This window comes from Azospirillum canadense, assembly GCF_025961225.1.
Lineage (GTDB): Bacteria > Pseudomonadota > Alphaproteobacteria > Azospirillales > Azospirillaceae > Azospirillum > Azospirillum canadense.
The window spans coordinates 2,836,882-2,892,700 of sequence record NZ_JAOQNG010000001.1; the positions used below are offsets into that span (position 1 = coordinate 2,836,882).

Annotated in this window: 54 protein-coding genes and 1 tRNA gene (2 of these 55 running past the window's edge); 34 read left to right on the top strand and 21 right to left on the bottom strand. The window is 68.7% G+C overall.

Translation table 11 applies throughout. The features are described 5' to 3' along the window. Positions 1-983 carry the 5' portion of a leucyl aminopeptidase family protein gene (locus M2351_RS13505; protein ID WP_264656561.1) on the bottom strand. It extends 418 nt beyond the left edge of the window, so the window shows 983 of its 1,401 coding nt (coding positions 1-983); it begins with the start codon at positions 981-983; its stop codon lies off the left edge, out of view. A gap of 375 nt (positions 984-1,358) precedes the next feature. Between M2351_RS13505 and M2351_RS13510 the strand changes: the two genes are divergently transcribed. After that, positions 1,359-2,036, top strand: coding sequence for a glutathione S-transferase family protein (locus M2351_RS13510; protein WP_264656562.1), 678 nt, complete (start codon positions 1,359-1,361; stop codon positions 2,034-2,036). 94 nt (positions 2,037-2,130) lie between these two features. Here M2351_RS13510 and M2351_RS13515 read toward each other — a convergent pair whose 3' ends face one another. From M2351_RS13515 to adh, 4 genes are all read right to left on the bottom strand, one after another. After that, complete coding sequence (locus tag M2351_RS13515) at positions 2,131-4,851, bottom strand: NahK/ErcS family hybrid sensor histidine kinase/response regulator (protein WP_264656563.1); 2,721 nt, start codon at positions 4,849-4,851, stop codon at positions 2,131-2,133. Further along, positions 4,848-6,065, bottom strand: a complete 1,218-nt coding sequence (gene nosP, locus M2351_RS13520) for a nitric oxide-sensing protein NosP (RefSeq protein ID WP_264656564.1) — start codon at positions 6,063-6,065, stop codon at positions 4,848-4,850. Before nosP ends, M2351_RS13515 begins: the two co-directional genes overlap by 4 nt. A 300-nt stretch (positions 6,066-6,365) precedes the next feature. Then, positions 6,366-6,749 (bottom strand): DUF779 domain-containing protein, encoded by a 384-nt coding sequence (locus M2351_RS13525; RefSeq protein ID WP_264656565.1) that lies wholly within the window; start codon positions 6,747-6,749, stop codon positions 6,366-6,368. 123 nt (positions 6,750-6,872) lie between these two features. Beyond that, positions 6,873-8,393 carry an aldehyde dehydrogenase gene (gene adh / locus M2351_RS13530; protein ID WP_264656566.1) on the bottom strand — a complete coding sequence of 507 codons (1,521 nt, stop codon included), beginning with the start codon at positions 8,391-8,393 and terminating at the stop codon, positions 6,873-6,875. Between the two features lie 243 nt (positions 8,394-8,636). On the opposite strand from adh, the gene M2351_RS13535 reads away from it, so the two are divergent. The 10 genes from M2351_RS13535 (at position 8,637) to M2351_RS13580 (ending at position 16,714) form a co-directional block, all read left to right on the top strand. Beyond that, on the top strand, positions 8,637-9,005 hold the full coding sequence (locus M2351_RS13535; RefSeq protein ID WP_264656567.1) for a winged helix-turn-helix domain-containing protein: 369 nt from the start codon (positions 8,637-8,639) through the stop codon (positions 9,003-9,005). 201 nt (positions 9,006-9,206) lie between these two features. Then, positions 9,207-9,683, top strand: a complete 477-nt coding sequence (locus M2351_RS13540; RefSeq protein ID WP_264656568.1) for a 4Fe-4S dicluster domain-containing protein — start codon at positions 9,207-9,209, stop codon at positions 9,681-9,683. Positions 9,684-9,696: 13 nt separating this feature from the next. Further along, a complete protein-coding gene (locus M2351_RS13545; protein WP_264656569.1) occupies positions 9,697-11,544 on the top strand; it encodes an aldehyde ferredoxin oxidoreductase family protein in 1,848 nt (615 codons plus the stop codon). 172 nt (positions 11,545-11,716) lie between these two features. Beyond that, positions 11,717-13,021, top strand: a complete 1,305-nt coding sequence (locus M2351_RS13550) for an NAD(P)/FAD-dependent oxidoreductase (protein WP_264656570.1) — start codon at positions 11,717-11,719, stop codon at positions 13,019-13,021. 141 nt (positions 13,022-13,162) lie between these two features. After that, positions 13,163-13,414, top strand: a complete 252-nt coding sequence (locus tag M2351_RS13555) for a MoaD/ThiS family protein (RefSeq protein WP_209769544.1) — start codon at positions 13,163-13,165, stop codon at positions 13,412-13,414. A 10-nt stretch (positions 13,415-13,424) separates the two neighbouring features. Next, positions 13,425-13,700: a hypothetical protein gene (locus tag M2351_RS13560; RefSeq protein WP_264656571.1), complete on the top strand. Its 276-nt coding sequence runs from the start codon at positions 13,425-13,427 to the stop codon at positions 13,698-13,700. Positions 13,701-13,768: 68 nt separating this feature from the next. Further along, the gene (locus M2351_RS13565; protein ID WP_264656572.1) at positions 13,769-14,035 is read left to right on the top strand and encodes a hypothetical protein; all 267 of its coding nucleotides are present in this window, start codon (positions 13,769-13,771) and stop codon (positions 14,033-14,035) included. 95 nt (positions 14,036-14,130) lie between these two features. Continuing rightward, the gene (locus tag M2351_RS13570) at positions 14,131-14,709 is read left to right on the top strand and encodes a YqaA family protein (protein WP_264656573.1); all 579 of its coding nucleotides are present in this window, start codon (positions 14,131-14,133) and stop codon (positions 14,707-14,709) included. An 82-nt stretch (positions 14,710-14,791) separates the two neighbouring features. Further along, on the top strand, positions 14,792-15,796 hold the full coding sequence (locus M2351_RS13575) for an SDR family oxidoreductase (protein WP_264656574.1): 1,005 nt from the start codon (positions 14,792-14,794) through the stop codon (positions 15,794-15,796). 69 nt (positions 15,797-15,865) lie between these two features. Then, positions 15,866-16,714 (top strand): TrmH family RNA methyltransferase, encoded by an 849-nt coding sequence (locus M2351_RS13580; protein ID WP_264656575.1) that lies wholly within the window; start codon positions 15,866-15,868, stop codon positions 16,712-16,714. A gap of 102 nt (positions 16,715-16,816) precedes the next feature. On the opposite strand, the gene M2351_RS13585 is transcribed toward M2351_RS13580, so the two are convergent. Together M2351_RS13585 and M2351_RS13590 are read right to left on the bottom strand one after the other, a co-directional pair. Then, positions 16,817-17,269, bottom strand: coding sequence for a hypothetical protein (locus M2351_RS13585; RefSeq protein WP_264656576.1), 453 nt, complete (start codon positions 17,267-17,269; stop codon positions 16,817-16,819). Positions 17,270-17,328: 59 nt separating this feature from the next. Further along, a complete protein-coding gene (locus M2351_RS13590; RefSeq protein WP_264656577.1) occupies positions 17,329-18,489 on the bottom strand; it encodes a ribonuclease Z in 1,161 nt (386 codons plus the stop codon). Positions 18,490-18,512: 23 nt separating this feature from the next. Between M2351_RS13590 and msrA the strand changes: the two genes are divergently transcribed. From msrA to M2351_RS13610, 4 genes are all read left to right on the top strand, one after another. Continuing rightward, positions 18,513-19,154, top strand: coding sequence for a peptide-methionine (S)-S-oxide reductase MsrA (gene msrA / locus M2351_RS13595; RefSeq protein ID WP_264656578.1), 642 nt, complete (start codon positions 18,513-18,515; stop codon positions 19,152-19,154). A 201-nt stretch (positions 19,155-19,355) separates the two neighbouring features. Further along, complete coding sequence (locus tag M2351_RS13600; RefSeq protein WP_264656579.1) at positions 19,356-20,123, top strand: PAS domain-containing protein; 768 nt, start codon at positions 19,356-19,358, stop codon at positions 20,121-20,123. Next, positions 20,120-22,120, top strand: a complete 2,001-nt coding sequence (locus M2351_RS13605; protein WP_264656580.1) for a DNA translocase FtsK — start codon at positions 20,120-20,122, stop codon at positions 22,118-22,120. Before M2351_RS13600 ends, M2351_RS13605 begins: the two co-directional genes overlap by 4 nt. 20 nt (positions 22,121-22,140) lie before the next feature. Next, positions 22,141-22,632, top strand: a complete 492-nt coding sequence (locus M2351_RS13610; RefSeq protein WP_264656581.1) for a DinB family protein — start codon at positions 22,141-22,143, stop codon at positions 22,630-22,632. Between the two features lie 27 nt (positions 22,633-22,659). Here M2351_RS13610 and M2351_RS13615 read toward each other — a convergent pair whose 3' ends face one another. Next, positions 22,660-23,382 (bottom strand): MgtC/SapB family protein, encoded by a 723-nt coding sequence (locus M2351_RS13615; RefSeq protein WP_264656582.1) that lies wholly within the window; start codon positions 23,380-23,382, stop codon positions 22,660-22,662. Positions 23,383-23,571: 189 nt separating this feature from the next. Here M2351_RS13615 and M2351_RS13620 point away from each other — a divergent pair, with 189 nt between their 5' ends. Further along, positions 23,572-25,629 carry a methyl-accepting chemotaxis protein gene (locus M2351_RS13620; RefSeq protein WP_264656583.1) on the top strand — a complete coding sequence of 686 codons (2,058 nt, stop codon included), beginning with the start codon at positions 23,572-23,574 and terminating at the stop codon, positions 25,627-25,629. Positions 25,630-25,656: 27 nt separating this feature from the next. On the opposite strand, the gene M2351_RS13625 is transcribed toward M2351_RS13620, so the two are convergent. Both M2351_RS13625 and M2351_RS13630 read right to left on the bottom strand, forming a co-directional pair. Beyond that, positions 25,657-26,025: a hypothetical protein gene (locus M2351_RS13625; RefSeq protein ID WP_264656584.1), complete on the bottom strand. Its 369-nt coding sequence runs from the start codon at positions 26,023-26,025 to the stop codon at positions 25,657-25,659. A gap of 11 nt (positions 26,026-26,036) precedes the next feature. Next, positions 26,037-26,888, bottom strand: coding sequence for a PAS domain-containing protein (locus M2351_RS13630; RefSeq protein ID WP_264656585.1), 852 nt, complete (start codon positions 26,886-26,888; stop codon positions 26,037-26,039). A 312-nt stretch (positions 26,889-27,200) separates the two neighbouring features. Between M2351_RS13630 and carB the strand changes: the two genes are divergently transcribed. The 3 genes from carB to M2351_RS13645 all read left to right on the top strand — a co-directional run bounded on the left by carB (position 27,201) and on the right by M2351_RS13645 (position 31,938). Beyond that, complete coding sequence (carB, locus tag M2351_RS13635; protein ID WP_264656586.1) at positions 27,201-30,452, top strand: carbamoyl-phosphate synthase large subunit; 3,252 nt, start codon at positions 27,201-27,203, stop codon at positions 30,450-30,452. 82 nt (positions 30,453-30,534) lie between these two features. Then, a complete protein-coding gene (greA, locus tag M2351_RS13640) occupies positions 30,535-31,008 on the top strand; it encodes a transcription elongation factor GreA (RefSeq protein WP_264656587.1) in 474 nt (157 codons plus the stop codon). A 240-nt stretch (positions 31,009-31,248) separates the two neighbouring features. Further along, the gene (locus M2351_RS13645) at positions 31,249-31,938 is read left to right on the top strand and encodes a hypothetical protein (RefSeq protein ID WP_264656588.1); all 690 of its coding nucleotides are present in this window, start codon (positions 31,249-31,251) and stop codon (positions 31,936-31,938) included. Between the two features lie 36 nt (positions 31,939-31,974). On the opposite strand, the gene M2351_RS13650 is transcribed toward M2351_RS13645, so the two are convergent. After that, positions 31,975-32,907 carry a dienelactone hydrolase family protein gene (locus tag M2351_RS13650; protein WP_264656589.1) on the bottom strand — a complete coding sequence of 311 codons (933 nt, stop codon included), beginning with the start codon at positions 32,905-32,907 and terminating at the stop codon, positions 31,975-31,977. A 252-nt stretch (positions 32,908-33,159) separates the two neighbouring features. Further along, complete coding sequence (locus tag M2351_RS13655) at positions 33,160-33,711, bottom strand: Lrp/AsnC family transcriptional regulator (protein ID WP_264656590.1); 552 nt, start codon at positions 33,709-33,711, stop codon at positions 33,160-33,162. A 166-nt stretch (positions 33,712-33,877) separates the two neighbouring features. On the opposite strand from M2351_RS13655, the gene M2351_RS13660 reads away from it, so the two are divergent. The 5 genes from M2351_RS13660 to trxB all read left to right on the top strand — a co-directional run bounded on the left by M2351_RS13660 (position 33,878) and on the right by trxB (position 39,616). After that, positions 33,878-34,936, top strand: a complete 1,059-nt coding sequence (locus M2351_RS13660) for a mitochondrial fission ELM1 family protein (protein ID WP_319801884.1) — start codon at positions 33,878-33,880, stop codon at positions 34,934-34,936. A gap of 164 nt (positions 34,937-35,100) precedes the next feature. Beyond that, on the top strand, positions 35,101-35,757 hold the full coding sequence (locus M2351_RS13665; protein WP_264656591.1) for a 2OG-Fe(II) oxygenase: 657 nt from the start codon (positions 35,101-35,103) through the stop codon (positions 35,755-35,757). 60 nt (positions 35,758-35,817) lie between these two features. Continuing rightward, positions 35,818-36,450 (top strand): 2OG-Fe(II) oxygenase, encoded by a 633-nt coding sequence (locus tag M2351_RS13670; protein WP_264656592.1) that lies wholly within the window; start codon positions 35,818-35,820, stop codon positions 36,448-36,450. Between the two features lie 189 nt (positions 36,451-36,639). Then, positions 36,640-38,586, top strand: coding sequence for a hypothetical protein (locus M2351_RS13675; RefSeq protein ID WP_264656593.1), 1,947 nt, complete (start codon positions 36,640-36,642; stop codon positions 38,584-38,586). A gap of 25 nt (positions 38,587-38,611) precedes the next feature. Beyond that, positions 38,612-39,616, top strand: a complete 1,005-nt coding sequence (gene trxB / locus M2351_RS13680; protein WP_264656594.1) for a thioredoxin-disulfide reductase — start codon at positions 38,612-38,614, stop codon at positions 39,614-39,616. 116 nt (positions 39,617-39,732) lie between these two features. Here trxB and M2351_RS13685 read toward each other — a convergent pair whose 3' ends face one another. The 3 genes from M2351_RS13685 to M2351_RS13695 all read right to left on the bottom strand — a co-directional run bounded on the left by M2351_RS13685 (position 39,733) and on the right by M2351_RS13695 (position 41,605). After that, positions 39,733-40,221 carry a DoxX family protein gene (locus M2351_RS13685; RefSeq protein ID WP_264656595.1) on the bottom strand — a complete coding sequence of 163 codons (489 nt, stop codon included), beginning with the start codon at positions 40,219-40,221 and terminating at the stop codon, positions 39,733-39,735. A gap of 153 nt (positions 40,222-40,374) precedes the next feature. Continuing rightward, positions 40,375-40,842 carry a Dps family protein gene (locus tag M2351_RS13690; RefSeq protein WP_209769503.1) on the bottom strand — a complete coding sequence of 156 codons (468 nt, stop codon included), beginning with the start codon at positions 40,840-40,842 and terminating at the stop codon, positions 40,375-40,377. Between the two features lie 226 nt (positions 40,843-41,068). Further along, positions 41,069-41,605, bottom strand: a complete 537-nt coding sequence (locus M2351_RS13695; protein ID WP_264656596.1) for a cache domain-containing protein — start codon at positions 41,603-41,605, stop codon at positions 41,069-41,071. A 326-nt stretch (positions 41,606-41,931) separates the two neighbouring features. Between M2351_RS13695 and M2351_RS13700 the strand changes: the two genes are divergently transcribed. From M2351_RS13700 to M2351_RS13710, 3 genes are all read left to right on the top strand, one after another. After that, a complete protein-coding gene (locus M2351_RS13700; protein ID WP_264656597.1) occupies positions 41,932-42,876 on the top strand; it encodes a ketopantoate reductase family protein in 945 nt (314 codons plus the stop codon). A 165-nt stretch (positions 42,877-43,041) separates the two neighbouring features. Further along, positions 43,042-45,081 carry an elongation factor G gene (locus M2351_RS13705; protein WP_264656598.1) on the top strand — a complete coding sequence of 680 codons (2,040 nt, stop codon included), beginning with the start codon at positions 43,042-43,044 and terminating at the stop codon, positions 45,079-45,081. A 284-nt stretch (positions 45,082-45,365) separates the two neighbouring features. Further along, positions 45,366-45,908: a cysteine hydrolase family protein gene (locus M2351_RS13710; protein WP_264656599.1), complete on the top strand. Its 543-nt coding sequence runs from the start codon at positions 45,366-45,368 to the stop codon at positions 45,906-45,908. Between the two features lie 133 nt (positions 45,909-46,041). On the opposite strand, the gene M2351_RS13715 is transcribed toward M2351_RS13710, so the two are convergent. Further along, the gene (locus tag M2351_RS13715; protein WP_264656600.1) at positions 46,042-47,247 is read right to left on the bottom strand and encodes an aspartate transaminase; all 1,206 of its coding nucleotides are present in this window, start codon (positions 47,245-47,247) and stop codon (positions 46,042-46,044) included. A gap of 278 nt (positions 47,248-47,525) precedes the next feature. Between M2351_RS13715 and M2351_RS13720 the strand changes: the two genes are divergently transcribed. Further along, the gene (locus tag M2351_RS13720; protein ID WP_264656601.1) at positions 47,526-47,969 is read left to right on the top strand and encodes a c-type cytochrome; all 444 of its coding nucleotides are present in this window, start codon (positions 47,526-47,528) and stop codon (positions 47,967-47,969) included. A gap of 119 nt (positions 47,970-48,088) precedes the next feature. Here the strand turns inward: M2351_RS13720 and M2351_RS13725 are convergent, their stop codons facing one another. Further along, positions 48,089-48,736, bottom strand: a complete 648-nt coding sequence (locus M2351_RS13725) for a cytochrome b/b6 domain-containing protein (RefSeq protein ID WP_264656602.1) — start codon at positions 48,734-48,736, stop codon at positions 48,089-48,091. Between the two features lie 248 nt (positions 48,737-48,984). Here M2351_RS13725 and M2351_RS13730 point away from each other — a divergent pair, with 248 nt between their 5' ends. Together M2351_RS13730 and M2351_RS13735 are read left to right on the top strand one after the other, a co-directional pair. Beyond that, positions 48,985-49,227, top strand: a complete 243-nt coding sequence (locus M2351_RS13730) for a DUF4170 domain-containing protein (RefSeq protein WP_264656603.1) — start codon at positions 48,985-48,987, stop codon at positions 49,225-49,227. Then, positions 49,224-49,922: a metallophosphoesterase gene (locus tag M2351_RS13735; protein WP_264656604.1), complete on the top strand. Its 699-nt coding sequence runs from the start codon at positions 49,224-49,226 to the stop codon at positions 49,920-49,922. Before M2351_RS13730 ends, M2351_RS13735 begins: the two co-directional genes overlap by 4 nt. A gap of 101 nt (positions 49,923-50,023) precedes the next feature. Here M2351_RS13735 and M2351_RS13740 read toward each other — a convergent pair. Beyond that, positions 50,024-50,097, bottom strand: a tRNA-Gly gene (locus M2351_RS13740). Between the two features lie 36 nt (positions 50,098-50,133). Next, positions 50,134-50,757 (bottom strand): GNAT family N-acetyltransferase, encoded by a 624-nt coding sequence (locus tag M2351_RS13745; RefSeq protein ID WP_264656605.1) that lies wholly within the window; start codon positions 50,755-50,757, stop codon positions 50,134-50,136. A 416-nt stretch (positions 50,758-51,173) separates the two neighbouring features. Here M2351_RS13745 and apaG point away from each other — a divergent pair, with 416 nt between their 5' ends. After that, on the top strand, positions 51,174-51,566 hold the full coding sequence (gene apaG, locus M2351_RS13750; RefSeq protein WP_209770115.1) for a Co2+/Mg2+ efflux protein ApaG: 393 nt from the start codon (positions 51,174-51,176) through the stop codon (positions 51,564-51,566). Positions 51,567-51,786: 220 nt separating this feature from the next. Beyond that, complete coding sequence (folE, locus tag M2351_RS13755) at positions 51,787-52,488, top strand: GTP cyclohydrolase I FolE (RefSeq protein ID WP_264656606.1); 702 nt, start codon at positions 51,787-51,789, stop codon at positions 52,486-52,488. Between the two features lie 18 nt (positions 52,489-52,506). Here the strand turns inward: folE and M2351_RS13760 are convergent, their stop codons facing one another. Continuing rightward, complete coding sequence (locus M2351_RS13760) at positions 52,507-53,106, bottom strand: helix-turn-helix domain-containing protein (RefSeq protein ID WP_264656607.1); 600 nt, start codon at positions 53,104-53,106, stop codon at positions 52,507-52,509. A 218-nt stretch (positions 53,107-53,324) separates the two neighbouring features. On the opposite strand from M2351_RS13760, the gene ybaK reads away from it, so the two are divergent. Continuing rightward, positions 53,325-53,807: a Cys-tRNA(Pro) deacylase gene (gene ybaK / locus M2351_RS13765; RefSeq protein WP_264656608.1), complete on the top strand. Its 483-nt coding sequence runs from the start codon at positions 53,325-53,327 to the stop codon at positions 53,805-53,807. 90 nt (positions 53,808-53,897) lie between these two features. Here ybaK and M2351_RS13770 read toward each other — a convergent pair whose 3' ends face one another. Then, positions 53,898-55,247 (bottom strand): (Fe-S)-binding protein, encoded by a 1,350-nt coding sequence (locus M2351_RS13770; protein ID WP_264656609.1) that lies wholly within the window; start codon positions 55,245-55,247, stop codon positions 53,898-53,900. A gap of 224 nt (positions 55,248-55,471) precedes the next feature. On the opposite strand from M2351_RS13770, the gene M2351_RS13775 reads away from it, so the two are divergent. Further along, positions 55,472-55,819: the beginning of an ABC transporter ATP-binding protein gene (locus M2351_RS13775; protein WP_264656610.1), read on the top strand. It continues 579 nt past the right edge of the window; only the first 348 of its 927 coding nucleotides appear in the window; it begins with the start codon at positions 55,472-55,474; its stop codon lies beyond the right edge, outside the window.

Consider the following 55,819-nt stretch of genomic DNA (forward strand, 5'->3'; position numbering starts at 1 on the left):
GCCAGCGCGTCGCACAGGATCAGGCGGCCTTCCGCGTCGGTGTTGCCGACCTCCACCGTCAGGCCCTTGCGGGTCTTCAGCACATCCATCGGCTTGAAGGCGTTGCCGGAAATGACGTTCTCCACCGCCGGCACCAGCACGCGCAGCCGCACCGGCAGCCCGGCCATCATCACCATGCGGGCGAGCGCCAGCGCGTGCGCCGCCCCGCCCATGTCCTTCTTCATCAGCAGCATGCCGGACGACGGCTTGATGTCCAGGCCGCCGCTGTCGAAGCAGACGCCCTTGCCGACGATGGTGACCTTGGGGTGGTCCGGGTTGCCCCAGCGCAGGTCGATCAGCCGCGGCTCTCGCGGGCTGGCGCGACCGACGGCGTGGATGGCCGGGTAGTCGCGGTCGAGCAGCGCGTCGCCGACGATCACGGCGATCGCGGCCTCGAACTCCTCAGCCAGAGCGGCGGCGGCGTTGGCCAGCTCCGCGGGCCCGAGGTCGTTGGCCGGCGTGTTGACGAGGTCGCGCAGCAGATAGGTCGCGGTCGCCGTGCGCTGCACCGCGCCCTGGTCGGCGTGCTTCGGCCAGACCAGTCCGGCGAAGCCTTTCTCCGACTTCTTGTAGCGGTCGAAGCGGTAGCTGCCGAGCGCCCAGCCCAGCGCCAGCCGCGTGGCGGCACGGCCGTCGAGCTTGGCGTCGGTCTCCTCGTCCAGGCGGTAGCTGCCCGGCGGCAGGCCGCCCGGCAGGCCGGCGAGGCCCCAGAGATCGTCGAGCGCCGAGACGCCGACCAGCACCCGGGCGACCGTCCCGCCCTCCCCCGGCAGGAAGGCGGTGGAGCCGGCCTCCGCCGCGAAGTTGACGGCCTTCACCCAGGCCGCAATGGCGTCCTTCTGGGCGGGCGGCTGGGACTCCAGCCAGCCGGACAGACCGGCCTTGGTCAGCGGGGTGATGGTCACGGTGCCGGTGCCGGCCGTGGCGAGCAGGGTGGCGAGCAAGACGGGCGTCCTTCAGAAGACGGGAAACAGGGTCAAGAGGATGGCGCGGCGAAGCGGCCCTGAAAAGGGGGCAATGGGACCGATCCGGGGCGTGCGATCGAATGAAACGCTGTGAAACGCCATGAAACACAAGCGACGGTGATGTTTCACCGGTGCCCCTCTCCGGCGACATAAGACTTTTATCCTATATGATCGTGGAGGATGAGGCAACAGGGCGGCGCGCAAGTCCCCCTCTCCTGCCCCCGGCGGGAGAGGGCTTCGAATTGCATTCTTTTGAAGCGATTGCCCTGGGGACCGATCGCGGAAAGGCTGTATTGTGGCGCTCCACATGGTCCGACATTTCTCCAGACCAATTTTCAACACGGGGGATTCATCATGACCGAGTTGACGCTCATCATCGGCAACAAGGCCTTTTCGTCCTGGTCGATGCGCCCGTGGCTGGCGCTGAAGCACAGCGGCCTGCCTTTCCAGGAGATTCTGATCCCGCTGCGCCAGCCGGACACCGCCGCGCGCATCGCGGAACATTCGCCGTCGGGCCGGGTGCCCAGCCTGCGGGATGGTGATCGGGTGATCTGGGATTCGCTGGCGATCTGCGAGTATCTGGCGGAGATCGCCCCCGCGGCCGGGCTGTGGCCGGAGGACGCCGGGGCGCGCGCGGTGGCGCGGTCGGTGTCGGCGGAGATGCATTCGGGCTTCGTGGGCCTGCGCACCCACATGTCCATGGACCTGAAGGCGATGCGCCCCGGCGTTGGCCACAACCCGGAAAGCGAGGCGGACATCGCTCGCGTGCTGGAGTTGTGGCGCGCGACGCGGGAGCGGTTCGGGGCGGATGGTCCCTTCCTGTTCGGCCGCTTCTCCATCGCCGACGCCATGTACGCGCCGGTGGTGACGCGCTTCATCACCTACGGCGTCGAGATGGACGAGGTCGGGCGCGCCTACGCCGAGGCGGTGATGAGCCTGCCGGCCATGAAGGAATGGGTGGCCGCCGCCAAGGCCGAGCCGTGGGACATCTACACGGACGAACGCCCGACCGGCGTGTTCGTCGCGCCGTAAAGGATTCACCACCAAGGCACCAAGGCACCAAGAGTCCACGCCGTGCCGGTCGCGAGGATTCTTGGTGTCTTGGTGCCTTGGTGGTGAAAATCCCTCACCCCAGCAACCCCGTCATCACCGCGCGCAATTGCGCCGGCTTCACGGGTTTGTTCAGGACGTGGCAGCCCTTGGACTGCGCCTCCTCCACCACTTCGGCGGTGCGGTTGGCGGTGATCAGGACCGAAGGCAGCTGCGTCCCACAACGCTCGCGCACGCGGGCGATCTCGGTGAAGCCGATCACGCCGTTGTCCAGGTGGTAGTCGGCGAACAGCACGTCGGGCGTTGCGCTGTCGAGCGCCCGCAGGGCCTCGTCGCCGCTGGCCGCCGTCGCGACGGTGCAGCCCCAGCCTTCCAGAAGCGCGCGCATGCCGGCCAGAACCGCCGGCTCGTTGTCGATGACCAGCACGCGGGTGCCGGCCAGCCGGTTGGTCGTCGTGCGCACCGGCGCCTCCAGCGCGCGGGCCGGGCGGGCGTAGCGGCCGAAGGGCACGGTGACCGCGAAGACGGACCCGCGGCCGGGCTGCGACCGCACGGTGATGGGGTGGTCCAGCATCCGCGCCACCCGGTCGACGATGGCGAGGCCGAGGCCCATGCCGCGCACCCGTTCGTTGGCGCAGGGCGTGTCGAGCCGCCGGAATTCCTGGAAGATCTCGCCCAGCTTGTCGGCCGGCACGCCGGGGCCGGTGTCGCACACCTCGATCCGCAGGCCGGCCGGGGTGCGCCGGCAACCGATCAGCACCTTTCCCGCGCCATCACCGGACGGGGGACAGGCCGGCGTGTAGCGCAGCGCGTTGGACAGGAAGTTCTGCAGGATGCGGCGCAGCAGGCGGATGTCGCTGCGCACCACCGCGTGGCTGGCGACGACGCGCAAGTCCAGCCCGCGCTCCTTGGCGACCGCGGCGTATTCGGTGGCGAGCGCCCCCAACAGGCTCTGGATCGGGAAATCGGCGACTTCTGGCCGCACGGCTCCCGCGTCCAGCTTGGAGATGTCCAGCAGCGTGGACAGCAAATCCTCCACCGAGGCCAGCGCCACGTCGAGGTTGTCGACCAGCCCGCGGCTGGGCTCCGGCTGCTCCAGATCGCCGAGCGCCGCGACGAACAGGCGGGCGGCGTTCAGCGGTTGCAGAAGGTCGTGGCTGGCCGCGGCCAGGAAGCGGGTCTTGGACAGGTTGGCCTGCTCCGCCTCCGCCTTGGCGAGGCGCAGGGCCTCCTCCGCCGCGATGCGCTCCGCGATTTCCTGCTGGAGCTGTGTGTTGAGGCGCGTCAGCTCCGCCGTGCGCTCGACGACGCGGCGCTCCAGGCTGTCCTTGGCGTCGGCCAAGGCCTCCGCCGCCATCCGGCGTTCGGTGATGTCGTGGATCAGGCCGAAATAGCCCAGGACCTCCCGCTTGCCGCCGCCCCGCTTCTCGCCGAAATGCGGGATGTAGGTGGCGACCGCGTAGCGCGGGGCGCCGTTCTCGCCGGGCAGGTCCAGCTCGAAGGTCACCTCCTCGCCGGCCAGCGCGCGCAGGATGTAGGTGCGCCGCGCCTCGTAGTAGAGGTCGCCGAGTGCGGCCCACATGGGCTGGCCCTCGATGTCCTCCCGCGCGCGGTTGAACCAGTTCTCGTAGGCCTTGTTGACGAAGCGGAAGCGCTGCTCCGCGTCCACGTAGGCGATCAGGGCCGGCACCGCGTCGGTGACCAGCCGGATGCGCTGCTCGCTGTCGCGCAGGGCCTGCTCGGCCCGCTTGCGCTCCGTGATGTCGGTGAAGGTCAGGACGAAGCCGCCGCCCGGCATGGGGTTGCGGCTGATTTCCAGGACCGTGTCGTCCAGCCAGGGCTGCTCCACAAGGCAGCTCGGCGCCATCAGCGCGCGCAGCGACAGGCCCGCCTCGCCCATCGCCCCATCCCCCATCGCCGCATGGTGCAGGATGAATTCGGCAAAGCTGGCGCCCCGGCGCGCGACGCTGTCCGGCAGGCGCAGCAAGGCGGCGAAGCGCTCGTTCCAGGCGACCAGCCGCTGGTCGCGGTCGTAGACGCCGACCCCCTGCGCGATGTTGTCGAGCGTGGCCTGGAGGAGCGCCGACTTTTCGGCCAGCTCGCGCTCGCGCCGGCGGGTCTCATGCTCCTTGATGTCGGTGATGTCGGTGTAGACGCCGACCACGCCGCCGTCGCGCGTCCGCCGCTCGTTCACCTGGATCCAGCGGCCGTCCGACAGGCGGTAGATGTAGGGGCCCTTCAGCTCCCGGTGCTGGGCCAGGCGCTGCGCCAGCCACAGGTCCGGCCGCGGGTAGGCATCGGCGACGGAGCGCGAGGAGGCGGCCAGCTCCGCGATGTCCTTGAACCGCACGCCCGGCATGATCTTGTCGCGGATTTCCGGCCACAGGGCCAGGTACTTGCTGTTGCAAAGCACCAGCCGGTCGTCGGCGTCGAAGATGGCGAACCCCTCGTTGACCGACTCGATGGCCTCCGACAGGCGGGTGCGCATGGTGTCGGCCAGTTCCTTCGCGCGGGCGAGGTCGCGGTGGCTGTCCTCCAGCTCGCGCAACGCCCGCTCCACCTCCAGCGTGCGCTCCCGCACCTTCTGCTCCAGCACGATGGCGGTCTGGAACAGGGAGAAGGCGCCGCCCTGGACGTCCATGGACCGTTCCACCCGGTCCATCAGCACCTGATTGATGCGGCGGAGCTTGGCGTTCTCACGCTCCAACCTGTCCAGCCGGGCGCGTTCGTCGCCGCTGAGCGGTGGTGTCGGCCCCAGTGGATCGGGAAGGTTGCGGTCGGAGAAGAGGATCGTCATCGCGCACCTATGGCGACGCCGGTGAAGGTCTGGTTGACGTGCATGGCGTTGTACTGCTCGCCGTAGGCGCAGAAGCCGACGACGTTGTGCCGCGCCAGCGTGGCCGACATAACGTGCTTCAGCTGGCGCTGCTCCAGCTCCAGCCGGCGCAGGATGCAGTCGCAGCCGAGCACGAGGTCGGGCGGCCCGCCGACCTCCGCGGCCAGCTTCAGCATCATCGCCTCGAAATTCTCCACCGGGTCGACGCCGCGGGCGACGGTCAGCACGATCCCCTCGTCGATGGCGCAGTAGAAGGTCAGGCTCTCGTCCTCGTTGACCTTCTGGATGGAGCGGACGTGATACTCGCCGCCGACGCGCACCACCACCGGATGGGCGGCGAAGATCATCGGGGTCAGCGGTTCCCCCTCCAGCCCGACCATGCGGGCGTATTCGCGCCCCGCGGGCTCCGCGTTGATCTCCGTGACGATGCGGCGCTGCGGGTCGGCGCCAGTGACCACCATCTTGGCATCGGACGCCACGAAATGCTCGGTCCGAAACACCACGAAGCGACGCGCGGTGGTAACCAGCATCAGAACCGCGGCGTTGGAATGGAACCGCCCCTCGTGCAGGACGAAGGTGCGCTCGAAGCGCAGCTCGTCGCCGGCGGAGCCGCCGAACAGCGGGATGTCCATCAGCACGCTGTGCAGCGCACTGACCACCATCTCCTCCGCCCGCGACATGCCGTCGATCATCAGGAAGGCGAAGCAGCCATAGTCGCGGAAGGCGTCGGCGCGGGCGGCGAGTGCGGCGTCGCGCTGCGCCAGCACCTCGCGCAGGACGCGCGGCGCCTCGGCGATGGAGAAGCGGTCGAGGTCGTCGATGCGCTGCGCCGCGATGGTGAAGTCGGTTTTTGGGAAGCCGATGCCGACGAGCGACCCGGCGGCGTAGCCGAAGGGCGTGATCTCCCCCGCCGTGGTGCAGCCGATCACCGGGATGGGACCGAACAGCTCCGCCAGCGCCGCCGCCAGCTCCTCCTGGTCGTAATGGGCGGAGCAGAAGACCAGGGCCATCTCCAGCTCTGCCCCACCGCGCAGCCCCTCATACAGCTCCCGCGCCGCGGTCCGCGCGTCCTCGGCCATGGAGACCGCGCGGGGCAGAGGCGGACGGGTGGGCGCGTCGAACAGGGAATCCATCGGTGTGCCGTTGTGGTGGCGGGGAGCGGAAAGCAGCGGCATGGCGTCCATCGCCCCCAAACGGAGGAAGTCGGCAACAGGCCGGCGGGTGACCCATAGGTTATCCCACCCCGGCGCCCGGGGGAAAGCCGCCGGAAGCCGTCGTGCATTCGACATTGGTATAAGGACGACACCACGATGCGAAAAAGGCGCCTCCCGCTGTCGCGGGGGCGCCGAGTTCGGTTCCATATGCACCGCCGCGCGGGGAGGTCAGCATGAACACGGATCAGCTGCCCTGCGGCCGTACCGACCGGGGAAATCTCCCGAAGTCGGTGTCACCATACCGTTTTCCCGTAAAGAGCGCTATGCCAATTTCGTCATAACGGAAGACTGGTGCCGCAAATCCTCCGCCTCCTCATCGGTGAACAGGCGGGAGCGGGTGAGGAAGCGCACGCCCTCCGGCGCCTCCAGCGAGAAGCTGGCGCCGCGCCCCGGCACGACGTCGATGATCAGCTGGGTGTGCTCCCAATAGGCGAACTGGGCGGCCCCCATATAGAAGGGGCAGCTTCCGATTTCCCCCAGTCGCACGTCCTGCCCGCCCGGCTTGAACTCCCCCTCCATGAAGCACATCGGCGCGCTGCCGTCGCAGCAGCCGCCGGACTGGTGGAAGAACAGGGGACCGTACAGCCCGCGCAGCTTTTCGATCAGCTCCAGCGCGGCCGGTGTGGCGACGACGCGTTCGACCATGGGCGGATGCTCCAAGGAAAACAGGCCGGAGGCCGCGAGGCCCCCGGCCGGAAGGTCACAGGGAGGAGACAATGCTGGCAACAATCCCCTCTCCCATCGAGGGAGAGGGGATTGTTCAGGCCCTTAGAAGAAGCCCAGGGCCTTCGGGCTGTAGCTGACCAGCAGGTTCTTGGTCTGCTGGTAGTGGTCGAGCATCATCTTGTGCGTCTCGCGGCCGATGCCCGACTGCTTGTAGCCACCGAAGGCCGCGTGGGCCGGGTAGAGGTGGTAGCAGTTGGTCCACACGCGGCCGGCCTGGATGGCGCGGCCCATGCGGAAGGCGCGGTTGCCGTCGCGGCTCCACACGCCCGCACCCAGGCCGAACATCGTGTCGTTGGCGATGGCCAGCGCCTCTTCCTCGGTCTTGAAGGTGGTCACGGACACGACCGGCCCGAAGATCTCCTCCTGGAAGATGCGCATCTTGTTGTGGCCTTCGAAGACCGTCGGCTTGATGTAGTAGCCGCTCTCCAGCTCGCCGCCGAGGTGGGCGCGCTCGCCACCGATCAGGACCTTGGCGCCCTCGGCCTTGCCGATGTCGATGTAGGAGAGGATCTTCTCCAGCTGGTCGATGGACGCCTGGGCGCCGATCATCGTGGCCGGGTCGAGCGGGCTGCCCTGCTTGACCGCGCCGACGCGGGCGACGGCCTTCTCCATGAACTTGTCGTAGATGCTCTCCTGCACCAGCACGCGGCTGGGGCAGGTGCAGACCTCGCCCTGGTTCAGGGCGAACATGGCGAAGCCTTCCAGCGCCTTGTCCAGGAACTCGTCGTCATCGGCCATAACGTCGCTGAAGAAGATGTTCGGCGACTTGCCGCCCAGTTCCAGCGTGACCGGGATAATGTTCTCCGCCGCGTACTGCATGATCAGGCGGCCGGTCGTCGTCTCGCCGGTGAAGGCGATCTTGGCGATGCGCGGGCTCTGCGCCAGCGGCTTGCCGGCCTCGATGCCGAAGCCGTTGACGACGTTGATCACGCCGGCCGGCAGCAGGTCGCCGATGATCTCCATCATGACCATGATGGCCATCGGGGTCTGCTCGGCGGGCTTCAGCACGACGCAGTTGCCGGCGGCCAGCGCCGGGGCGAGCTTCCACACCGCCATCAGCAGCGGGAAGTTCCAGGGGATGATCTGGCCGACGACGCCCAGCGGCTCGTGGAAATGATAGGCGTAGGTGGTGTGGTCGATCTCCGCGATCGTGCCTTCCTGGGCGCGGATGCAGCCCGCGAAATAGCGGAAGTGGTCGATCGCCAGCGGCAGGTCGGCGTGGGTCGTCTCGCGGATCGGCTTGCCGTTGTCCAGCGTCTCGGCCAGCGCCAGGACGTCCAGACGCTCTTCCATGCGGTCGGCGATCTTGTTCAGGATGCGCGAGCGCTCGGCGGGCGAGGTGCGGCCCCAGGCGTCCTTCGCGGCGTGGGCGGCGTCCAGCGCCTTCTCGATGTCCTCGGCGGTCGAGCGGGCGACTTCGCACAGGGGCTTGCCGGTGATCGGGGTCAGGTTGGTGAAGTACTGGCCCTTCGTCGGGGCCACCCACTGGCCGCCGATGAAGTTGTCGTAGCGCGGCCGGATGGCGACCTGCTTGCTGAGCGTTTCCAGGGCCTGATGGATCACGACGCTTTCCTCCCAACGCGAATTGAAGCTTGCTGCGCGAAACGCGGTCGTTGTGCGGATTTTGCCATATCGCCCGATATGCGTTTCCCGTCACAGCGCCCTGCTGTTATCGCGGCTTTCGGCCCAGGCGGTAAATTCGACTTTCGTTGCAGAGGACGCCCGACGCGATTTCCGGAATGACCCCACGGCGCGAAATGGTACCTTGGGCCAGAGGACACCCCGCGATCCGGCGAGACGAAGGACATGACGACCGACATCCGGCTGCGCTTCCTGCACCCGTCCGGGGCCATCGGCCCCGGCAAGGTCACGCTTCTGGAGCAGATCGACCGCACCGGCTCCATCTCCGCGGCGGCGCGCGCGCTCGGCATGTCCTTCCGCCGCGCCTGGTTCCTGGTGGAGACGATGAACACCGCCTTCCGCGAACCGGTGGTGCGCACCAACGTCGGCGGGCGCGAAGGCGGCGGCACCGGCCTGACCGCCTTCGGCCAGGAGGTCGTCCGCCGCTACCGCCTGATGGAGGAGGAAGCCCGCAAGGCCGCCGCCCCGCACCTGTCCTGGCTGGACGAGGCGCTGAAGGCGGAGGCGGAGGCGGAGGAGACGAAGGAGTCGTAACGGGCACTGCCCCGCCTCCGCCTAAAGTACGACGGGCCGCGACACTGGCGACCTTGCTCCACCACGCGTGCGCGCATAGTCTCGGAATACTAACAAATGAAAAGGGCGAACGCCCGACCCCGCTTCCTTGTGAAGACGGGGCGGAGACGTCCGTCCAACAAATCTCGGTTCCAGAAAACACCGCCCTTAGGGAGTGCGACGATGCAGCGCTCGCTCAACATCGACCCGGGCAAATGCACCGGGTGCCGTCAGTGTGAGATGGCTTGTTCATACGAGAACGAAGGAGTCTTCAACCCGTCCAAGTCGCGCATCAAGGTCTTCACCTTCGATGCGGAAGCCCGCTTCGTCCCCTACACCTGCACCCAGTGCTCCGAGGCCTGGTGCATGCAGGCCTGCCCGGTGGACGCGATCAAGGTGAACCTGGCCACCGGCGCCAAGGAGGTCCACGCCGACCTCTGCGTCGGCTGCAAGGTCTGCACCATCGCCTGCCCGTTCGGCACCATCAACTACAACGCCTCCTCCGGCAAGGTCATGAAGTGCGACCTGTGCGAAGGCGATCCGGCCTGCGCCAAGGCCTGCCCGACGCAGGCGATCACCTTCGTCGATTCGAACTGGACCGGGCTGGACAAGATGCGCGCCTGGGCCGCCAAGACCGACACCGGCGCACGCGCGAACTGAGGGGGACCAGACGATGGGATGGGCACGTAAGATCCTGCGCGTCAACCTGACCGCCGGCACGGTGAAGGTTGAGCCGCTGAACATGGAGTGGGCCCAGAAGTACCTGGGATCCCGCGGCCTGGGCACGAAGTATCTCGTGGAGGAGATCGACCCGAAGGTCGATCCGCTGTCGCCCGACAACAAGCTGATCTTCGCCACCGGGCCGCTGACCGGCACCATGGCCTCGACCGGCGGGCGCTACACGGTCATCACCAAGGGGGCGCTGACCGGCGCCATCGCCTGCTCCAACTCCGGCGGGTTCTTCGGCGCGGAGCTGAAGTTCGCCGGCTGGGACATGATCATCTTCGAGGGCAAGGCGCCCTCGCCCGTCTTCCTGTTCGTGGAGGACGGCAACGCCCGCCTGCTGCCCGCCGACCACCTCTGGGGCAAGTCGGTCTGGGACACGGAGCACGCCATCAAGGCGGAGCTGCAGGACCCGCTGGTCCGCGTCTCCACCATCGGCGTGGCCGGTGAGAAGGGCGTGAAGTACGCCTGCATCGTCAACGACCTGCACCGCGCCGCCGGCCGCTCCGGCGTCGGCACGGTGATGGGGTCGAAGAACCTGAAGGCCGTCGCCGTGCGCGGGACGGAGGGCGTGAAGGTCCGCGACTTCCTGGGCTTCCTGAAGGCGAGCGAGACCGCCAAGGGCGTGCTGGCCGGCAACGCGGTGACGGGCCAGGGCCTGCCGACCTACGGCACGCAGGTCCTGATGAACGTCATCAACGAGACCGGCGCGATGCCGACGCGCAACCACCGCGACATCCAGTTCGAAGGCGCGCACAAGATCTCCGCCGAAGCCATGGCGGAGAAGCGGCCGACCGACGGCAAGCCGAACTTGGTCGCCAACCAGGCCTGCTTCGGCTGCACCATCGCCTGCGGCCGCGTCAGCATGATCGACAAGACCCACTACACGGTGGTCAACCGGCCGCAATACTGGGGGGCGTCGGGCGGGCTGGAGTATGAGGCGGCCTGGGCGCTGGGCTCCAACACCGGCGTGGACGACCTGGAGGCGCTGACCTTCGCCAACTTCATCTGCAACGAGCAGGGCTTCGACCCGATCAGCTTCGGCGCCACCGTCTCGGCGGCGATGGAGCTGTACGAGACCGGCGCCCTGACCAAGGAGCAGACCGGCGGCATCGAGCTGCGCTTCGGCTCGGCCGAGGCGCTGACCCAGATCGCCGAGCTGACCGGCAAGGGCGAGGGCTTCGGGGCGGAGATCGGGCTGGGCTCCAAGCGGCTGTGCGAGAAGTACGGCCATCCGGAGTTCCACATGGGCGTCAAGGGCCAGGAGTTCCCGGCCTACGACAGCCGCGGCATCCAGGGCATGGGCCTGACCTACGCCACCTCCAACCGCGGCGCCTGCCACCTGCGCAGCTACACCGTGGCGTCGGAGGTGCTGGGCATCCCGGAGAAGACCGATCCGCTGGCGACCGACGGCAAGGCCGGGCTGGTGAAGGCCTTCCAGGACGCCACGGCGGCCTTCGACAGCGCCGGCATCTGCATCTTCACCTCCTTCGCCTGGACGCTCCAGGACGTGGCCCCGCAGGTGGACGCGGCCATCGAAGGCGGCTGGAGCGTGGACCGCATGGTCGAGACGGGCGAGCGCATCTGGAACCTGGAGCGCCAGTTCAACCTCGCCGCCGGCTTCACCGCGGCCGACGACACGCTGCCCAAACGGCTGCTGTCCGAACCGGCGACCTCCGGCCCGGCGAAGGGACGCGTTAACGACCTCGCCAAGATGCTGCCGGAATATTACGACATCCGCGGCTGGACGACGGACGGCGTGCCGACCAACGAGACGCTGGCCCGGCTGGCGCTCTAAACCCACCTTCGAGTCCCCTCTCCCCCCTGGGGAGAGGGTTAGGGTGAGGGGGCGCCCGCAGGGCGTCCAAGCACTGCAATGAGCGTGCCTTGTCGGCCTTACGGCCGCCCCCTCACTCCGCCCCTCTCTCCAGGGGGAGAGGGAGTGATGCTTTCCCCAAGAGGGCAAAAAGATGCATTACGTCGTTCTCGGGGCGGGGCCGTCGGGCGTTGTCGCGGCGGAGACCCTGCGGAAGGCCGATCCCACCGGCACCATCACGCTCGTCAGCGGGGAGAACGAGCCGCCCTATTCCCGCATGGCCATCCCCTACGTGCTCACCGGCAAGATCGGGGAGGCGGGGACCCACCTGCGCAAGGGCGAGGACCATTACGCCGCCCGCGGCATCGACGTGCGCGTGAACGCGCGCGCCACATCGCTGATGCCCGACCACAAGCGGATCGACTTCGCCGACGGCAGCCACATGAAGTACGACCGGCTGCTGGTCGCCACCGGCGCGCGGCCCGTCCGTCCGCCGATTCCCGGGCTGAACCTGAACGGCGTCCACCATTGCTGGACGCTGGAGGATGCCCGCAACATCATCAAGCTGGCCGAGCCCGGCACGCACGTCGTGCTGATGGGCGCCGGCTTCATCGGCTGCATCGTGCTGGAGGCGCTGGCCGCCCGCGGCGTGCAGCTGACGGTGGTGGAGATGGGCGACCGCATGGTCCCGCGCATGATGAACCCCATCGCCGGCACCATGATCCGCCGCTGGTGCGAGGCCAAGGGCATCCGCGTCCTGACCAACACCAAGATCAAGGCGTTGCAGAACGTCGCCGCCGAGAAGAGCCGCGGCATCTTCGGCTTCCTGAAGCGGCGGGCGCCTACGGAAGCCCGCGACACGCTGGACGTGGAGCTGGACAGCGGCGAGATGCTGTCGGCCCACCTCGTCGTCGTGTCGGCCGGCGTGGCGCCGAACGTGGATTTCCTGGCGAACAGCGGCGTGAAGGTCGACCGCGGGATCATGGTCGACCGCTACATGCGCACCAGCGTCAACGACGTCTTTGCCGCGGGCGACGTGGCCCAGGGCTACGACTTCTCGACCAAGGCGCACGACGTCCACGCCATCCAGCCGACCGCGTCGGAGCATGGGCGCATCGCCGCCATGAACATGGCCGGCCATAACATCCAGTACAACGGCAGCCTGCAGATGAACGTGCTGGACACCGTCGGGCTGATCTCCAGCTCCTTCGGGCTATGGGCCGGGGTGAACGGGGGCGATTCGGTGGAGATCGTGGACGACGCCAATTACAAGTACCTGAACCTGCAATTCGCCGACGACGTGCTGGTCGGCGGCACGGCCATCGGCGTGACCCAGCATGTCGGCGTGATGCGCGGGCTGATCCAGACCGGGACCAAACTCGGTCCCTGGAAGGAGCGGCTGAAGGCCGATCCGCACCGCCTGATGGAAGCCTACATCGCCCGCACCCATCTGACGTGAAGGCAGGCCGAAGGCCGGGGAACATGATTCACCACCAAGGCACCAAGACACCAAGAGTCCTCGACCTGGGCACGTCGTGGCTTCTTGGTGTCTTGGTTGTGACCATCGTCGCCGGCCTTCACCCCTTTCGCGGAGGGACCCATGGAAATCGTCGTCAAGCTCTACGCCACGCTGGCCCAGCACCTGCCGCCGGGGGCGAAGCAGAACCAGACGCGGCTCGACCTGCCGGACGACGCCACCCCGGCGCACGTCATCGGGCGGCTGAACATGGCGCGGGAGAAGTGCCACCTCGTGCTGGTCAACGGCGTCTACGTGGCGCCGAGCCAGCTCGACCGGCACCCGCTGAAGCCCGGCGATGCCGTCGCCATGTGGCCGCCGGTCGCCGGGGGCTGATCGCCGGAGCATGATCACCAAGGACATGGCGCTGACCAGGGACGACCTGCTGCGCCTGTTGCCCGGCGCGCTGGACGGCCTGCCATGGCGGGCCGACGCCGACCGCATCCGGATCGGGGAGGAGGTCGGCGTGGACCTGCTGATTGAGGCGCTGCCGCCGCGCCGCTTCGGCCCGGTCGACATCCCGCGGCTTTGCGTCGGCTTCGCCTTCCGCGGCTGGGGCGAGGCGGAGCGGGGCGCCTTCCTCGCCCGCTTCGACCGCGCCTTCCAGCGTGGGGGCGGGTGAAGACGTTGGGAACCGCACGGCCCCGCTTCTGTTGCCGGAGTCCATCCAGCAACCGGAAGGCCAGAGCCATGGCGGACACCCCCCAGCAACAAAGCCCGCAGCAACAAAGCCAGCAGCCCGACGAAACCCCGACCCCAATCCACCGCACGGACATCGAACCCGTCTGCGACGAGGAAAGCGGCGGCGGCGGATCTAACCCCGACACGCGCTTCCGCGGGATGCCCGGCGGCTGGCCTGGCGGCCCGCTGGACGAGGACTGCGCCCCGACCGACCGCGGCGAACCGGACAGAGCGAAGACGCCGGACCAGCCTACCCCCGACGGAAAAAGGCCGTAGCCTTTACGGGTCCGCCTCGAATTGGTCGTAGCCGCGCGCCGCCCCGGTCGCTAAAACAAGGCTCGTCAGGCACCAACCACGGGCTCGCGACCGGCATGCTGAAGCGCCTCTACGACTGGACCATGGCCAAGGCGGCCTCGAAGAACGCCACCACTTGGCTGGCGGGCGTGTCCTTCGCGGAAAGCTCTTTCTTTCCGATCCCCCCGGACCTGCTGCTGGTGCCGATGGTGCTCGCCAACCGCCAGGCGGCGTGGCGCATCGCGGCGATCTGCACGCTGGCCTCCGTGGTCGGCGGCATCGCCGGCTACATGATCGGCTATTTCCTCTACGAGGCGATCGGCCGCGCCGTCATCGATTTCTACCACCTGAACGACCAGTTCGAGGTGCTGCGCCAGAAGTTCGTCGACTACGGCGCGGAGATCCTGATCATCAAGGGCATGACGCCCATCCCCTACAAGCTGCTGACCATCACCGCGGGCGTGGCGAAGCTCGACCTGTGGGTGTTCATCGGCGCGTCGATCATCTCGCGCTCCATGCGCTTCTTCCTGGTCGCCGCCCTGCTCTACTGGTTCGGCGAGCCGGTCCGCAACTTCATCGAAAAGCGCCTGACCCTGGTCACCAGCGCCTTCGCAGTCGCCCTGATCGGCGGCTTCCTGGTCATCAAGCTGATCTGACCCCAACCCTGCGAATCGCCGCGACACCCCGCGCTCCACCCTGTTGACGCTCGCGAGCGAAGCGACATTGGGGAGACAGGCGATGCGGACGTTGCAAGGGGCCACGGTGGTGATCACCGGCGCGTCGAGCGGGATCGGGCGCGCAACGGCGCAGGCCTTCGCGCGGCAGGGCGCGCAGCTGGTTCTGGCCGCCCGGCGGGAGGGGCTGCTGGACGAGGTGGCCGAGGAATGCCGCGGGCTTGGCGCCGAAGTGGCGGTGGTGCCGACCGACGTGACGGACGCGGACGCCGTCAAGCGCTTGGCCGACCGGGCGGTGCAGGCCTTCGGCGCTATCGACGTGTGGGTCAGCAACGCCGGCGTCGGGGCGCTCGGCCGCTTCGAGGAAACGCCGGTCGAGGCCCATCACCGCGTCATCGAAACCAACCTGTTCGGCCCGCTGCACGGCGCCCACGCCGTCCTTCCGGTCTTCCGCCGCCGGGGCCGCGGCGTCCTGATCAACACCGTGTCGGTTGGCGCCTGGGCACCCGCCCCCTACGCCGCCGCCTACGCCGCCAGCAAGTTCGGGCTGGAAGGGCTTCTGGAAAGCCTGCGGGCGGAGCTGGTGGACGAGCCGGGCATCCATGTCTGCGGCGTCTACCCGTCCTTCACCGACACGCCGGGCATGACGCACGGCGCCAACTACACGGGCCACGAGCTTCAGCCGGAAAGCTCCCTCCACGACGACCCGGAGGACGTGGCGGAGACCATCGTGGCCCTGGCGCTGAAGCCGCGCGCTCAGGCCATGGTCGGCGCGCTGACTCCGCTGACCCGGCTGGGCCATGCGGTGGCGCCGCGCCTGATGGAGAAGATCGCCGGCCACGGCGCGCACCGCCATTTCGGCAGCACGCCTCCCGCCCCGGCGACCGACGGCAACCTGTTCGAGCCCATGGAGCAGGGTCGCGGCGTCACCGGCGGCTACAAGACCGCACCCCCCGGCTGGGTGTCGCCGCTGGTCGTCGCCAGCGTCGCGGCCGCCGCGGCGGCGGCCTACGCGGGCTACGCGCGGCGGCAGCACGGGCATGAAGACCAGCCGGACCGCCGTCATTAGAGTCTTGGTTTTGCAGGACGGGTTGGCCAGAATGCCGACCCGTCCATCCATTCCAGGTCCGAGATCATCATGCCGAAGCCGGCGACGCCGCGCGGCCGTACGCCCGCTCCTTCCCGCACCCGCCGGGCTCCAACCCCGCAGCGCGATGCCCCGCCGCGGGAGGAAGCGCCGAAGAAACTGTTCCGCGTCGCCGGCCTGTCCGCCGTCTCCGCCCTGTTCGCGCACGACGCCGGCCGGGTGGAGCGGCTGTTCTTCGACGAGCGGCTGGCGCCGGCGGTCGGCACCTTCTGCAAGGCGCTGGCGGCGGCGCGCAAGCCCTACCGCATGGTCGACGCGGAGGAACTGGCGAAGGTCGCCGGCACAGTGCTGCACGGCGGGGTGGTCGCCCTGATCGCGCCGCGCAACGTGCCCGCCTTCGACGCGGAGGAGGCGCGGCGCTGGGCGGCGGACGGGCAACCGCTGCTGATTCTCGACGGAGTCGGCAACCCCCACAACCTCGGCGCCATCCTGCGCACCGCGGCGTTTTTCGGGCTGCCGCGCGTCGTCGTCTCCGACCATCCCGGCCAGGCGCTGCCGTCGGAGGCCGCCTACCGCGTCGCCGAGGGCGGGTTCGAATGGGTGGAACTGTACCGGGCGGCCAACCTGCCGGCTGCGCTGAAGCGGCTGCGCGGGGCCTACCGCACCGTCGGGACGGCGCTCGGCCAGGGCCGCGCGGTGACGGACGTCGCCACGCTGGCCCAATCCGACAAGCCGGTCGCTGTGGTGATGGGCAACGAGGAGGACGGCATGTCGCCGGCCACGCAGGCCGCCTGCGAGGACATCCTGACCATCCCCGGCACCGGCCACGTCCAGTCGCTGAACGTGGCGGCGACCGCGGCCATCCTCATCCACGCGTTGGCCAAGCCGGTGAAGGGGTAGTCGCGGGAAAGGGATCACCACAGAGACACAGAGATACAGAGGGCGTGATTTCTCCGTGTCTCCGTGTCTCTGTGGTGAAATCCCGCCATCGCGACCCGCGCCTCAGCCACCCACCACGGCAATCATCACCAGCGCGACCACGACGATGATCACGATGGGCAGCATGTCCACGCCGCCGCGGTTCCAGGTCGGCGCCCGGCGCGACCCGTGGCCGTGGCCGCCGTGGGCGTGGCCCAGTCCTTCGTCCTCCCAGCCATGGACCGACGGTTTGACGCCGGGGACGGAGACGGCCGGCGCCGCCGGGCTCGCCAGGTCCACCACGCCTTCCCCCCGGGCCGAGTCGTAGGCCCGGGCGCCGCGCGGCCGCCTCAGCCGCTCGTCGTCGAGTTCCACGTCGATGCCGGCGGTCTCCAGCCGCTCCACCACGACGGCGACCTCCTCCGGAGTCATGGTGTCGACCGGGATCGCACGGCCGAGCTGCTCGATGCTCAGCCGGTTGCCGTGGCGACGGCCCTCCTCGGCCAAGCGTTGTAAGGTGTCGTTGTCGATCGCCATGTCATTCCCTCCCGCTCGTCAACCTTGGACTAAACGCGGAAAACGCGGGAAAGCTCCCGTCACACCGCGTCGAAGCTAAAACCAAGCGGTTCGGCGGCGCGGAAGGCGATTTCCACCTCCCGCCGCATCTCCTCCTCCTGGCCCAAATAGCGCGGGGAGAAGTGGAAGGGCACCACCCGCCGCGCTCCGGCCGCCGCACCCAGCCGGCCGGCCTGCTCCGTGGTCAGGTGGCGGCGCGCGGCGGCGGTCTCCGCGTCGGCGGCGCGGAAGGGGGATTCGATGAACAGCAGGTCCACGCCGCGGGCCAGATCGACGATGCGCGCGGCGTTCTCCGGCGTGAAGGCGGCGTCCACCACATAGGCGATGGCCTGCCCGGCGGTGACCGACAGCGCCTCCGCCTTCAACTGCCCGAGCGGCAGGACCACCGTCCCGCCGTCGCGGCCGGGGGCCTCGATGGGCGCGTCGTCGTTGTCCGCCCGGAACACGGCACGCTTCAGGTCGCGCAGCCATGGCCCGACGGCGAGGCCCAACCGATCCAACCCGTCGCGGAAGACGTTGACGTGCGCCGGCTCCTCGATGCGGAAGGCGAGGCTGGGGATGCCGTGGTCGAGTGATACGGCGCGCACCGCCAGCGTGTCCTCCGCCACCAGCAGCCCGCCGTTGAGCTGGACGGTCCGATCCGCCTCGCGGGCGAAGCGGCGGCGGCTGTGGAATTCGGCCGTCAGCGCCGTGCCGTCCCCCTCCACCGCGGTCGCCGTCACGACGAAATCGGCCGCGTAGCCCGGCGCGAGATTCCAGGTGTAGGCGGCGAACTTGCCGGCCACCCGGTCGACGAAGCCCGGCGGGCCGAACAGATGCAGCGCCTTCTCCCGCCCCAGGCAGACGCGCAGCAGCCGGTCGAAACCGGCGAAATGGTCCATGTGGGTGTGCGAGACGAAGCCGTGCGTGGTCCGCAGCAGCAGGCGCGGCGGCACCGGCGCCAAGTCGCCGAGGTCGAGCAGCAGGCAGCGCCGCTCGAACCGGACCTCCACCAGGACGCCGGGATCGCCGAAGGGCGGGTTGACGAGCTGGGGGTGCAGCAGCGGGTTCAGCGGGTCGCCTCCAGGGACGGTGTTGGTGCAAACCGCCCGCGCGGCGCCCCGGTTCCGGCGTCCTCGCGGAAGCGTGACCGGCGGGCTCCCTTGCCGTTCACCGGTCGGGACCCGACATACGCCTTCCATCCTACGCCAAGGGAGACGCCCAGATGCTCGGAATGTTCCTGCGCAAGCCCGTCGAGCTGCCGAGCGCGGAAGAGGCCTTGCCCGGCCGCGACACGCCGATGCCGGTCACGACCCGCCATCACGTCAACGGCAACCCGCTCACCCCGCCCTTCCCGGACACCCTGGAGGTCGCCGACTTCGGCCTCGGCTGCTTCTGGGGTGCGGAGCGGAAGTTCTGGCAGACGCCCGGCGTGTGGACCACCATGGTCGGCTACCAGGGCGGCCACACGCCCAACCCGACCTATGAGGAGGTCTGCTCCGGCCGCACCGGCCACACCGAGGTGGTGCGCGTCGTCTACGATCCCGCCAAGGTCCGCTACGAGGATCTGCTGCGCGTCTTCTGGGAGGCGCACAACCCGACCCAGGGCATGCGCCAGGGCAACGACGTCGGCACCCAGTACCGCTCCGCCATCTACACCCACAGCGCAGCACAGCAGCAGGCCGCCGAAGCGAGCCTCGATGCCTATCAGGCGCGGTTGAAGCAGGCCGGCTTCGGCCCGGTGACCACCGAACTGCGCGAGGCCCCGCCCTTCTACTACGCCGAGGACTATCACCAGCAGTACCTGTCCAAGAACCCCGGCGGCTACTGCGGCCTGGGCGGCACCGGGGTGACCTGCGCGGCGTGATCCGCGTGGTCGTACGGCGCGGTGTTGCGGGAGGCAATCACCCGCCACTGCGACATCCGCGCGACAGGGGCGGGGTGGCGTGATCGGGGCAAACCCTCGCGGTTGCGCCCGCCCTCCCCTTCCGAGTATGGTTCCGGCGGTCCATGAAAGCTCCAGGGGGCACCCCCGCGGGGCGCCGCCCGAGAATTCCGCGCCCAATCGATGATCAAGGAAAGAACCGAGCTGGCGACGCCGCACCTGAGCGGCCTGCTTGACTTTTGGCTCACCAAACGCGTCGGCGACAAGCCGCCGATCTCCAGCACGATTGCCCCGGCCGACCTGCGGCCGTGGAAAGACAATATTGTGATCTTCGAGGTCATCGGCGAAGACGACTTTGTCTATTCCTATTACGGCAAGGCTCTGGCCGCGGCGTTCGGGCATTCGCGCCTGGGCGCCACGCTGGACGAGTTGCCGGAGGAGCAGCGCGCCATCCTGCGTCCCGAATACGCGTCGGTGCTGCGCGAGCGGATGCCGGTCGCCCGCGTCTACACCGCCGATTTCAGCGGCACGACGCGCAGTTGGGAACGGCTCGCCCTGCCCATGTCCAGCGACGGCGACCTGATCGACAAGCTTCTGGTCGCCGCCTATGAGCTGATTCCCGACGATCCGGTTGTCGAGGAGCCGACGGGCGAAGACACCGCGCCCAACGACACCGAGCCGGAGCTTGTCGTGACGGACGAGGATGTCGAGCCCGACACCGCCGAAATGGACGACGCCGGCTGGCCCGCGGCGGCTGAGGACGAGGTTGCCGAGGATGAGACCGCCGAGGATGAGGCCGCCGAGGATGAGGCCATGCCGGTCGATCCCACGCCGGTTGATTCCGACGAGGACGGCGCCGAAAGCCTCCTTGAGGACGATCACGACGCGTCCGACGCCGAAGACCCCGCCCGACCGAATTCCACCGACTTGAAACCGGGAGCCCCGGCATGACGCCGCGCACGCCCCACCTGACCGCGCCCGCCACCCAGTCCGGAGTCGTCACCGCCGACGAGTTCAATCTGTGGTGCGCGCTGAACGGCCGCCCCTTCAACCTCATCCCCAACACGCGGACCGATGGCCGCGTGGCCTGGGACGTGGAGGTGCTGCCCGGTACGCCGCGCGCCGGCACGGTCTATTCGACCAACCTCGCCGACGAGTCGCTGGCGGTCGTCGCCGGCTTCGCCTTCCTGTCGGGGGTGGAGTGGGCCTACGAGGCACGCGACCCCATGGACGACCCGGCCCCGGTCGTCGTCCCCGCCCCGCTGCCGGATCACGCGGCGGAGATGGAGATCGAGGCGGACGAGGAAGCGGACGAGGAGGCCGGCGCCGAAACCGACCTTGAGGACGAATCGGCGGAGGCCGGGGACGAACCGGTGCTTGGCGAATTGGCGATGGACGATGCCCCGGACCTCGGTCCGGAGGAGGAGGCCGGGCACCCCTACAGCCTGCCCGCGGCCACGCTGCTGCAAAGCCCGCCGCCGCGCCCGCCGCAGCAGCATGACGAGACCGTGCTGGCCCGCAACGCGCGGATGCTGGAGACGGTGCTGAAGAACTTCCGCGTCCGCGGCGAGATCATGGACGTGCGCCCCGGCCCCGTCGTGACGCTCTACGAGTTCGAGCCGGCGCCCGGCACCAAGTCGGCCACGGTCATCAACCTGACCGACGACATCGCCCGCTCCATGAGCGTGGTCACCGCCCGCATCGCCATCGTGCCCGGCCGCAGCGTCATCGGCGTGGAGCTGCCGAACCCGGTGCGCGAGATGGTCTACCTGCGCGAGATGTTCGACCATCAGGCCTTCGCCGAGTCGCAGGCCCAGCTGGCCATCGCGCTGGGCAAGGACATCAGCGGGGAACCGGTGGTCGCCGATCTCGCCCGCATGCCGCACCTGCTGGTCGCCGGCACCACCGGGTCGGGCAAGTCGGTGGCGATCAACACGATGATCCTGTCGCTGCTCTACCGCCTGCCGCCGGAGCGCTGCCGCTTCATTATGGTGGACCCGAAGATGCTGGAACTGTCGGTCTACGACGGCATCCCGCACCTGCTGACCCCCGTGGTGACCGACCCGAAGAAGGCCGTGGTGGCGCTGCGCTGGGCCGTGCGCGAGATGGAGAGCCGCTACGAGGCGATGTCCAAGCTCGGCGTGCGCAACATCGAGGGCTACAACGCCCGCATCGCCGAGATGATCGCCAACGGCGAGCCGATGCCCCGCCGCTCCGCCCCCGGCGAGGCCGAGAACGTCTTCGACCTGACCCCGCAGGAGCCGGCGCCGCTGCCTTACATCGTGGTCATCGTGGACGAGATGGCCGACCTGATGCTGGTCGCCGGCAAGGAGATCGAGGCGGCCATCCAGCGCCTCGCCCAGATGGCCCGCGCTGCCGGCATCCACCTGATCATGGCGACGCAGCGCCCGTCGGTGGACGTGATCACCGGCACCATCAAGGCCAACTTCCCGACCCGCATCAGCTTCCAGGTGACGTCGAAGATCGACAGCCGCACCATCCTGGGCGAGGCCGGGGCGGAGCAGCTGCTTGGCCAGGGCGACATGCTCTACATGGCCGGCGGCGGCCGCATCACCCGCGTGCATGGCCCCTTCGTCTCCGATTCGGAGGTTGAGGAGATCGTGCAGTTCATCAAGTCGCAGGGCGCCCCCAACTACGTGACCGCCATCACGGAGGAGGAGGAGGAAGCCATCGCGGAGGACGACGACGAGGGCGGCGGCGGCAACAGCGGCGACGACCTCTACATGCAGGCCGTCAACATGGTGGTCCGCGAGGGCAAGGTGTCCGTCAGCTTCATCCAGCGCCAGCTCCAGATCGGCTACAACCGCGCTGCCCGGCTGGTGGAGCGCATGGAGACGGAACGGGTGGTCGGCCCCGCCAACCACCAGGGCAAGCGCGAAGTCCTGCTCTCCTCCGCCGGCCTTTCGGCCAAGCGCGCGGGGGTCTGATACCGGGAAGGGGCCATGGGATGAAGGCGCACTTCGAGCAGTTCGCGCGGTACAACCGCTGGGCCAACCGCCGCCTCTACGCGGTGGCGGCCCAGCTGTCCGACGCGCAGTACCGCGAGGACCGCGGCGCCTTCTTCCAATCCGTGCGCGGCACGCTGAACCACCTGCTGGTCGCCGACCGCGTGTGGCTGCGCCGCATCGAGGGCGCGGGCCCGACGCCCACAGCGCTCGACGAGATCCTCTGCGACGGCTTCGCGGAGCTGCGCGCCGCCCGCGAGGCGGAGGACGAGCGGATCATCCGCGTCGTGGCGGCGCAGGATGAAAACCGGTTCGGCACGATCTTCCCCTACCGCTCCATGAACGGGCAGGAACATGCCCTGCCCTTCACGGCGATCCTGACCCACATCTTCAACCACCAGACCCACCACCGCGGCCAAGCGCACACGCTGCTGAGCCAGTTCGGCCTGCCCGCCCCCAGCATCGACTTCGCGTACTTCCTTCTGGACAAGTAAACCCACCCATCCTAAGGCGCCGGCGCGTCAAATCCGCGAGGGCGACAGGCGGAACTCCACCACCGCGTCGGCGACGGCCAGTTGGTTGATCAGCTGCATGGGGTCGGGCGACCCGTTGGCTTGCAGCGTGATCTGGTATTCGAAACGGCCGCCGTCGGTTTGCAGGTGGAAGGCCCAATCCGTGATGTCGTAGCCGTGTTCCCGCGCCTTCGCGCGGATCACCTCGGCCGACGGCGCCTTCTCGCGCAGGAAGACGATCGCCAAATGCATCACGGTCTGGTGCGGCAGCGCCGACTCCAGCCGCCGGAACCCGCTCATCACCAGGATGGTCAGCACCGCGGCCCCCACGGCCGCCCCGTAGAAGCCGAGACCGAGCGTCACCCCGACCGCCGCCGCCGTCCAGATGGAGGCTGCCGTGGACAGCCCGCGGATCGAGAAGCCCTCGCGCATGATGACGCCGGCGCCCAGGAACCCGATGCCGGTCACGATGCCCTGGATGACGCGCGTCGGGTCTCCGGCCGCGGCCACACCGGTGCCGCCGTACCACAGCGTCGGATACCCTACGACGACCGTCAGCGCCGCGGAGGCGAGGCAGACCAGCCCGTAGGTCCGCATGCCCGCCGCCCGCCCGTGGTAGCTGCGCTCGTACCCCATCAGGATGCCGAGGCCGAGCGCGCCGACCAGATGCAGCAGGACGATGCCGTTGGCGACCAGCTCGGCTTGGGCCCAATAGGCGCTGAGAATGTCCATGGCCCCTTCCCGCAACGACCGACGCGAGGATGGAAGTGTAGGCGCCAGTTGGCCTACGAACGATATGTCAAAGAGCGTCCGAGCACTGCGGCAAATTGGTTCACAATGCTTTGCGCGGAATTTCACGGTTGCCAGACATTTTTTCAATTACAAAAATGTTTGCAGAGCGTTCTATTACCAGGGAAACGCATGTCCGCCGTTCTTTCCAGGTTATCCATTCGCGGCAAGGTGTTGTGCGCCCTGCTGTTGCCGATGTTGGGCCTTCTCGGAATGACGGGCGTGCTGGTCGCCGACCGATGGCAGACCGCTCGGCAATTCGAGGAACTGGATGAACTGGCCGACGCCATCACCAGGGTCAGCGCGCTGGTGCACGAGCTGCAGAAGGAACGCGGTTCCTCCGCCCTGTTCATCGGCAGCAAAGGCACGCAGTTCCGCCCCGAGTTGCAGGCGCAGCACCAGGAGTCCGACCGCCGGCTGGCCTCCGTGAAGTCCTTGCTCGGGCCGGCGAAGGCCGCGGCCGGCTCCGGCTTCCTGGACAAGCTGTCGGCCACCGTCAAAGGGCTGGACGATCTTGCCGCCCGCCGGGACCAGATCACCGCGCTGGCGGTGCCGGGGCCGGCGTCGTTCGGCTATTACACCGGCATCATCCAGGCGCTGCTCGGCACCGTCGACGAACTGCCCCGCATCACCACCGACGGGACGATGGGAAGCCGCATCGTCGCCTACACGGGCTTCCTCCAGGGCAAGGAACGCGCCGGGCAGGAACGGGCGACCGGAGCCGCCGGATTCGCCGCTGGCCGGTTCGAGCCGGCCATCCACCAGCGGCTGATCGGGCTGATCGCCGCTCAGGACACATACTTCACCGTATTCCGGACCCTGGCGACTCCGGCCCAGGCCGCCCTGTTCGAGTCGCGGTCCGAGGGGGCCTCGCTCGACGCCCTCCGCCCTCTGCGCAAGGCGGCGCTCGACGGCGGGCTTTCGGGAGACCTGCAGGGCATCCAGGCCCCGGTCTGGTTCCAGAAGGCGACGGAACGCATCGACCGCATGAAGGAGGTGGAGGACCGGCTCGCCGCCGATCTGCGGGACCTCGCCGCGCAGAACCTGGCAAGCGCACGGGCGACCTTTGCCGTCCTGGCCGCCGTCACGGCCCTGGGCCTGCTGCTGACCGCCGGGCTGGCCTACGGCATCGTCACCGACGTCACCGGGTCCATCGCCCGGGTCACGGGGGCGACCCGGCGGCTGGCGGAGGGCGACCTCGACGTGGAGATGCCGCGCGACGGCCGGCGGGACGAGATCGGGACCCTGTACGCGGCGCTGTCCACCTTCCGCGCCAACGCGATCGACCGGCGCCGGCTGGAGGCGGAGCAGGAGCGCCTGAAGGCCGAGGCCGAAGCCAGCAAGCGCCGCACGCTGTCCGGCCTTGCCGACTCCTTCGAGGCCAGCGTCGAACAGGTCGCGCGGACGGTGAAATCCTTCGCCACGGGCATGCAGAGCAACGCCGAGCGGCTGAGCGTCACGGCGACCGACACCTCGCAGCGCTCGGTCGTCATGTCCGGCGCGGCGGAGCAGGTGTCCGGGAATGTCCACACCGTCGCCGCGGCCGCGGAGGAGTTGCACGCCTCCATCGGGGAGATCGCCCGCCAGGTCATCGAGGCGTCGGAGGTGTCGCGCCGCGCCGTCGGCGAGGCCGACGCGACCGGCGCCACGGTGCGCGGGCTCGCCGCCGCGGCCAAGCGCATCGGCGAGGTGGGCAAGTTGATCTCGACCATCGCCAACCAGACCAACCTGCTGGCGCTGAACGCCACCATCGAGGCCGCCCGCGCCGGCGAGGCCGGAAAAGGGTTTGCCGTCGTCGCCAACGAGGTCAAGAACCTGGCCGGGCAGACGGCGCGGGCCACCGGCGACATCGACGCCCAGGTGGCGGAAATCGAAGCGGAGACGCTGAAGGCCGTCGGGGCGATCACCACCATCGCGGAAACCATCAGCACCATCAGCAACATCAACGCCACCGTCGCCGCTGCGGTCGAGCAGCAGGGTGCGGCCACCCGCGAGATCACCCGCAACGTCCACCAGGCGGCCAGCGGCACCACCGAGGTGACATCGACCATCTCCGGCGTGCTGAACGCCGCGAACCTGACCGGCGACGCCGCGCATGAGGTGCTGTCGGCCTCGTCCGACCTGGTGCGGCAGGCCGACCTTCTGTGGACGGAGATGACCAGCTTCCTCAGCCGCGTGCGCTCCGCCTAAGCCGCAGGCGGAGTCCAGCAAACTGGTTTAACCCAGCACCTCAAGCGTCCAGCGGGCGAACAGGGCGACCAGCAGGCCTTCCGCCGCGCCCAGCATCACGCGCAGCAGCCAGGACACCAAGTCGGTGAAGCGGTCGCGCCGGGGAAAAACCTCCCGCAGCATGTTGGCGACGCCCCGGCGCAGGCCCAGGCTGACGATGCCGCCGCCCAGCGCCACCACGGCGGTGCCCGCCACGAAATACAGGGCCCCCTTCCAGCCGGCGAAGGCCTGGGGATTCTCCAGATAGAAGACCGTGCCGACGAGGATCCAGACGGCGGACGGCCAGACGCCGACGATGTCGGCTTGGCTTGCGGCCTGACGTGCGCTGGGGGGCTGCGGGGTCGTCCGCCAGGGCATTCCGCCTCCCGTCAGGCCCCCGGCACGTGCCGGTAGGCCAGCACGCAGGCCGGGCGGCCGTCCTCTCCGGCCAGCGGCAGCAGAAGCTCCACGAAGCGCACCCCGGGCAGCATCGGGTCGTCGCGCACCAGCAGGCTGCGCGGCTGCCCGCTCTCCAGGCACGCGCGCAGGTCGGCGTTGAAGCGCTCCGCGGCGTCGGCCGGGTGGCAGGCGCTGACCCGCAGGGGCACCGGGCGCCGCCCCATCTTGCGCTGCACCGCCCGCCCGCAGGCGCGGTAGAGGAAGTCGGCCCCGCCGTCCACCGGCTCCATCAGGCACAGGCGCGACACCCATTCGCGCAGCTGCGCCGTGTCCATCTCGCGGGCCATCGGCAGGGCGCGCTGCTGCTTGACCCGGCGCCAATAGACATGGAGCACGCGCGCGGCCTGCGGGGTCTGGTCGATGTCCAGCGGTTCCGACCGGCAGACCACGGGTTCCGGCACCGGCTCCGGCTTGGGCTCCGGCTTGGGCACGGGAGCGGGCGCCACCGCTACGACGGGCACCGGCTCCGGCTTGGCCAAAACCGCGGCGGCGGTTGATGCGGCGGTCGATGCGGCGGCCGGCTGCATCGGGGTGGCGAAGACCGGCTGCCGTTCCGGCCGGCCGCCGTGCTTCTTCAGCATGGGCAGCGCCGCCCAGGTCCCGCAGGTGTGGTAGGAGCGGGTGACCTTCCGGTAGTCCTGGCTGGAGGCCGTGCGGCACTCCCCTTCCGCGCTGTAGCGGTCGACGTGGACCAGCGTGTGGTCGTCCGACAGGGCGCGGTCTCCCCCCCACGAGACGCAGGCGGCGCAGGCGCGGCTGTCCTTGGCGAAGGCGTGGGTCATCGTGGGACGCGGGCTCCGGAGGCAACGGGATCAGAAATTGTACCAAAGGCGCGGGGTTCTCCCGCAGGGTCGGTTCGGGGACACCCGGATTGATGACGCCGTTCACGCCCGCGTTCAAGCGCCGCCTCGCCTTCGCGGCGCGATGTTTCAGACATGTGGCTTACGCATCATCCCGCCCCTTCCCCCCGCGCGCCTTAGCCCCTATAAAAGGGCCTCGCAACGACATATGACCGTGCCCCCTCTCTCCCGCGCCCCGTCAGGGGCCAATGGCGCGAGGGGGCTTTTGCTGCACGAACGTCGAGAAGCGGACCCATGCCCAAGCGCACAGATATCAAATCCATTTGCATCATCGGCGCGGGGCCGATCGTCATCGGCCAGGCTTGCGAGTTCGATTACTCCGGCGTCCAGGCGTGCAAGGCGCTGCGCGAGGAGGGGTACCGGGTGATCCTGGTCAACTCCAATCCGGCCACCATCATGACCGATCCCGGCCTGGCCGACGCCACCTACATCGAACCGATCACCCCGGCCGTGGTGGCGAAGATCCTGGAGAAGGAGCGGCCCGACGCCCTGCTGCCGACCATGGGCGGCCAGACCGCGCTGAACACCGCCATGGCGCTGTCCGACGACGGTACGCTGGAACGGCTCGGCGTTGAGATGATCGGCGCCAAGCGCGACGTCATCGCCAAGGCCGAAGACCGCATCCTGTTCCGCGACGCCATGGACAAGCTGGGGCTGGAATCCCCGCGTTCGCGCATGGTCCGCACGCTGAACGAGGCGATGGACGCGCTGGACTTCGTCGGCCTGCCCGCCATCATCCGCCCCAGCTTCACGCTGGCCGGCACCGGCGGCGGCATCGCCTACAACCGCGCGGAGTTCGAGGACATCGTGCGCGGCGGCCTGCGCGCCAGCCCGGTCGGCGAGGTGCTGATCGAGGAGTCGGTGCTGGGCTGGAAGGAGTATGAGATGGAGGTCGTCCGCGACAAGGCGGACAACTGCATCATCATCTGCGCCATTGAGAACATCGACCCGATGGGCGTCCACACCGGCGATTCGATCACCGTCGCCCCGGCGCTGACGCTGACGGACAAGGAATACCAGATCATGCGCAACGCCTCGATCGAGGTGCTGCGCGAGATCGGGGTGGAGACCGGCGGGTCCAACGTGCAGTTCGCGGTGAACCCGGCGAACGGCCGCCTGATCGTCATCGAGATGAACCCGCGCGTGTCGCGCTCCTCGGCGCTGGCCTCCAAGGCCACGGGCTTCCCGATCGCCAAGATCGCGGCAAAGCTGGCCGTCGGCTACACGCTGGACGAGCTGACCAACGACATCACCGGCACCACGCCGGCCAGCTTCGAGCCGACGATCGACTACGTCGTCACGAAGATGCCGCGCTTCACCTTCGAGAAGTTCGCCGGCACGGAGCCGCTGCTGACCACCTCCATGAAGTCGGTGGGCGAGGCGATGTCCATCGGCCGCACCTTCCAGGAGTCGGTGCAGAAGGCGCTCCGCTCCATGGAGACCGGCCTGACCGGCTTCAACGAGCTGAAGATCGGCGGAGTCGACAACCCCGACCCGACCGCCATCCGCGGCGCCCTGGCCAAGCCGACGCCGGACCGCCTGCTGGTCATCGCCCAGGCCTTCCGCCACGGCTTCACCGTCGCGGAGGTGCAGCAGGTCTCCAAGTACGACCCGTGGTTCCTGGAGCAGATCAAGGCCATCGTCGACCGCGAGGCGGCCATCGCCGCGGGCGGCCTGCCGACGGACAAGGACGGCTGGCTGAAGCTGAAGCAGATGGGCTTCTCCGACGCCCGGCTGGCCGAGCTGACCGGCAAGAGCGAGGCCGAGGTCGCCGAGGCCCGCCGCGCCGCCAAGGTCACTCCGGTCTTCAAGCGCATCGACACCTGCGCCGCCGAGTTCGCCTCGCGCACGCCCTACATGTACTCGACCTACGAGACGGACGGCACGGGCGAGGCCGAGTGCGAATCGGATCCGACGGATAAGAAGAAGGTCGTCATCCTCGGCGGCGGCCCGAATCGCATCGGCCAGGGCATCGAGTTCGACTATTGCTGCGTCCACGCCGTCTACGCCCTGCGCGAAGCCGGCATCGAGACCATCATGGTCAACTGCAACCCGGAGACGGTCTCCACCGACTACGACACCGCCGACCGCCTGTATTTCGAGCCGCTGACCGCCGAGGACGTGATCGAGCTGGTCCGCGTCGAGCAGCGCCGGGGGAAGGTGCTGGGCTGCATCGTGCAGTTCGGCGGCCAGACCCCGCTGAAGCTGGCCGACGCGCTGGAGAAGGCCGGCATCCCGATCCTGGGCACCTCGCCCGACGCCATCGACCTGGCGGAGGACCGCGAGCGCTTCCAGAAGCTGCTGCACCACCTGCAGCTGAAGCAGCCGGCCAACGGCCTCGCCCGCTCGCTGGAAGAGGCGGAGAAGGTCGCGGAGACCATCGGCTTCCCGGTCGTCATCCGCCCGTCCTACGTGTTGGGCGGCCGCGCCATGGAGATCGTCCACGACATGGCCGGGCTCCAGCGCTACATGGGCACGGCGGTGAAGGTGTCGGGCAAGAACCCGGTGCTGATCGACAGCTACCTGCAGGACGCCATCGAGGTGGACGTGGACGTGGTGGCCGACGCCGCCGGCCAGGTCTACATCGCCGGCATCATGGAGCACATCGAGGAGGCCGGCATCCATTCCGGCGACTCGGCCTGCGCCCTGCCGCCCTACTCGCTGCCCGCCGAGACCATCGCGGAGATCGGCCGCCAGGGCGAGGCGCTGGCCCGCGCGCTGAACGTCGTCGGCCTGATGAACGTGCAGTTCGCGGTGAAGGACGGCACGGTCTACATCCTGGAGGTGAACCCGCGCGCCAGCCGCACGGTGCCCTTCGTCGCCAAGGCCACCGGCACCCCGATTGCCAAGATCGCCGCCCGCATCATGGCCGGCGAGAAGCTGGCCGACTTCAAGCTGAACGGCCCGACCCCGCCGCACACCGCCGTGAAGGAAGCCGTCTTCCCCTTCGCGCGCTTCCCCGGCGTGGACATCGTGCTGGGCCCGGAGATGAAGTCGACGGGCGAGGTCATGGGCCTCGACCACAACTTCGCGCTGGCCTTCGCCAAGTCGCAGCTGGGCGCCGGCGTCACCCTGCCGGTCCAGGGCACCGTCTTCATCTCGGTGAAGGACCGCGACAAGGCGTCGGCGGTGCAGATCGGGCAGAAGCTGCACGGCATGGGCTTCCGCCTGCTGGCGACCACCGGCACCGCGGCGGCGCTGCGCGAGGCCGGCGTGCCGGCCGACACCATCAACAAGGTGGTGGAAGGCCAGCCGCACATCGTCGACGCGATGATCAACGGCGAAGTGCACCTCGTCATCAACACCACGGAGGGCGCGCAGGCGCTGTCCGACAGCTTCAGCCTGCGCCGCACGGCGCTCACCTACAACCTGCCCTATTACACCACCATGGCGGGCGCCCGTGCGGCTGTGGAAGCAATTGCCGCACTCCGGAACGGCAGCCTTGAAGTTGCTCCGTTGCAGTCGTACCTTAGCGGTTCCTATTAGGGACGGTGTACGGCGCGGCGGACCTCCTCCCCGCGCCGTACGTTTTCCCAGGGGCTGCGTCGGCATGGTGATGGATTGAACGATGGAAAAGGTTCCAATGACCGCGGCGGGATACAACCGCCTGCAAGAAGAACTGAAGCACCTCAAGACTGTCGAGCGTCCGAACGTCATCAAGGCGATCGCCGAGGCTCGTGAACACGGGGATCTGTCGGAAAACGCCGAATACACCGCCGCGCGCGAGCGGCAGAGCTTCATCGAAGGCCGCGTCGCGGAGCTGGAGGACAAGATCAGTCGCGCGGAGGTGATCGACCCCACCAAGCTGGCCGGGAGCACCGTGAAGTTCGGCGCCACCGTGACGCTTGCCGACGAAGACACCGACGAAGAGATCACCTACCAGATCGTCGGCCAGGACGAGAGCGACATCAAGAACGGCCTGCTGTCGATCCAGGCGCCGCTGGCCCGCGCGCTGATCAACAAGTCGGTCGGCGACAGCGTGGAGGTGTCCACCCCCGGCGGCTCCAAGGTCTATGAGATCGTCACCGTCGCCTTCAAGTAAGGGCCCGTGACGGCGCGCGCAGGCCGCTGACGCCGTCCACCGCCCACCGCCTGCCGAAGAAGAAGCCGCCCCGCGCATCCCGCGCCGGGCGGCTTTTTTTCTGGCTCCGGGGGTGTGGTGTTTTCGGGCCCGGAACCGTGGCCGCCCCGCGCCAGTCCGCCATCGCCGCGGACGATTTGCCGCAATTTTTAGTCGATATAAATCAATAGAATTTCCCTGAGGACGCATCATAATTGCAGCATGAGCGCTGCTTTCCGACTGTTTGTGGTCATTCCTTCCCTCCCCACACTGGCCGGGGGTCCCGCCCGCGCGGGCCAAGTCGCCGTGGACCGCGGCGCCGACGGGCGGCGGGACCTGATCATCACCGGGGAGATCGCCGCGTCCGACCAGTGCCACGCCGCGCGTTTCCTGGTGGACCGTCCTGACATCCGCCGGATCGTCGTCAATTCGCCGGGCGGCGACGCCTGGGCCGGAACGCGGCTGGCCCGGGTGATCGCCTGGTCCGGCCTGCCGGTCGCCGTGCCGCGTGGGGCGAAGGCCTACTCGGCCGCCGCCGTCGCGGTGATGGGCGGGGCCGCGCGGGAACTGGAGGGAGACATCGGTTTCCACGCCCCCTTCCTCGTCGACCGCAAGGTCGCGTCCGGTCCGGCTCCGCTCAGCCCAACTCCTCTGGGCCCGGCCGCGCTGCCGCGTTATTCGCCGAACGCGCGCCCGCTGCTCGCCGAGGTGACGGCGCAGACCCGGACCGTGCTGCGGGACGGCGGCATGCCGGCCGCGATGATCGAGCGGGTGATGGCCGCCGGACCGACGGACCTGTGGAAACCGGGCAACGCCACGCTCCGGCAATGGGCGTCCAGCCAGAAGCCGGACCGGCCGGCGCTGGAGCGTCTGGCCCGCACCTGCGAGTCCGTCGCCGGCTCGCTCCGTTGATGGTGGCCGGGATGGCTGCCGGAATGATCGCCGATCTCAGCCGCGCAGCTGTTCCTGCAGGAAGGCGCTGACCCGCGCGATGGCGTCCTGGCGCGCGGTCTCGTTGGTGCCGACCGTCGCCTCCCCCGCCGGGGCGTTCGGCAGGTTGGTCCGCTTGTGCAGCGGCGAGGACGGCAGGTCGAACCCGTGGTGGGCGTCCGGGTAGACGACGACCTCCGTCCGCTCCTTCACGGGATCGCGCTTGGCCAGTTCCAGGCAGGGCTCCGGCGGGGTCCACTCGTCCTTGCCGCCCAGCAGCATGAGGAGCGGTCCTTCCGGCTGCCAGTTGGCGTCCTTCAGCGACGTGCGGCAGCCCGGATACAGGGCGATGGCGGCGCGGTAGCCGGCCCCCTTCCCGCCCGGCCCATAGGCGGCCAGCACGGTGCCAGCCCCCTGCGACCAGCCCATGACGGCGATCCGCTCCTCGTCCACGTCCTTGCGGTTCTTCAGGTAGGCCAGCGCCGCCCAGGCGTCGCGCTTGCGCTCCACCGTCGCGCGGACCGCGCGCTCGCTGTGGGTGCAGACCTGGTCGATGCCGCGCGGGCCGAAACTGTCGACCATCAGCACCGCGTAGCCTTGGTCGCGCAGGGTCAGCGCCCAGTCCAGGTGCCGGGCGGACACCCGGCCGTTCTTGTTGTACAGGCCGGCGCAGCCGTGCAGCAGGACCACCGTCGGGTACGGGCCCGCGCCGGTCGGGCGCAGGAAGCGGCCGGTCAGCGCGGTGGGCGCCGCCCCCGTCAGGTCGCCGTCCTGGGAGGGAAAGCGCACGATTTCCTCCGCGTGCAGGCCGGCGGCCGCGGCATGCGCCCCCTGCGGGGCAGCCAGCGCCAGCGCGGCAACCAGCCCGGCACCGAACAGGGCGGCGCCCGCCTGACCGATACCGGGCAGGCCAATGCCGGGTAGGCCGGTGCGGCGGAAGGGAAAGGGCATCGGCAACTCCCGGTTCCGGACAGCGATGCGGCCGAGTGTAGCACCATCGCGTGTGGAAAACAGGCCGCCCGTCTTCACTGGGCAACCACATGCCATGCGCGGCGCCTTGTCGAGCGCCGCGGCGGCGGTGATAAAATTAGAGCGGAATGCCCGGCCCGGCCAACAGGGGATGGCAGAAGGGAGGCGACAAAAAAGGGACGGCCGCATGGCGGGCCGTCCCTTTCCGTATCCATCAAACCGAGGGCGCCGCCGTTACCGGCGCGCCACGCGGGCCGTGGTTTCGTCGTCCTCGTCCTCGTCATCCTCCAGCGACTCGGGGATGTCGGGCGAGTCCACGTCGATCGGAACGCCGGGCGTGTGCTTGGACGTGCGGATCGACAGCGCCGACTTCACGTGCGCCACGTTTGGGGCCGCCGTCAGCTTCGTCGTCAGGAAACGCTGGTAGTCGTCCCAGTCTTCCGCCACGATCTTCAGCAGGAAGTCGTACTCCCCGGCGAGCATGTTGCATTCGCGCACCATGGGCCAGGAGTTGACGAGTTCCTCGAACTTCTTTAGGTCCGCTTCAGCCTGGCTCGACAACCCAACCTGGGCGAACACGGTGACACCGAACCCGAGCGCGTCGGGATTGATGTCGGCGTGGTAGCCGCGGATGAAGCCCGCCTCCTCCAGGGCGCGGACGCGCCGCAGGCAGGGTGGGGCGGAAATGCCGGCACGCCGCGCGAGCTCTACGTTCGTCATCCGGCCGTCATTTTGCAGGTCACGCAAAATGCGCCGGTCAATTCGGTCGAGTTTGACCCGCCGCATGGTTTACTCGGTAGCTCCGGGGGTGATTTGAAGAAAGGATATTACACGGTGTAGGCACCCACGCCAAGCAAGAAACCCGAAGCGGCATAAGCGGAAAATTCATCATTCCGCGTGCTTCTGACAGGTGCGCGACGACCAGCCGCACCCCGAAACAATCCGTGAGACGATGCATTCTACGATTTCCGGGCATTCCACGATTTCCGGGTCCTCGACCGTCGCGCCGTCCGCGCGCGATGCGGCGCCCCGCCCTTCCGAGCCGCTGACCTGCTGGGTCGTCACCGACGGCAAACCCGGCATGGAGAACCAGTGCCTCGGCCTTGCGGAGGCCCTGGGCCTCACCCCGGTGGTCAAGCGCGTCCAACTGCGCAGCCCCTGGCGCCAGCTCAGCCCCTACCTGCGGCTGGGCAACCGGTTTGCCGCCGGCCCCGACGGCGACCCGATCGAGCCGCCCTGGCCGGACCTGCTGATCGGCACCGGGCGGCGGGCCATCGCTCCCTCGCTGGCGGTCCGCAAGGCGTCGGGTGGCCGCACCTTCACCGTGCAGATCCAGGATCCGATGATCAACCCGCGCCATTTCGACCTGGTGGTGGTGCCGCGCCACGACCGGCTGCGCGGCCCGAACGTCCTGGTCACCCGCGGCGCCCTGCACCGGGTCACCCCGGAGATCCTGGCCGACGCGGCGGAGCGCCACGCTCCCCGCCTCGCCCACCTGCCCCACCCGCGCGTCGCGGTGCTGATCGGCGGCAACAACGGCGTCTACGCCCTGTCCCCGACCATCATGGGCGACGTCGCCGCGAAGCTGGCGGATCTGGCCCGGCAGCACGGCGCCGGGCTGATGGTGACGCCGTCGCGCCGCACCGGCGCCGACAACGAGGCGATCCTGCGCGCCCGCCTGCGCGACCTGCCGGCCGAGGTGTGGGACGGCACCGGCGAGAACCCCTACTTCGCCTATCTGGGGCTGGCCGACGCTGTGGTGGTGACCTGCGACAGCGTCTCCATGACGTCGGAGGCCTGCTCCACCGGCAAGCCGGTCTACGTGATCGAGCTGGAGGGCGGCTCGCCCAAGTTCCGCGCCTTCCACGACGGCCTGTACCAGGACGGCATCACCCGCCCCTTCACCGGGGAGTTGGACCGCTGGACCTACACGCCGATGGACGAGACCCGCATCGTGGCCGAGGACCTGCGGGAACGGCTGGCCGCGCACCGCGGGCAGTGGGGGGCCTGACACCGATGACGGTCGGGTGTCCAAAGGGGCCGCGACATGTCACCGCAGGGCGGTGGTATCACCAGATTCCGCCCGGCCGGCGCGCCGCGTCTCCGTTCCTTTCGCCCGATGATCGTGCCATAACCTTGGGCAGTTGACCGTCTGATCACCATGGACACTTTCCCATGACTTCGTCGAGCGCCGTGCGCCAGAGCTTCCTCCGTTGCCTGGACAACAGCCGGCTGTCCACCGAGCCGTACAACCATTGGCTGCTGTCGCAGGCCCTGCCGGAGGACGCGGCCGACGGCATCGCGTCCCTGCCCTGGGCGCCGCCGACGGTCCAGGACACCTATGGCAAGCGCGAGACGAACAACGCGTCGCGCACCTACTTCGGCGCGGAGAACCAGGCGAAGCACCCGGTCTGCGCCGCGGTCGCCGAGGCGTTCCAGAGCCGGGACGTCACCGACGCCATCCAGCGCACCTGCGGCGTGGACCTGTCCGGCACCTCGCTGCGCATCGAATATTGCCAGGACACCGAAGGCTTCTGGCTGGAGCCGCACACCGACATCGGCGTCAAGAAATACACGATGCTGATCTATCTCTCGAAGGGGCCGGGCTGCGAGAACTGGGGCACCGACGTGCTGGACGAGACGAAGACCATCGTCGCGCGCGCGCCCTACGCCTTCAACGAAGGGTTGATCTTCATCCCCGGCACCAACACGTGGCACGGCTTCGCCAAGCGCCCGATCGATGGCGTGCGCAAGTCGATCATCGTGAACTACGTCGGCCCGGAATGGCGCGCCCGCCACGAGCTGGCCTTCCCCGACGCCCCCATCGCCTGATCGATCGCCTGCCCTTTCGCCTGCCCTTTCGCCTGATTGTCCGTTCTGGAGAACCTCGCCATGTCCATGCTCGATTTGGACAAGTTCCGGGCCACGCCGCTGCAGCACGATCCGTTCGACTTCCTCTGCGTTCCGGGCTTCGTGAAGAAGGAACACCTGGAGGCCCTGCACCGCGACTACCCCAAGGTCGACAAGCCGGGCTCCATTCCGCTCGGCGTGTTCCCGCAGGGGCCGGCCTTTGACGCGCTGATCGAGGAGCTGCGGGGGAAGGAGGTCTCCAAGGCCTTCTCGGAGAAGTTCGGGGTCGACCTGTCGAAGTACCCGACGATGTTCACCGCCCGCGGCATGTGCCGGGCGACCGACGGCAAGATCCACCCGGACTCGGCCAGCAAGATCGTCACCGTGCTGATCTACATGAACCCGCCGTGGGAGGCCTCGGGCGGGCGGCTGCGCGTCCTGCGCTCGCAGAACCTGGAGGACTACGCCGCCGAGGTCCCGCCGGACGAAGGCACGCTGATGTGCTTCCGCCGGTCCGACACCTCCTGGCACGGCCACTACCCCTTCGAGGGCCAGCGCCGCGCCGTGCAGATGAACTGGGTCAAGAACAGCGTCTACATCTGGCACGAGCAGTGGCGCCACCGCGTCGGCGCCTGGGCCAAGAACACCCTGGGCATCGAGCAGAAGAGCTACTGAGCCAGGCGAACCCGTGCAGGCAAAGGGCCGTCCCGCGAGGGGCGGCCCGTTTCACAAGACGCCTTGCAATGCGCCGCCTTGGAACCGCGAATCCCGCTTTTCCCACGGGGTCGCTCGGACAATTCGCTGTTGCACCCATAATCGAACGGCTATAACCCGTCCGTTCTGTTCTCTCATCGCGTGCGTCCCATGCCTCTTCGGATCGAGACCTTTTCGAACGTCACCGGCGGTTCCAGCTTCTTCAAGGCGGTCGGCCATCCCCTGGCCGCGCCCAAGGCGGCGGCGCTCGTGGCCCGGCTGGCGGCCGGCGGACCGGTGGCCGTCTACGACCCGCTGGGGCTGGCGCGCGGGCTGGCGGAGTTCTACGACCTGTCCGGCATCCCGGTCTGCGGCGTGTTCGTGCAGGATGTTGACGCGGTGGGGACGGAGTTGTTCGGTCACGCCGCCCGGCCGGTGATCGACCTGCCTTCGACCGGTGCGGCGACCCTGTTCATCGTGGCCTTCGACAGCCAGCGGCTGGAAGGGCACATCGCGCACCTGATCCCGGCCGGCATGCCGGTCGTCTCGCTGGACGACATGCGCATCCCCGAGGACATGCTGACCGACTTCGGCCATTACCTGTCGAAGTTCAACTGGGCGACCAACTTCGCCTGGCTGCGGGATGAGGGCGGCCACCACACGCGCGTCGTCTCCGCCAACTACTGGTCCAACTACGGTGCCAGGGCGGCGCGGCTGTGGGCGCGCCTGTTGGACGCGGACGGCGCCACGCTGGCCGAATGGATGGAGCCCATGCCGCCGGCCAACGGCACGGTGGTGATCGACAGCCGCGCGGTGCGCGCCCGCTTCGGCCTCGGCGACTTCTGCGGCTCGCTGTTCCTGCACATCATTGGCGCCGCCGGCCACGACGTGGTGAAGTACGCGCTGGATACATACAGCGACAACGGGGCTGGCAACTGCCCGGCCCAGCTGTCCTGCACCCACGACGCCAACGCCTGGCCGGCCGAGTTCTACGCCGGCCTGCCCGCCCCGAAGGAGGACGAGCGCGTCCTGCTGTGGGTGCAGAACAGCCATCCCACCCCCATCCCGGCCGGTGCCATCGGGCTGAACCTGATGGGCACCGCGGAGATCCGCCGGCTCGACCGGTCGGTCGGTCCCTTCGCCACCGTCGCCATCGACACGCGCGACCTGTTCCCCGAGGCGCGCTGGCCGCAGCAGTTCGAGGTGCAGGCCGGCAAGCATTTCGTGCGCCCGCGATACGAGGTGGTCTCCACCAACGGCCGCCGCCGCATCGCCCACGCCAATGTGGAGCGCACCGACCTGAAGCCCGACCCGAAGCTGCCGGTTTTGACCAGCGGCCAGCCCGGGGCGCTTTTGGGCAAGGGCCACATCCTGCCGGCCCCGCTGCTGCCGCCCGACCGCTGGCGCACCATCCTGCTGCCCACCCCGATGAGCACGGGGCAGCAGACCCTTCCCGTGCAGGCGGTCGTCTACGACGCCCGGGGGCAGGAGGTCGCCCGCCACCGCTTCGGCGCCCTGAAGCGCTCCGACAGCGTGGCGCTGGACGTCACGGGGCTCGCCTCCGCGGCCAGCTTCCCGGAGGGGTGGGGCCATGTGGAGCTGCTCTACGACTTCGAGGCCGGGCAGGAGGCCGACGGCTGGCTGCACGCGCTGGTCCGCTATGAGGACATGCGCAGCGGCCACGCCGCCGAGAGCAGCTTCGGCAGCCACATCTTCAACACGGCGCTGACCTACCGGGACGAGCCGCAGAGCTACCACGGCCGCCCGCCGGGGCTGTCCACCCGCCTGTTCCTGCGGCTGGGGACGGAGCCGTGGGACACCTTCTGCCACCTGATCTACCCGGCTTCCACCCCCTGGCACGCCACGTCCGACACGCAGCTGGTCCTAACCCGGCGCGACGGCATCGAGGTGGTGCGGCGGCGGATCGCCATTCCCTGCGGCGGGTCGCACCATTTCCGATACCGCGACACCTTCACCGAGGCCGAGCGCATGGCGGCCGGCGACCACGCCTATGTGCTGATCCGCGACACCACGTGCCGCCTGTTCGGATATCATGGCTGCCTCGCTGGCGGCGCCGATGACGGCGCGTTCAGCCTCGACCATATGTTCGGCTTCTAATCAAGAGATCCTGACGGACAGAGCGATGCCCACGACCCATCACACCAAGGTCCTCATCATCGGCGCCGGCCCGGCCGGCTACACGGCGGCCATCTACGCGGCGCGCGCGAACCTGCAGCCGCTCATGGTCCAGGGGATGCAGCCGGGCGGGCAGCTCATGATCACGACCGACGTCGAGAACTATCCCGGCTTCGCCGATCCCATCCAGGGCCCCTGGCTGATGGAGCAGATGCAGAAGCAGGCCGAGCATGTCGGGACCAAGATGGTCTTCGACCTGATCACCGACGTGGACTTCACCCAGCGCCCCTTCGTGGCGAAGGGCGACTCGGGCGACACCTACACCGCCGACAGCGTCATCATCGCCACCGGCGCCCAGGCCCGCTGGCTGGGCATCTCCAGCGAGGAGATCTACCGCGGCTTCGGCGTGTCGGCCTGCGCCACCTGCGACGGCTTCTTCTTCCGCGGCAAGGAGATCGCCGTGATCGGCGGCGGCAACTCCGCCGTCGAGGAGGCGCTGTACCTGACCAACCACGCCTCCAAGGTCACGGTCATCCACCGCCGCGACAGCTTCCGGGCGGAGCGGATCATGCAGGATCGCCTGTTCCGCAACCCGAAGGTCGAGGTGGTCTGGGACAGCGTGGTGGAGGAGATCGTCGGCGAGGGCGACGGGTCCATGGGCAACCCGCGCGGCGTCACCGGTGTGCGCATCAAGAACGCGAAGACCGGGGAGGAGCGCGTGATCCCCGTGGCCGGCGTCTTTGTCGCCATCGGCCACGAGCCGGCTACGGCCGTGTTCAAGGGCAAGGTCAAGATGGACGAGGCGGGCTACATCCTCACCGCGCCCGACTCGACCGCCACGGACATCCCCGGCGTCTTCGCCGCCGGCGACGTGAAGGACAAGGTCTTCCGCCAGGCGGTCACCGCCGCCGGCATGGGCTGCATGGCCGCGCTGGAGGCCGAGCGCTGGCTCGCCCACCACGAGCCCGCGGCCGGCGCCCATGGCGACCCGAGCCCGATGTCGACCTGGTAAACGACTGAACAAGAGAGCTTTTTCACCACAGAGACACAGAGGCACGAAGAATTCCCGACGGGACGGATCGTCTGGTGGGGGTCTCTGTGTCCTCTGTGTCTCTGTGGTGAATCCCCCTACCGCCTCGACCGCCATCCATCAACGCTGAAGCGTCCGGCCCCGGCGGCGATCAGGCCGAAGTAGCCGCCGATGATGGCGACGTTCTTCATGAACTGGATTTTCTGCATGCCCGCGGCCTCGGGCGGGACCGCCCAATAGCGGTGGGCGATCAGCGTCGCCATGATGGTGAAGACAACCACCGCCGCGGCGGCCAGACGGGTCCAGGCCCCCAGCACCACGGCCAGCCCACCGAAGAATTCCACACAACCGCCCAGCGCGGCCAGCAGCATCGGGGCGGGAAGCCCTTGGGATTCCAAGCCGCCGGCGAAACCGCCGAGGTTCGTCAGCTTGCCGAACCCGCTCTGCACGAAGATCGCCCCGATCAGGATGCGGGCGACCAGCAGAAGCAAATCCTGGCTGCCGAGCGCCGTCCGGTCGACCCAGCCGAGCCGCTCCGCGCCGGGGCCCACACCCCGCGTCCGGTCGTAATCGTAGGAAGAAGCCATAACGCCTGTCTCCGCGTGGACGAACCTTCGCCTACGAACTGTGTACGGACGTCGCCGTTTTCAGCGGGGGGCGGGACGAAAATCGGAAACGAAAATGGGGGCACCGTCCACGGACGATGCCCCCATCCCGGCGTTTCCAAACGCTGAAACCGGCTACTCGAGCATGCTGCGCAGCATCCAGGCGGTCTTCTCGTGGATCTGCAGACGCTGGGTCAGCAGGTCGGCGGTCGGCTGGTCGTTGGCCTGCTCGGCGGTCGGGAAGACCTGCCGGGCGGTGCGGGCGACGGCCTCGTGGCCTTCCACCAGCTGGCGGATCATCTCCTGCGCCTTCGGCACGCCCTGCTCCTCGCCGATGGAGGCGAGCTTGGAGAACTGCGAGAAGCTGCCCGGCGCCGGGTAGCCCAGCGCACGGATGCGCTCCGCCACCTCGTCCAGCGCGGTCCACAGTTCCGTGTACTGCGTCATGAACATGGTGTGGAGCGTGTTGAACATCGGCCCGGTGACGTTCCAGTGGAAGGAATGCGTCTTCAGGTACAAGGCGAAGGTGTCCGCAAGCACGCGGTTCAGGCCCTCGGCGATGGCCTTGCGGTCGCCTTCCGCGATTCCGATGTCGATCTGCATGGTCCAAACTCCTCCGTCCGATCGTTCTACCGTTTCGGCTTGCCTGGAATGATAGGCGTGGTCGTGCACAGGGTAAAGTCAGAAATTAGAATTATTCTAATGTCTGCCCGACGCAATTCCAACAGGTCGGGCCGGCGTACCGTGCCGGCCCGATCCGACAATTTAGGCCCGTATTCCAGAGATCAAGGCCGGAGGTGAAAGCCGGTGAGCAAGCCCGGCGAACGCCCTATTGGTAGACGCCGACATAGGCGACGAGGTCCTGGTCCGGCACGCGCTTCACGAAGGTGACTTTTGACTCGATCCGGTTGGTGGCGGGGTTGAGCCAGCGGTATTCGACCCAGCCCTCGCCGTCCCGCCGCGCGATGGCCAGGATCTCCTGCACGATAGGCTTGCCGTCCGGATCCACCACGCCGCTGACATTCAGCCCGACGCGGATCGGCCGCGGCGGGTAGACCTTCCACACGCCGTCGAAATCGATGACGTTGACGTAGATCTCGCCCTGCTTGAACTCGCCGTCCGCGTTGAAGGCCTTGGCGGCCTCGTTCAGCCCCTGGGCGGCGATCAGCGCCGCGGCCTTCAGCGCGGTCGCCTTGGCGTCTTCCCGCGTCGGCTTCGCCTCCTGGTCCGTTGTCGGCTTCGCCTCCTGGTCCATTGTCGGCTTCGCCTCCTGGGCAAGGCCGGAGGACGGCAGCATCCCGACCGCCGTGGCGATCCCGCCTGCGACGAGCAGGCCGGCGATCAGGACGCGGATGAGCGTGCGCATGGAATAGTCCCCGAAAAAGCGGTCGTGCCCCGTGCCCGTTTATAACCGTTGCGGTGTGCGACCCCGACTGCCGCATTTTGTCCCGGATCCGAACCGTTCCCACATCGCAATGAAGATGTCGGCCGGACCGACCGATAAAAGTTGAGCGGTCAGAAACACATAGGACTGCCCGAAAGAGTTGGCGCGTAAGCGTACGAATATTATGCGGCCTATTGCCGCAACGGCTGGACCGCGCCACACTGTCTCCCGACGTCTCGGGACGAAAAAGGCCAGCCCATGGAAACGGAGCCGGCCGGCCCGGACCGCACTTGGGAGGAAAAGAACGCATGCGCATCGCAGTCATGGGTGCGGGCGCGGTCGGCGGTTATTTCGGTGCCCGCATGGCGGCGTTGGAAGCGGCGGGAGAAACGGGCAGCGGCGTGGAGGTTCATTTCGTCGCCCGCGGCCGCCACCTGCAAGCCATCCGCACCAACGGTCTCCGCATCGACAGCCACGCCAGCCCCCTGCACCTCACCGCCGTCCGGGCCGCCGACGACCCGGCGGAGATCGGCCCCGTGGACGTCGTCCTGTTCGCGGTCAAGCTGTGGGACACCGAATCCGCGGCGGAAGCCTGCCGCCCCCTGCTGAAGCCGGGCACCCTGGTCATCTCGTTGCAGAACGGCGTCACCGGCATCGACACCCTGTGCCGCGTGCTGGGCGAGGAGCATGTCGGCGGCGGCGTGGCCCACATCTCCGCGACCATCGCGGAACCGGGCGTCATCCGCCACACCGGCGCGCTCGCCCGCATCACCTATGGGGAGTTGAACGGCCGCGTCACCCCCCGCCTCGCCGCCTTCCACGAGATCGCGGCGCGCGCCGGCTTCGAGGCCAAGCTCTCGGACTCCATCCTGCGGACTGTCTGGGAAAAATTCGCCTTCCTGGCGCCCTTCAGCGGCGTCACCGCCCTGACCCGCCAGCCGGCCGGGGTGATCCGCCGCGTCCCGGAGACTCGGGCGCTGTTTCTCGACGCGGTGGCGGAGGTCGCCCGGCTGGCCCGCGCCCACGACGTGGACCTGGGAACCGACATCGTGGTGCGGATCGAAGCGCTGCTCGCCGGTCTGGTGCCGGAGATGAAGTCCTCCATGCTCAACGACCTGGAGCGCGGGGGGCGGCTGGAGTTGCCCTGGCTGTCCGGCGCGGTGGTCCGGCTGGCGGCCGAGGTGGGAGTGCCCACGCCCGTCCACAGGGTGATTGCGGCGGCCTTGGCGCCCTACGCCGACGGACCGCCCTGAGAGGATCAGCGACGGGGGGCGGCGTGACGACATGCCGCCCCTTTTTTCCATCGACAGGTCCTGGCTCCGGGTGGACCATCTTGACGGAAAGGGCATCGGGAAAAGGGTTTGCCGGCAAGGCTTTAAGCAAACACGCCATACGGAATACCGTTACGGGAGGTGTGCATGCCCCATACACAGATCCAGACGGCCCGCTGCGCCGCGCTGGTCGGACCGTACCTCAGCGGCAAGACATCGCTTCTGGAAAGCCTGCTGTTCGCGGCCGGCGCCACCACGCGCAAAGGCAGCGTGCGGGACGGCAACACGGTCGGCGACAGCTGCGCCGAGGCGAAGGCCCGGCAGATGAGCGTCGAGGTCAACGTCGCGTCCTTCGAGTATCTGGGCGAGCGCTGGAACATCCTCGACTGTCCGGGCTCCGTTGAGCTGGTCTGCGAGACGCAGAACGCACTGATGGCCGCCGACATCGCCGTGATCGTGGCGGAAGCCGCCCCGGAAAAGGCCGTCCTCCTCGCTCCGCTGTTCAAGTTCCTGGACGAGAACGAAATCCCGCACCTGCTGTTCATCAACAAGGTCGACGCACTGGGCGACCTGCGCGTGCGCGACGTGGTGCAGGCCTACCAGGCGGTGTCGGGGCGCAAGCTGGTGCTGCGCGAGGTGCCGATCCGCGAGGGCGACAAGATCACCGGTTTCGTCGATCTGGTCAGCGAGCGCGCCTGGCACTTCAACCCGCACAAGCCCTCCGACCTCGTCCAAATCCCCGACAGCCTGAAGGACCGCGAGCACGAGGCCCGGCAGGAGATGCTGGAGGCCGTCGCCGACTACGACGACGCGCTGCTGGAAAAGCTGCTGGAGGACGTGGCGCCCGAGACGCAGGAGGTCTACGACCGCCTCGCCAAGGAGTTGGCTGACGACCTGATCGTCCCGGTCTTCTTCGGCTCCGCCGAGAACGACAACGGCATCCGCCGCCTGCTGAAGGCGCTGCGCCACGAGGGGCCGGAGGTCGCCGTGACCGCCGACCGGCGCGGCGTGCCGGCCAACGCCGGGGTGGCCGCGCAAGTTCTCAAGACGCTGAACGGCTCGCACGCCGGCAAGCTCAGCGTCGTGCGCGTCTGGCGCGGCACCGTCACCGACGGCATGACGCTGGGCGGGGAGCGCGTGTCCGGCGTCTTCCGCGTGAACGGCCACGCCCACGACAAACTGTCCGCCGCCGGGGTGGGCGACGTGGTCGCGCTGGGCCGGCTGGAGAAGGCGGCGACCGGCGACCTGCTGACCGACAAGGGCAACCAGGGCAAGCCGGACCTGTGGCCGGAGGTGCCGCCGCCCGTCTTCGGGCTGGCCCTGCACGCCCAGAACCGCAACGACGAAGTGAAGCTGACCGCCGCCATCCAGAAGCTGGTGGAGGAGGACCCCGCCCTGCGGCTGGAGCAGTCCACCGACACGGGCGAGTTGGTGCTGTGGGGCCAGGGCGACATCCACCTGCAGATCGCCATGGACCGGCTGCGCAACAAGTTCAACGTCTCGGTCAAGGGCGTACCGCCGCAGGTGCCCTACCGGGAGACGATCCGCAAGGGGGCCAGCCACCACGCCCGCTACAAGCGGCAGACGGGCGGCCATGGCCAGTTCGCCGACATCCATGTGGAGGTCAAGCCGCTGCCCCGCGGGTCCGGCTTCCAGTTCGAGGACGCGATCGTCGGCGGCGTCGTGCCGCGCCAGTTCATCCCGGCGGTGGAGGCCGGCGTGCGCGATTATTCCGTCCGCGGCCCGCTGGGCTTCCCGGTGGTGGATTTCGCGGTGCGGCTGACCGGCGGCCAGTTCCACGCGGTCGACAGCTCCGAAATGGCCTTCAAGACGGTGGCCCGCCAAGCGATGACGGAGGCCCTGCCCAGCTGCGAGCCGGTGCTGCTGGAGCCCATCCTCACCGTCTCCATCGCCGTGCCCAGCGACTTCACGTCGAAGGTGCAGCGGCTGATCAGCGGCCGGCGCGGCCAGATCCTGGGCTATGACGCGCGGCCCGGCTGGCAGGGCTGGGACGAGGTGAAGGCCTACCTGCCCCAGGCGGAGATCCACGACCTGATCGTGGAGCTGCGCTCCCTCTCGCTCGGCGTCGGCACCTTCACATGGAGCTTCGAGCGATTGCAGGAGCTGACCGGCAAGGCCGCCGACAAGGCGGTGGAGATCCGGAAGGAGGCGCTGGCGGCGTCGTGACAACTGCGGCCGCCGTGCGGGAAGGGTTGGGCCTTCGCCCAGCCTTCCCACGCGGCGCAACAGCGGCACGCGGCTCGACAACAGGTTGACGTCGCGGAAGCTTTGCACCACTGTCACCGCATGGCACCCGCTTTGATCCTGACCGCAAACACCACCACGACCGCCATCGGCGGGTCGTGCCGTGGCTGCTTGCTCCCATAGCTCAAGCAGTGCCGGCCCCCGCCCCTCGGGACGGGACGCCGATGGTCTTCGTCCTTCCGGGCTCATAGGAACGGAGACACACGGTGGACATAATCCAACACAGCGCATCGGCGCTGGTCGTCATCGACATGCAGCGCGCCCTTTACAGCGGCCCCGCCAAGCCGCACGAGGGGGATGCGATCCTGGAGCGGGTCAAAGCGCTGATCGCCAGGGCGCGCGCAGGGAAGACGCTGGTCGTCTTCATCCAGCATTGCTCGCCAGCCGGCACCCCATGCGAGACGGGCTCCAAAGGATGGGAATTGGTGGACGGGATCGCCCCTGGTGACGGAGAGCTTTTGATCCAAAAGACGCGCCCGAGCATCTTCTTCGGCACGCCCTTGGAGCAGCACCTTCGTGACGCGCGCGTGGGCCGTCTGATCCTCGCCGGAATGAAGACGGAGTACTGCATCGACACCTCGTGCCGGGCGGCGGCGGACCTCGGATTCCGTGTCGTGCTGGCCGCCGACGCCCACACGACCATGGACAGCCCAGCCCTGCCGGCCGCTTCCATCATCGCCCACCACAACGCAACGCTCGGCGGCCCGTTCGCCGAGATCGTGGCGTCGGACCGGATCAGCTTCGATTGAGCCCGTTCCAATCGGAGTGCCGTCGGCCATAAGCCCACGCAACCGCCGACCGACGCCCGACCGACGCACCCCTGAAACGAAAAGGGCCGGAGGCGATGCCTCCGGCCCTTCGCACATCAGGACGTTGGTCCGATCAGTCGCGCAGGTTGGCGCAGGCCCGCTGGATGCGGCGGCAGGCTTCCTCCAGCGCTTCCGTGCTGGTGGCGTAGGAGATGCGGAAGTGCGGGGCGAGGCCGAAGGCCGAACCCTGGACGACCGCGACGCCTTCGGACTCCAGCAGGTAGGTGACGAAGTCCTCGTCGGTCCCGATCACCTTGCCGTCCGGGGTCTTCTTGCCGATGGTGCCGGCGCAGGACGGGTAGACGTAGAAGGCGCCTTCCGGCTTCGGGCACTTGATGCCGGTGGCCTGGTTCAGCATCGAAACGACGAGGTCGCGGCGCTGCCGGAACACCTCGGCGCGTTCCTTGATGAAGTCCTGCGGGCCGTTCAGCGCCTCGACGGCGGCGGCCTGCGAGATCGAGGTCGGGTTGGAGGTCGACTGGCTCTGGATCACGCCCATCGCCTTGATCAGATCCTTCGGGCCGCCGGCGTAGCCGATGCGCCAGCCGGTCATCGAATAGGACTTCGACACGCCGTTGACCGTCAGGGTACGGTCATACAGCTTCGGCTCCACCTGCGCCGGGGTGACGAACTCCAGGCCGTCGTACAGCAGGTGCTCGTACATGTCGTCGGTCATGATCCAGACATGCGGGTGCTTCACCAGCACGTCGGTCAGGGCCTTCATCTCCTCGCGGGTGTAGGCGGCGCCCGACGGGTTCGACGGGGAGTTCAGGATCAGCCACTTGGTCTTCGGCGTGATCGCCTTCTCCAGGTCGGCCGCCTGCAGCTTGAAGCCCTGCTCGGCCGGGCAGGAGACGAACACCGGCGTGCCCTCGGCCAGCTCCACCATGTCCGGGTAGGACACCCAGTAGGGGGCCGGGATGATCACCTCGTCGCCGGGGTTCAGCGAGGCCATCAGGGCGTTGTACAGCACCTGCTTGCCGCCGACGCCGACGGAGATCTGGTCGGCCGTGTACTTCAGGCCGTTCTCGCGCTCGAACTTGGCGCAAATGGCCTTCTTCAGCGCGGGCGTGCCGTCCACGGCGGTGTACTTGGTGTCGCCGGTCTCAATCGCCTTGATGGCGGCGGCCTTGATGTTGTCGGGGGTATCGAAGTCCGGCTCGCCGGCGCCAAGGCCGATGACGTCGCGACCGGCCGCTTTCAGCTCGCGGGCTTTGTTGGTCACGGCGATGGTCGGCGACGGCTTGATGCGCGACAGACGGGACGCGATGATCGACATGGCGGGATGACCCCCTGGAACGAAGTTGGCGGACGAAGTTGGCGGAAATGGGCCGTTTTTAACGCGACGCGGGACCTTACTTCCCCCTCAACCGGCTTGCAAGCCGCTCCCTGGATCGTTCGCACGCTTTCCTGAAACGGACGCCGCAGGCGAAGCGCCGGAGCCACACCGGACGGGCATTGGGCCGGGGGCAACGAAAGGTCGTCCCTTGACAGCGCGATCAACCCAATGAGTATGGCGGAGCAAAAACCTCAACGTTCCCGCACCCGGAGACCCGCATGTTCACCCGCATTTCCCTGGCCGCCGCCGCGGTCGCCCTGCTGCTCGCCGGCGGTTCGGCGATGGCCCCAGCGATGGCCCAGGACTCGATCAAGACCCGCAAGGACGGCTTCGAATCCACCAAGAAGGCGATGGCCGAGATCAAGGGCCTGCTGGAAGGCGGCACGGTGGCCCCGGTCGGCGCCGTGGCCCAGCGCGTCGGCGCCTTCGCCGGCCAGCTTCCGACCCTGTTCCCGGCCGGCAGCGACAAGGGCGACACCAAGGCCAAGGGCGAGATCTGGGCCAACTTCGGCGACTTCTCGGAAAAGGCCAAGAACTTCGAGACCGCCGCCAAGGCCCTGGAAACGACCGCCGCGACCGGCGACAAGGCCGCCACTGCCAAGCAGTTCGCAGCGCTCGGCGGCGCCTGCAAGGCCTGCCACGAGCGGTACCGCGCTGACTGACGGCCACCCCCCGGCCGTCTGATGTTCACCACCAAGACACCAAGAATCCCGCACCCTGCTCGCCGCGGCTTCTTGGTGCCTTGGTGCCTTGGTGGTGTCCCTCTCTCCGAAGGACCGGCTCACCCCGCCTGGACGACCGCCGCCACCACCCCCGCCGCCGCGGCGAGCACGGCCAGAGCCAGGGCCGCCGGGGTGCGCCTGGGCGATTCGACCGCCACACCCGCCGGGATCGCCTTGCGCCCGGTGACCATCGGCCGGACCAGGTTCTCCTTTTTCACCAGCAGGTAGGCCAGGACGGCCAGCACATGCACGCCGATGAGGATCAGGATCCCGTCGGACAGCAGCCGGTGCACCGTGCTGTAGGCCTTCACCGTGGCCGACGCCGCGATCGGCACCAGGGGCCCGTCCACAAGGATGTCGTCGGAGGTGAAGAGCCCGCTGACCGCCTGGGTCGTCAGCGCGGCCAGGAGCAGCAGCACCATCAGCCCGCCCATGGGGTTGTGGCCCAGAACGGGATGGGGCACCGGGCCGGGCCTGCCCGTGCGAACCAGCCCAACGGCGTAGTCCAGCACCGCGCGCGGTCCCTTCACGAAATCGCTGAACCGCGCCGTCTGGCTGCCGACCACCCCCCAGACCAGCCGGAACAGCAGGAGCGCCAGGATCGTCTCCCCCGCCAGCATGTGGATCGCCATACGGTCGAGCTTCGCCGAAGCGATCGCAACCGCCACCAGAAGGACCAGTCCCCAATGAAACAAGCGGGTCGGCAAGTCCCAGACGGTCACCTCGCGCGCGGAGCCACCTCGATTTGTGGTATTACCACCAGCCATGAATCAGCCCTCGCTTGTCGTGTTCTTGCCTTGTTTATGCCCGATTTGAAGGCGTTTGGCCTGCATTTCGGACGAAAAGCGGCGATGCAGCGGGGGCAAGGCGTCACAGCTCTGTCATTGCACTTGAAGGACAGGGCGTGGGGCGGATATGACGTAGCGAAAATCCAGCCCAAAAGGATCGCAGCGTCATGCCCGACAAGCAGCAGCTCCTCCACCTCGTGTTCGGCGGTGAACTCGTCCGCCCCGACTCCGACCAGTTCGTCGACCCCACGAAGGTCCACATCGTCGGCATCTTCCCGAATTACGACGAGGCCTACAAGGCGTGGCGCGGCGCCACCGGCGCCACCATCGACGACGCCCACACCCGCTATTTCATCGTGCACCTGCACCGGCTGATGGATCCGTCGGCCGACGGCCACAAGCATGATTGATCGCTGGCACGACTGATTTTCGACGCGACCAGTCGCCGGAACACCACGCCTCCGGCGACTGGAACTCGCGCGCCTCCGGCGACTGGAACTCGCGCGCCTCCGGCGACTGGAACTCGCGCGCCTCCGGCGACTGGAACTCGCGCGCCTCCGGCGCGTTGAGCCGAACGATGGCGGTTTTCTTCACCAGCGACACGCATTTCGGCCATGCCGGCGCCCTCAGCCGGTTCCGCCGCCCCTTCGCGTCGGTGGCGGAGATGGACGAGGCCATGGTGGCGAACTGGAACGCCACGGTTGGTCCCGACGACGAGATCTGGCACCTCGGCGACTTCGCCCTGCGCATGGGGCCCGAGTCGATGGCGTCCCTGCTGGACCGCCTGAACGGCACCAAGCACCTGATCACCGGCAACAACGACGGTCCCGCTACCCTGCGCCTGCCCGGCTGGGCCAGCGTGCAGGCCTACACCGAGATGGTCCTCCACGAGACTCGGCTGGTGATGTGCCACTACGCCTTCCGCACCTGGAACGCGATGTACAAGGGCGCCCTGAACCTGCACGGCCACAGCCACGGCCAGCTGAAGGGGATGCCCCGCCAGTTCGACGTCGGCGTCGATGTCTGGAAATTCCGCCCGGTCACCCTACCGGAGATCATCGCCTCGCGGCAGCGGAAGAAAAGGGACCAGGACCTCGCCCTGTAACAGCGTCGCCCGCCCACCGGCACCTTCCAGGAGGAACCGTGGCCCGGGGCCCAACGCTCATGTGCGAGATGATTTTGAAAGCGCTAAGCGCCTGAAAAGACTGGAGCGGGTGAAGGGAATCGAACCCTCGTCGTAAGCTTGGGAAGCTTCTGCTCTACCATTGAGCTACACCCGCGCCGCCACCTGTTTATAGGCGACGCTCACGCCGCTTTCAAGCGGTCCGAGCACGCCACAGGCGGGATTCTGAAATATCGCGGCTGGCAGAGAAGGCCATCGCTAGGGGAGCGACCCCGTTAGGGATGACGCTGGGCATGCCGACCTCCGCGCTGCCGACCATGCCGGCGGCACCGGCCAGGGCGCCGGGAGCCAGTTCGAGGCCGAGGAAGCGGTCGAGGTCGACCGGGCCCGGAAGGGCCATGCCGAGCGTCAGGTCCCGCGTGAAGCCGAAGCGGGCGTAGTACGGCGCGTCGCCGACCAGGATCACCGCGCGGTGGCCGAGCGCGGCCGCCTTGTTCAGGCTCATCCGGATCAGCTTGCTGCCGAGGCCGCCGCCCTGGAGCCGCTCCGATACCGCGATCGGGCCGAGCAGCAGCGCCGGCACTCCACTTCCGGCGACTTGGCCGCCGATGGTCACCGGCCAGTAGCGAATCGTGCCTTCCAGGATTTCGTTGCCGAACTCGTCATGCTCGATGGCGACAAGGCTCAGCTCCGGGATGGGGTCCACCCCGTCGCGCAGCTTGTAGGCGGTCTTCTTGAAGCGGTCCGGACCGAAGGACCGGTCGAGCAGGGCTTCGATCGCGGCGGCGTGCCGCGGCTCTTCGAGGGAGATGATCATCGACTGCGATTTCCCGGCGATAAGGCTAAGTCAGAGGCGGATCGCGCCGCCGCGCCGGGAGACCGCCGGTTCAGGTCCGGCCGTTGCCCGATGCGTCCGCGCGCGACCCAAGGACGATCGCGCCCGCGCACAGCGCGGACAGGCGTCGTCGTCGGATGCTGATGTCGTGCGGACGAGACATGAGCCAAGCTCATTGGCCGTTGCAGGGAAGCCCGCATATATCACTGACGGACAGGGGGTTCAAGTGATCGAAAACGGCCCGGCGCTCCGCCATCCCGCATGGCTTACCGGTGTGTCGCGCATGCATCGGCATGGTTGGCGGCATGGGCATCGGCACGGTCGGAGCCGCCGGCCGCGCCATGCCCCCTGGACAGCCGCTTTTCCGCACCCCTATTCTCTGCGACGGGAGTGCCGCCATGTACACGAAAGTCACCCGCGCGATCCGCGTCACGGTCCAACCGGTTTTCCTGGACGAGCAGTCGATGCCGGCCGAGAGCCGTTACGTCTGGGCCTACCATGTGCGCATCGAGAACGAAGGCCGCGAAACCGTCCAGCTGCGCACGCGCCATTGGCGCATCACCGACGCGCTGGGGCGCGTGCAGGAGGTGCGCGGCCCCGGCGTGGTCGGCGAACAGCCGGTGCTGGAGCCCGGCGGCTCCTTCGAATACACCAGCGGCACGCCGCTGCCCACGCCATCCGGCATCATGGTCGGCAGCTACCAGATGGAAACCAAGGGTGGCGAAACCTTCGACGTGGCCGTGCCGGCCTTTTCCCTGGACAGCCCGCACCAGCCCCGCCAGCTGAACTGACCGGTCCAATCCACAGCCTCTTGCCGCAACGGCGCGGCGACTCCTTGAAAGTGGGGCGCCGACGACCACCTGCGGGGAAATTCGGATTCGCCCGGGTGATCCGATCCGGCTAGGCTGCGTAGAAATTTCCGACCTTGCGGCTCAGTCATACAGTCGTAGGACGACACCGACGCACCGCGACATTGGCATCACGCGACTTTGGCATCGAAAGGTTCATACCGTGACGGCTTCCAAGACCCCGCACGCCGACAACGTCGTCCGCGGCCCCGGCCACACCCCCTCCACCAAGGCCGCGCCATCGCCGACCGGTGTTTCGCCGACCGAGGCCACGGACGTCGCGCGCCCGTCCCGCGCCGAGGCGGAGGAGGCTGTCCGCACGCTGATCCGCTGGGCCGGCGACGACCCGGCGCGCGAGGGGCTGCTCGGCACGCCGGACCGGGTCGTGCGCTCGTATGAGGAGTTCTTCGCGGGCTACACCGTCGATCCGGTGGACATCCTGAAGCGCACCTTCGAGGAGACCGACGGCTACGACGAGATGGTCGTGCTGCGCGACATCCGGCTGGAGTCGTACTGCGAGCACCACATGGTGCCGATCATCGGCAAGGCCCACGTCGCCTACCTGCCGCGCCACCGCGTGGTCGGCATCTCCAAGCTCGCCCGCCTGGTCGAGGCCTACGCCAAGCGCCTGCAGATCCAGGAGAAGATGACGGCGCAGATCGCCAACACCATCGACGAGATCCTGCAGCCCGAGGGCGTGGCCGTGGTGATCGAGGCGCAGCACCAGTGCATGACCACGCGCGGCGTGCACAAGACCGGCGTCACCATGGTGACCAGCCGCATGCTGGGCGCCTTCCGCTCCGATCCGTCCACCCGGCGGGAGTTCCTGCAGATGATCGGCAACCCGTCCTCGCACGCCGAGTGACGGGGCTCGGGACGGCGTCTATTCCGCCCGGATGCCGTGCTGGCGCAGCAGGCTGTAGAGCGTCGGCCGGCTGATCCCCAGCAGACGGGCGGTGGCCGACAGGTTGCCGCCGGACCGGGCCAGCGCGTCGATCAGCGCGCGGCGTTCCGTCTCGTCGCGCAGCACGCGCAGGGTCGGTGGCGTGTCGCCGGTGTTCAGCCGCCGCCCTTCCATCTCCAGGTCGGCGCGCTGGAAGGCGCGCTGCACCACCGTGGCGAACTCGTGCGCGTCGATGGGCTTGCAGCAGACCTCGTGCGCCCCGCGCGCCACCGCGCGCACCGCCAGCGTCCGCTCGTCCCGCGGGGTCAGCGCGATCACCTTGATGGACGGCGCCTCCCCCAGGATCAGCGACAGCGCGTCCAGACCGTCGCGCGGCGCATCGCCGGACGGCACGGCGTCCGCCCCGTCCGACGGGAGAGCCACGGAAAGCGCCACCACGGCCGGCTTGTGGGCGCGCACGGCGTGCAGCGCCTCCCCCACCCCGCCCGCGCTGACCACCCGGCACACCGGCAGGGCGCTCTGCACCATCCCTTCCAGGGCCGGGTCTTCATCGACGATCAGCAGGGTGCGGGGAACCATGATGCTCCGATTGCGGGGTTCGGGTATCGGTGGGTGACAGTTGGTTGGCCGCCAGAATCGCGGCAGGCGCCCCATCTGTCCAAGGCGCGTTGGCATGACGACCTGCGCAATTTGGGCAAAATTGCGGCACCGAAGGGAGTGCACCACCCCCTCCTCCCGACCGTGTCCCTCTGGTAATGTCGCGGCTTCCTGGGATTCGAACGAGGACGAGGCGCGCCATGGCGGCGAAGGTCACACCGGCGGTGAACGCCGCCAAGGCGGCGGGGATCGCCCACCGCCTGCTGGAATACGACTATGATCCGTCAGCCGACGCCATCGGCCTGCACGCGGCGGCGGCGCTGGGGCTGGACCCGGCCATCGTCTACAAGACGCTGATCGTGCAGCTGGAACCAAAAGCGCTCGCCTGCGTGGTCATCCCCGTCGCGGCCAAGCTGGACCTGAAGGCCCTGGCCGCCGCGGCCGGGGCGAAGAAGGCCGACCTCGCCGACCCGACGCTGGCGGAGCGCACCACCGGCTATATGGTGGGCGGTATCAGCCCGCTCGGCCAACGCAAGGCGCTGCCCACCTTCATCGACGCCAGCGCCGAGTCGCTGCCGGAAATGGTCGTCAACGGCGGCCGCCGCGGCTTGCAGATCGTGCTGGCCCCGGCCGACCTGGCGCGCGCGACCAAGGCCACGGTGAAGTGCATCGTGGTGGGGTGATGCGGATTCACCACCAAGGCACCAAGACACCGAGAGTCCACGACATGCTGTGCGCGAGGATTCTTGGTGTCTTGGTGGTGACATTTCTTTTCAGACGTCCAGCGCGTCCCGCAGCAGCACCGCGACGTGCGTCGCGGCCCGGCCGCTGCCGTCCTGGATCTGGTGGCGGCAGGAGAAGCCGTCGGCGATGATCGGGGCGTCCGGGGCGGCGGCGCGGATCGTCGGCAGCAGCGACAGCTCGGCCATCGCCTTCGACGCCTCGTAATGCTCCGCCTCCAAGCCGAAGCTGCCAGCCATGCCGCAGCAGGTGGCGTCGATCAGGTCGAACTCGAAGCCGGGGATCCAGGACAGGACCTTGCGCACCGACTTCATGGCGCCGATGGCCTTCTGATGGCAGTGGCCGTGCAGCAGCGCCTTCGGGCGGTTCAGCGGCTTCAGCGGCAGGGTCATGCCGCGCGCCGCCTCGCGCACCAGGAACTCTTCGAACAGGAAGGCCTGCTTGCCGACCTGCCCGACCTCCGCCCCCAGCCCCAGCGAGTAGAACTCGTCGCGCAGGGCCATCAGGCAGGACGGCTCCAGACCCACGATGGGCGTGCCGGCGGCGATGGCCGGGCGCAACGCCGCCATGACGCGCTTGGCCTCGCGCCGGGCACGCTCCACCTGGCCGGTGGACAGGTAGGTGCGCCCGCAGCAGAGCGGCCGGTCCAGCTCCGCATCGTCCGCAGCGGGGCGCAGAGCCCGCACGCCGTAGCCGGCCGCACTCAACACGGCGGTGGCGGCCTCCGCGACCTCCGGCTCGAAATGGTGGCTGAAGGTGTCGACGAAGAGCAGGACCTCGCCGCGCGGGGCTTCCGCGGGGGCGGTCTTCGACTCGGCGAAGGGCGTGCCGGCCGGCGGCGGCATCGGCCGATCCGCGGCGATGCCCAGCAGCCGCTCCGCGATGCGAGCCAGCAGGCGGGAGCGGTTGCGCAGCCGCACGATCCCGCGCACGGCGCGGCGGTGGTGGCCGACCCAGGCTGGCAGGTTGCCGAACAGCCGGGCGCGCCGCGGCACGCCCAGCGCGTCGTTGCGCTGGGCCAGGAACTCCGTCTTGATCAGCGTCATGTCCACGGCGCTGGGGCATTCCTTCTTGCAGCCCTTGCAAGACACGCAGAGGTCCATCACCGCCGCCAGCTCCGCCCCGGCAAAGGGGTTCTCCCCCAGCTCTCCGTTCAGCGCGGCCTTGAAGGCGGCCACCCGCGCCTCCGTCGAATGGGCCGGGTCGCCGGTGATGCGGAAGCTGGGGCACATCACGCCCTTGCCGGTGCTGCGCTGGCACTGGCGGTTGTGCATGCAGACGGCCACGGCCTTGGCGTAGTTGCCGCCGCTGATGGGAACGCCGGAAAAGGCGTCCCCCATGCCGTAGGTGTCGTAGGCGGACCAGTCCAGATGCGTCTTCATGGCGACCTCCGCCGGCGCCGATGCAAGGTCCAAGCCAGGAGGATTCCGCGGGGATTTCAAGGACTGCGCGTCGCAAAACCGACAAGGCAGGGACGTTCGGATCGGCCGGATGTTCGGATTCCGCCGAAGCCCGCCGGCCGCTATGGTGGCGGCCACGCACGAAGACGGGGTGCCCCGGCCACCCACAAGCGGGCACAACGGGGGACCAAGAGCCGAGAGGGCACATGCAGCCGATCATCCAGGTCCGGGGGCTGGAGAAAACCTACGCCTCGGGATTCCAGGCCCTGAAGGGCATCGACCTCGACATCCGCCGGGGCGAGATCTTCGCCCTGCTCGGTCCCAACGGGGCGGGCAAGACGACGATGATCAGCATCGTCTGCGGCATCGTGCGGGCCAGCGCCGGCACGGTGACGGTGGACGGCCACGACATCGTGACGGACTGGCGCGCCGCGCGCTCCCTGATCGGGCTGGTCCCGCAGGAGCTGACCACCGAGGCGTTCGAGAGCGTCTGGGCCACCGTCAGCTTCAGCCGCGGCCTGTTCGGCAAGCCGCCGAACCCGGCCCTGATCGAG

Excerpts from the sequence above, each read along its gene's own strand:
- M2351_RS13510 (WP_264656562.1), top strand. The coding sequence starts at position 1,359 with ATGACCGAGTTGACGCTCATCATCGGCAACAAGGCCTTTTCGTCCTGG.
- M2351_RS13515 (WP_264656563.1), bottom strand. The coding sequence starts at position 4,851 with ATGACGATCCTCTTCTCCGACCGCAACCTTCCCGATCCACTGGGGCCG.
- nosP (WP_264656564.1), bottom strand. The coding sequence starts at position 6,065 with ATGCCGCTGCTTTCCGCTCCCCGCCACCACAACGGCACACCGATGGAT.
- M2351_RS13525 (WP_264656565.1), bottom strand. The coding sequence starts at position 6,749 with ATGGTCGAACGCGTCGTCGCCACACCGGCCGCGCTGGAGCTGATCGAA.
- M2351_RS13535 (WP_264656567.1), top strand. The coding sequence starts at position 8,637 with ATGACGACCGACATCCGGCTGCGCTTCCTGCACCCGTCCGGGGCCATC.
- M2351_RS13540 (WP_264656568.1), top strand. The coding sequence starts at position 9,207 with ATGCAGCGCTCGCTCAACATCGACCCGGGCAAATGCACCGGGTGCCGT.
- M2351_RS13545 (WP_264656569.1), top strand. The coding sequence starts at position 9,697 with ATGGGATGGGCACGTAAGATCCTGCGCGTCAACCTGACCGCCGGCACG.
- M2351_RS13550 (WP_264656570.1), top strand. The coding sequence starts at position 11,717 with ATGCATTACGTCGTTCTCGGGGCGGGGCCGTCGGGCGTTGTCGCGGCG.
- M2351_RS13555 (WP_209769544.1), top strand. The coding sequence starts at position 13,163 with ATGGAAATCGTCGTCAAGCTCTACGCCACGCTGGCCCAGCACCTGCCG.
- M2351_RS13560 (WP_264656571.1), top strand. The coding sequence starts at position 13,425 with ATGATCACCAAGGACATGGCGCTGACCAGGGACGACCTGCTGCGCCTG.
- M2351_RS13565 (WP_264656572.1), top strand. The coding sequence starts at position 13,769 with ATGGCGGACACCCCCCAGCAACAAAGCCCGCAGCAACAAAGCCAGCAG.
- M2351_RS13570 (WP_264656573.1), top strand. The coding sequence starts at position 14,131 with ATGCTGAAGCGCCTCTACGACTGGACCATGGCCAAGGCGGCCTCGAAG.
- M2351_RS13575 (WP_264656574.1), top strand. The coding sequence starts at position 14,792 with ATGCGGACGTTGCAAGGGGCCACGGTGGTGATCACCGGCGCGTCGAGC.
- M2351_RS13580 (WP_264656575.1), top strand. The coding sequence starts at position 15,866 with ATGCCGAAGCCGGCGACGCCGCGCGGCCGTACGCCCGCTCCTTCCCGC.
- M2351_RS13585 (WP_264656576.1), bottom strand. The coding sequence starts at position 17,269 with ATGGCGATCGACAACGACACCTTACAACGCTTGGCCGAGGAGGGCCGT.
- M2351_RS13590 (WP_264656577.1), bottom strand. The coding sequence starts at position 18,489 with ATGGAAGGCGTATGTCGGGTCCCGACCGGTGAACGGCAAGGGAGCCCG.
- msrA (WP_264656578.1), top strand. The coding sequence starts at position 18,513 with ATGCTCGGAATGTTCCTGCGCAAGCCCGTCGAGCTGCCGAGCGCGGAA.
- M2351_RS13600 (WP_264656579.1), top strand. The coding sequence starts at position 19,356 with ATGATCAAGGAAAGAACCGAGCTGGCGACGCCGCACCTGAGCGGCCTG.
- M2351_RS13605 (WP_264656580.1), top strand. The coding sequence starts at position 20,120 with ATGACGCCGCGCACGCCCCACCTGACCGCGCCCGCCACCCAGTCCGGA.
- M2351_RS13610 (WP_264656581.1), top strand. The coding sequence starts at position 22,141 with ATGAAGGCGCACTTCGAGCAGTTCGCGCGGTACAACCGCTGGGCCAAC.
- M2351_RS13615 (WP_264656582.1), bottom strand. The coding sequence starts at position 23,382 with ATGGACATTCTCAGCGCCTATTGGGCCCAAGCCGAGCTGGTCGCCAAC.
- M2351_RS13620 (WP_264656583.1), top strand. The coding sequence starts at position 23,572 with ATGTCCGCCGTTCTTTCCAGGTTATCCATTCGCGGCAAGGTGTTGTGC.
- M2351_RS13625 (WP_264656584.1), bottom strand. The coding sequence starts at position 26,025 with ATGCCCTGGCGGACGACCCCGCAGCCCCCCAGCGCACGTCAGGCCGCA.
- M2351_RS13630 (WP_264656585.1), bottom strand. The coding sequence starts at position 26,888 with ATGACCCACGCCTTCGCCAAGGACAGCCGCGCCTGCGCCGCCTGCGTC.
- carB (WP_264656586.1), top strand. The coding sequence starts at position 27,201 with ATGCCCAAGCGCACAGATATCAAATCCATTTGCATCATCGGCGCGGGG.
- greA (WP_264656587.1), top strand. The coding sequence starts at position 30,535 with ATGGAAAAGGTTCCAATGACCGCGGCGGGATACAACCGCCTGCAAGAA.
- M2351_RS13645 (WP_264656588.1), top strand. The coding sequence starts at position 31,249 with ATGAGCGCTGCTTTCCGACTGTTTGTGGTCATTCCTTCCCTCCCCACA.
- M2351_RS13650 (WP_264656589.1), bottom strand. The coding sequence starts at position 32,907 with ATGCCCTTTCCCTTCCGCCGCACCGGCCTACCCGGCATTGGCCTGCCC.
- M2351_RS13655 (WP_264656590.1), bottom strand. The coding sequence starts at position 33,711 with ATGCGGCGGGTCAAACTCGACCGAATTGACCGGCGCATTTTGCGTGAC.
- M2351_RS13660 (WP_319801884.1), top strand. The coding sequence starts at position 33,878 with ATGCATTCTACGATTTCCGGGCATTCCACGATTTCCGGGTCCTCGACC.
- M2351_RS13665 (WP_264656591.1), top strand. The coding sequence starts at position 35,101 with ATGACTTCGTCGAGCGCCGTGCGCCAGAGCTTCCTCCGTTGCCTGGAC.
- M2351_RS13670 (WP_264656592.1), top strand. The coding sequence starts at position 35,818 with ATGTCCATGCTCGATTTGGACAAGTTCCGGGCCACGCCGCTGCAGCAC.
- M2351_RS13675 (WP_264656593.1), top strand. The coding sequence starts at position 36,640 with ATGCCTCTTCGGATCGAGACCTTTTCGAACGTCACCGGCGGTTCCAGC.
- trxB (WP_264656594.1), top strand. The coding sequence starts at position 38,612 with ATGCCCACGACCCATCACACCAAGGTCCTCATCATCGGCGCCGGCCCG.
- M2351_RS13685 (WP_264656595.1), bottom strand. The coding sequence starts at position 40,221 with ATGGCTTCTTCCTACGATTACGACCGGACGCGGGGTGTGGGCCCCGGC.
- M2351_RS13690 (WP_209769503.1), bottom strand. The coding sequence starts at position 40,842 with ATGCAGATCGACATCGGAATCGCGGAAGGCGACCGCAAGGCCATCGCC.
- M2351_RS13695 (WP_264656596.1), bottom strand. The coding sequence starts at position 41,605 with ATGCGCACGCTCATCCGCGTCCTGATCGCCGGCCTGCTCGTCGCAGGC.
- M2351_RS13700 (WP_264656597.1), top strand. The coding sequence starts at position 41,932 with ATGCGCATCGCAGTCATGGGTGCGGGCGCGGTCGGCGGTTATTTCGGT.
- M2351_RS13705 (WP_264656598.1), top strand. The coding sequence starts at position 43,042 with ATGCCCCATACACAGATCCAGACGGCCCGCTGCGCCGCGCTGGTCGGA.
- M2351_RS13715 (WP_264656600.1), bottom strand. The coding sequence starts at position 47,247 with ATGTCGATCATCGCGTCCCGTCTGTCGCGCATCAAGCCGTCGCCGACC.
- M2351_RS13720 (WP_264656601.1), top strand. The coding sequence starts at position 47,526 with ATGTTCACCCGCATTTCCCTGGCCGCCGCCGCGGTCGCCCTGCTGCTC.
- M2351_RS13730 (WP_264656603.1), top strand. The coding sequence starts at position 48,985 with ATGCCCGACAAGCAGCAGCTCCTCCACCTCGTGTTCGGCGGTGAACTC.
- M2351_RS13745 (WP_264656605.1), bottom strand. The coding sequence starts at position 50,757 with ATGATCATCTCCCTCGAAGAGCCGCGGCACGCCGCCGCGATCGAAGCC.
- apaG (WP_209770115.1), top strand. The coding sequence starts at position 51,174 with ATGTACACGAAAGTCACCCGCGCGATCCGCGTCACGGTCCAACCGGTT.
- M2351_RS13760 (WP_264656607.1), bottom strand. The coding sequence starts at position 53,106 with ATGGTTCCCCGCACCCTGCTGATCGTCGATGAAGACCCGGCCCTGGAA.
- ybaK (WP_264656608.1), top strand. The coding sequence starts at position 53,325 with ATGGCGGCGAAGGTCACACCGGCGGTGAACGCCGCCAAGGCGGCGGGG.
- M2351_RS13770 (WP_264656609.1), bottom strand. The coding sequence starts at position 55,247 with ATGAAGACGCATCTGGACTGGTCCGCCTACGACACCTACGGCATGGGG.